Annotated in this window: 54 protein-coding genes (1 of these 54 cut by a window edge); 37 read left to right on the top strand and 17 right to left on the bottom strand. The window is 63.4% G+C overall.

From position 1 onward, the window contains the following. The 4 genes from nrdD to folB all read left to right on the top strand — a co-directional run. Positions 1-1,538 carry the 3' portion of an anaerobic ribonucleoside-triphosphate reductase gene (nrdD, locus tag GJE22_RS04665; RefSeq protein WP_144688016.1) on the top strand. The gene continues 685 nt to the left of window position 1, outside the view, so the window shows 1,538 of its 2,223 coding nt (coding positions 686-2,223); the start codon falls outside the window, past its left edge; its stop codon occupies positions 1,536-1,538. Between the two features lie 485 nt (positions 1,539-2,023). Then, a complete protein-coding gene (nrdG, locus tag GJE22_RS04660) occupies positions 2,024-2,623 on the top strand; it encodes an anaerobic ribonucleoside-triphosphate reductase activating protein (RefSeq protein ID WP_144688017.1) in 600 nt (199 codons plus the stop codon). A gap of 159 nt (positions 2,624-2,782) precedes the next feature. After that, the gene (locus tag GJE22_RS04655) at positions 2,783-3,319 is read left to right on the top strand and encodes an HD domain-containing protein (protein WP_235895789.1); all 537 of its coding nucleotides are present in this window, start codon (positions 2,783-2,785) and stop codon (positions 3,317-3,319) included. A 155-nt stretch (positions 3,320-3,474) separates the two neighbouring features. Beyond that, complete coding sequence (gene folB, locus GJE22_RS04650) at positions 3,475-3,963, top strand: dihydroneopterin aldolase (RefSeq protein WP_144688018.1); 489 nt, start codon at positions 3,475-3,477, stop codon at positions 3,961-3,963. Between the two features lie 436 nt (positions 3,964-4,399). On the opposite strand, the gene GJE22_RS04645 is transcribed toward folB, so the two are convergent. Further along, complete coding sequence (locus GJE22_RS04645) at positions 4,400-5,146, bottom strand: M48 family metallopeptidase (protein WP_235895790.1); 747 nt, start codon at positions 5,144-5,146, stop codon at positions 4,400-4,402. A gap of 531 nt (positions 5,147-5,677) precedes the next feature. Here GJE22_RS04645 and GJE22_RS04640 point away from each other — a divergent pair. Further along, entirely contained in the window at positions 5,678-6,748 is a 1,071-nt protein-coding gene (locus GJE22_RS04640) for a D-alanine--D-alanine ligase family protein (protein WP_144688019.1), read from the top strand. Between the two features lie 168 nt (positions 6,749-6,916). Then, on the top strand, positions 6,917-7,348 hold the full coding sequence (locus GJE22_RS04635) for an FKBP-type peptidyl-prolyl cis-trans isomerase (RefSeq protein ID WP_144688020.1): 432 nt from the start codon (positions 6,917-6,919) through the stop codon (positions 7,346-7,348). Positions 7,349-7,532: 184 nt separating this feature from the next. Here GJE22_RS04635 and GJE22_RS04630 read toward each other — a convergent pair whose 3' ends face one another. The 4 genes from GJE22_RS04630 to rnhA form a co-directional block, all read right to left on the bottom strand. Then, entirely contained in the window at positions 7,533-7,928 is a 396-nt protein-coding gene (locus GJE22_RS04630; RefSeq protein ID WP_144688021.1) for a Fur family transcriptional regulator, read from the bottom strand. A 256-nt stretch (positions 7,929-8,184) separates the two neighbouring features. Next, positions 8,185-8,628, bottom strand: a complete 444-nt coding sequence (locus GJE22_RS04625) for an acylphosphatase (protein WP_144688022.1) — start codon at positions 8,626-8,628, stop codon at positions 8,185-8,187. A 19-nt stretch (positions 8,629-8,647) separates the two neighbouring features. Further along, complete coding sequence (locus GJE22_RS04620; RefSeq protein ID WP_144688023.1) at positions 8,648-9,766, bottom strand: Gfo/Idh/MocA family protein; 1,119 nt, start codon at positions 9,764-9,766, stop codon at positions 8,648-8,650. Between the two features lie 506 nt (positions 9,767-10,272). Next, entirely contained in the window at positions 10,273-10,755 is a 483-nt protein-coding gene (gene rnhA / locus GJE22_RS04615; protein WP_019128037.1) for a ribonuclease HI, read from the bottom strand. Between the two features lie 238 nt (positions 10,756-10,993). On the opposite strand from rnhA, the gene GJE22_RS10180 reads away from it, so the two are divergent. The 3 genes from GJE22_RS10180 to GJE22_RS04605 all read left to right on the top strand — a co-directional run bounded on the left by GJE22_RS10180 (position 10,994) and on the right by GJE22_RS04605 (position 13,410). Continuing rightward, positions 10,994-11,119 (top strand): hypothetical protein, encoded by a 126-nt coding sequence (locus GJE22_RS10180; protein ID WP_268878520.1) that lies wholly within the window; start codon positions 10,994-10,996, stop codon positions 11,117-11,119. Positions 11,120-11,204: 85 nt separating this feature from the next. Then, positions 11,205-12,422, top strand: coding sequence for an aldo/keto reductase (locus tag GJE22_RS04610; RefSeq protein ID WP_144688024.1), 1,218 nt, complete (start codon positions 11,205-11,207; stop codon positions 12,420-12,422). A 121-nt stretch (positions 12,423-12,543) separates the two neighbouring features. Then, positions 12,544-13,410, top strand: coding sequence for a deoxyribonuclease IV (locus GJE22_RS04605; protein WP_144688025.1), 867 nt, complete (start codon positions 12,544-12,546; stop codon positions 13,408-13,410). Positions 13,411-13,534: 124 nt separating this feature from the next. On the opposite strand, the gene GJE22_RS04600 is transcribed toward GJE22_RS04605, so the two are convergent. Continuing rightward, the gene (locus tag GJE22_RS04600; RefSeq protein WP_144688026.1) at positions 13,535-14,791 is read right to left on the bottom strand and encodes a glycoside hydrolase family 3 protein; all 1,257 of its coding nucleotides are present in this window, start codon (positions 14,789-14,791) and stop codon (positions 13,535-13,537) included. Positions 14,792-15,095: 304 nt separating this feature from the next. Next, the gene (locus GJE22_RS04595) at positions 15,096-16,298 is read right to left on the bottom strand and encodes an iron-containing alcohol dehydrogenase (protein WP_144688027.1); all 1,203 of its coding nucleotides are present in this window, start codon (positions 16,296-16,298) and stop codon (positions 15,096-15,098) included. A 366-nt stretch (positions 16,299-16,664) separates the two neighbouring features. Here GJE22_RS04595 and GJE22_RS04590 point away from each other — a divergent pair, with 366 nt between their 5' ends. Next, the gene (locus GJE22_RS04590; RefSeq protein ID WP_144688028.1) at positions 16,665-17,483 is read left to right on the top strand and encodes an HAD family hydrolase; all 819 of its coding nucleotides are present in this window, start codon (positions 16,665-16,667) and stop codon (positions 17,481-17,483) included. A 19-nt stretch (positions 17,484-17,502) separates the two neighbouring features. On the opposite strand, the gene GJE22_RS04585 is transcribed toward GJE22_RS04590, so the two are convergent. After that, entirely contained in the window at positions 17,503-17,859 is a 357-nt protein-coding gene (locus GJE22_RS04585; protein ID WP_144688029.1) for a YolD-like family protein, read from the bottom strand. Beyond that, positions 17,852-19,231: a Y-family DNA polymerase gene (locus tag GJE22_RS04580; protein ID WP_144688030.1), complete on the bottom strand. Its 1,380-nt coding sequence runs from the start codon at positions 19,229-19,231 to the stop codon at positions 17,852-17,854. Before GJE22_RS04580 ends, GJE22_RS04585 begins: the two co-directional genes overlap by 8 nt. Before the next feature lie 207 nt (positions 19,232-19,438). Here GJE22_RS04580 and pgi point away from each other — a divergent pair, with 207 nt between their 5' ends. From pgi to GJE22_RS04480, 20 genes are all read left to right on the top strand, one after another. Then, positions 19,439-21,133, top strand: a complete 1,695-nt coding sequence (gene pgi / locus GJE22_RS04575; RefSeq protein WP_144688031.1) for a glucose-6-phosphate isomerase — start codon at positions 19,439-19,441, stop codon at positions 21,131-21,133. Between the two features lie 237 nt (positions 21,134-21,370). Further along, entirely contained in the window at positions 21,371-22,357 is a 987-nt protein-coding gene (locus GJE22_RS04570; protein ID WP_204665901.1) for a DMT family transporter, read from the top strand. 43 nt (positions 22,358-22,400) lie between these two features. Further along, positions 22,401-23,069 carry an HAD family hydrolase gene (locus GJE22_RS04565; RefSeq protein WP_144688032.1) on the top strand — a complete coding sequence of 223 codons (669 nt, stop codon included), beginning with the start codon at positions 22,401-22,403 and terminating at the stop codon, positions 23,067-23,069. 172 nt (positions 23,070-23,241) lie between these two features. Continuing rightward, positions 23,242-23,979 (top strand): GntR family transcriptional regulator, encoded by a 738-nt coding sequence (locus tag GJE22_RS04560; protein ID WP_019128056.1) that lies wholly within the window; start codon positions 23,242-23,244, stop codon positions 23,977-23,979. A gap of 292 nt (positions 23,980-24,271) precedes the next feature. Next, a complete protein-coding gene (locus GJE22_RS04555; protein ID WP_144688033.1) occupies positions 24,272-25,339 on the top strand; it encodes an SIS domain-containing protein in 1,068 nt (355 codons plus the stop codon). A 98-nt stretch (positions 25,340-25,437) separates the two neighbouring features. Continuing rightward, positions 25,438-26,307, top strand: coding sequence for a DMT family transporter (locus GJE22_RS04550; protein WP_235895791.1), 870 nt, complete (start codon positions 25,438-25,440; stop codon positions 26,305-26,307). Positions 26,308-26,458: 151 nt separating this feature from the next. Next, positions 26,459-26,929, top strand: a complete 471-nt coding sequence (locus tag GJE22_RS04545) for a hypothetical protein (protein WP_144688035.1) — start codon at positions 26,459-26,461, stop codon at positions 26,927-26,929. Then, on the top strand, positions 26,922-27,686 hold the full coding sequence (locus GJE22_RS04540; protein ID WP_144688036.1) for a GntR family transcriptional regulator: 765 nt from the start codon (positions 26,922-26,924) through the stop codon (positions 27,684-27,686). The genes GJE22_RS04545 and GJE22_RS04540 overlap by 8 nt, the downstream gene beginning before the upstream one ends. After that, complete coding sequence (locus GJE22_RS04535) at positions 27,683-28,438, top strand: GntR family transcriptional regulator (RefSeq protein WP_144688037.1); 756 nt, start codon at positions 27,683-27,685, stop codon at positions 28,436-28,438. The genes GJE22_RS04540 and GJE22_RS04535 overlap by 4 nt, the downstream gene beginning before the upstream one ends. A 199-nt stretch (positions 28,439-28,637) precedes the next feature. After that, a complete protein-coding gene (locus GJE22_RS04530; protein WP_144688038.1) occupies positions 28,638-29,489 on the top strand; it encodes a sugar phosphate isomerase/epimerase family protein in 852 nt (283 codons plus the stop codon). Next, positions 29,486-29,911, top strand: a complete 426-nt coding sequence (locus GJE22_RS04525) for a PTS sugar transporter subunit IIA (RefSeq protein WP_235895792.1) — start codon at positions 29,486-29,488, stop codon at positions 29,909-29,911. Before GJE22_RS04530 ends, GJE22_RS04525 begins: the two co-directional genes overlap by 4 nt. 21 nt (positions 29,912-29,932) lie before the next feature. Next, the gene (locus tag GJE22_RS04520; RefSeq protein ID WP_144688039.1) at positions 29,933-30,403 is read left to right on the top strand and encodes a PTS sugar transporter subunit IIB; all 471 of its coding nucleotides are present in this window, start codon (positions 29,933-29,935) and stop codon (positions 30,401-30,403) included. Between the two features lie 38 nt (positions 30,404-30,441). Continuing rightward, on the top strand, positions 30,442-31,212 hold the full coding sequence (locus GJE22_RS04515; RefSeq protein WP_144688040.1) for a PTS mannose/fructose/sorbose/N-acetylgalactosamine transporter subunit IIC: 771 nt from the start codon (positions 30,442-30,444) through the stop codon (positions 31,210-31,212). After that, positions 31,202-32,056: a PTS system mannose/fructose/sorbose family transporter subunit IID gene (locus GJE22_RS04510; protein ID WP_144688041.1), complete on the top strand. Its 855-nt coding sequence runs from the start codon at positions 31,202-31,204 to the stop codon at positions 32,054-32,056. Before GJE22_RS04515 ends, GJE22_RS04510 begins: the two co-directional genes overlap by 11 nt. 166 nt (positions 32,057-32,222) lie before the next feature. After that, positions 32,223-33,479: an MFS transporter gene (locus GJE22_RS04505; RefSeq protein ID WP_235895793.1), complete on the top strand. Its 1,257-nt coding sequence runs from the start codon at positions 32,223-32,225 to the stop codon at positions 33,477-33,479. Positions 33,480-33,485: 6 nt separating this feature from the next. Then, positions 33,486-34,157: an HAD family hydrolase gene (locus GJE22_RS04500; RefSeq protein ID WP_235895794.1), complete on the top strand. Its 672-nt coding sequence runs from the start codon at positions 33,486-33,488 to the stop codon at positions 34,155-34,157. A 168-nt stretch (positions 34,158-34,325) separates the two neighbouring features. Continuing rightward, complete coding sequence (gene deoC, locus GJE22_RS04495) at positions 34,326-34,979, top strand: deoxyribose-phosphate aldolase (protein WP_144688043.1); 654 nt, start codon at positions 34,326-34,328, stop codon at positions 34,977-34,979. Between the two features lie 31 nt (positions 34,980-35,010). Continuing rightward, positions 35,011-35,979 (top strand): SIS domain-containing protein, encoded by a 969-nt coding sequence (locus GJE22_RS04490; RefSeq protein ID WP_144688044.1) that lies wholly within the window; start codon positions 35,011-35,013, stop codon positions 35,977-35,979. Positions 35,980-35,990: 11 nt separating this feature from the next. After that, a complete protein-coding gene (locus GJE22_RS04485; protein WP_144688045.1) occupies positions 35,991-36,851 on the top strand; it encodes a PfkB family carbohydrate kinase in 861 nt (286 codons plus the stop codon). A 173-nt stretch (positions 36,852-37,024) separates the two neighbouring features. After that, positions 37,025-37,861 carry a Cof-type HAD-IIB family hydrolase gene (locus GJE22_RS04480; RefSeq protein ID WP_144688046.1) on the top strand — a complete coding sequence of 279 codons (837 nt, stop codon included), beginning with the start codon at positions 37,025-37,027 and terminating at the stop codon, positions 37,859-37,861. A gap of 34 nt (positions 37,862-37,895) precedes the next feature. Here GJE22_RS04480 and GJE22_RS04475 read toward each other — a convergent pair whose 3' ends face one another. Further along, on the bottom strand, positions 37,896-38,678 hold the full coding sequence (locus GJE22_RS04475; RefSeq protein ID WP_144688047.1) for a TatD family hydrolase: 783 nt from the start codon (positions 38,676-38,678) through the stop codon (positions 37,896-37,898). After that, on the bottom strand, positions 38,675-39,478 hold the full coding sequence (locus tag GJE22_RS04470) for a tRNA threonylcarbamoyladenosine dehydratase (protein WP_144688048.1): 804 nt from the start codon (positions 39,476-39,478) through the stop codon (positions 38,675-38,677). The genes GJE22_RS04475 and GJE22_RS04470 overlap by 4 nt, the downstream gene beginning before the upstream one ends. A gap of 211 nt (positions 39,479-39,689) precedes the next feature. Here GJE22_RS04470 and ettA point away from each other — a divergent pair, with 211 nt between their 5' ends. Next, on the top strand, positions 39,690-41,369 hold the full coding sequence (ettA, locus tag GJE22_RS04465; RefSeq protein WP_144688049.1) for an energy-dependent translational throttle protein EttA: 1,680 nt from the start codon (positions 39,690-39,692) through the stop codon (positions 41,367-41,369). A 254-nt stretch (positions 41,370-41,623) separates the two neighbouring features. Here the strand turns inward: ettA and GJE22_RS04460 are convergent, their stop codons facing one another. The 3 genes from GJE22_RS04460 to GJE22_RS04450 all read right to left on the bottom strand — a co-directional run bounded on the left by GJE22_RS04460 (position 41,624) and on the right by GJE22_RS04450 (position 45,644). Then, positions 41,624-43,003 (bottom strand): hypothetical protein, encoded by a 1,380-nt coding sequence (locus GJE22_RS04460; protein ID WP_144688050.1) that lies wholly within the window; start codon positions 43,001-43,003, stop codon positions 41,624-41,626. Positions 43,004-43,121: 118 nt separating this feature from the next. Continuing rightward, a complete protein-coding gene (locus tag GJE22_RS09915; RefSeq protein ID WP_186297400.1) occupies positions 43,122-44,264 on the bottom strand; it encodes a hypothetical protein in 1,143 nt (380 codons plus the stop codon). Positions 44,265-44,603: 339 nt separating this feature from the next. Next, positions 44,604-45,644, bottom strand: a complete 1,041-nt coding sequence (locus GJE22_RS04450; protein WP_235895795.1) for a glycosyltransferase — start codon at positions 45,642-45,644, stop codon at positions 44,604-44,606. A 208-nt stretch (positions 45,645-45,852) separates the two neighbouring features. Between GJE22_RS04450 and GJE22_RS04445 the strand changes: the two genes are divergently transcribed. From GJE22_RS04445 to GJE22_RS04420, 6 genes are all read left to right on the top strand, one after another. Next, positions 45,853-46,998 (top strand): glycosyltransferase family 2 protein, encoded by a 1,146-nt coding sequence (locus GJE22_RS04445; RefSeq protein WP_186297401.1) that lies wholly within the window; start codon positions 45,853-45,855, stop codon positions 46,996-46,998. Continuing rightward, positions 46,991-48,058, top strand: coding sequence for a glycosyltransferase family 2 protein (locus tag GJE22_RS04440; protein ID WP_186297402.1), 1,068 nt, complete (start codon positions 46,991-46,993; stop codon positions 48,056-48,058). Before GJE22_RS04445 ends, GJE22_RS04440 begins: the two co-directional genes overlap by 8 nt. Positions 48,059-48,332: 274 nt before the next feature. Continuing rightward, complete coding sequence (locus GJE22_RS04435; RefSeq protein WP_186297403.1) at positions 48,333-50,381, top strand: NAD(+) synthase; 2,049 nt, start codon at positions 48,333-48,335, stop codon at positions 50,379-50,381. A gap of 46 nt (positions 50,382-50,427) precedes the next feature. Next, positions 50,428-51,591: a pyridoxal phosphate-dependent aminotransferase gene (locus GJE22_RS04430; RefSeq protein WP_144688054.1), complete on the top strand. Its 1,164-nt coding sequence runs from the start codon at positions 50,428-50,430 to the stop codon at positions 51,589-51,591. A gap of 149 nt (positions 51,592-51,740) precedes the next feature. Next, on the top strand, positions 51,741-52,691 hold the full coding sequence (locus GJE22_RS04425) for an L-lactate dehydrogenase (RefSeq protein WP_144688055.1): 951 nt from the start codon (positions 51,741-51,743) through the stop codon (positions 52,689-52,691). A gap of 115 nt (positions 52,692-52,806) precedes the next feature. Continuing rightward, on the top strand, positions 52,807-54,075 hold the full coding sequence (locus GJE22_RS04420; RefSeq protein ID WP_144688056.1) for a DUF2974 domain-containing protein: 1,269 nt from the start codon (positions 52,807-52,809) through the stop codon (positions 54,073-54,075). 85 nt (positions 54,076-54,160) lie between these two features. On the opposite strand, the gene GJE22_RS04415 is transcribed toward GJE22_RS04420, so the two are convergent. The 3 genes from GJE22_RS04415 to GJE22_RS04405 all read right to left on the bottom strand — a co-directional run bounded on the left by GJE22_RS04415 (position 54,161) and on the right by GJE22_RS04405 (position 57,000). After that, complete coding sequence (locus tag GJE22_RS04415) at positions 54,161-54,880, bottom strand: Crp/Fnr family transcriptional regulator (protein WP_218957890.1); 720 nt, start codon at positions 54,878-54,880, stop codon at positions 54,161-54,163. An 81-nt stretch (positions 54,881-54,961) separates the two neighbouring features. Continuing rightward, positions 54,962-56,674, bottom strand: a complete 1,713-nt coding sequence (locus tag GJE22_RS04410) for an FAD-dependent oxidoreductase (RefSeq protein ID WP_144688057.1) — start codon at positions 56,672-56,674, stop codon at positions 54,962-54,964. After that, entirely contained in the window at positions 56,671-57,000 is a 330-nt protein-coding gene (locus tag GJE22_RS04405; RefSeq protein WP_087186271.1) for a rhodanese-like domain-containing protein, read from the bottom strand. Before GJE22_RS04405 ends, GJE22_RS04410 begins: the two co-directional genes overlap by 4 nt. Positions 57,001-57,187 lie beyond the last annotated feature (187 nt).

The following is a 57,187-nucleotide window of genomic DNA, read 5'->3' as shown; positions in this document are numbered from 1 at the left end:
ACCTCGCGCCGTTCGTCGAGGTGAGCCGTCAGAAGATTCGCCGTCAGGTGGAGGTGGAGCTCGCGGAGCTCGGCGTCGATGCCGGCGAGGACAAGGTCTCGCAGGTGGTCGAAGAGCGCCTGCGCGACGAGATCCGCCGTGGCGTGCAGACCATCCAGTATCAGGTCGTGACCCTCATGACCACGAACGGCCAGGCGCCCTTCGTGACCGTGTTCATGTATCTCGGCGAAGCCCGCAGCGAGGCCGAGAAGCACGACCTCGCCATGATCATCGAGGAGACGCTCCGCCAGCGCTATGAGGGCGTGAAGAACGAGCAGGGCGTGTGGATCACCCCGGCGTTCCCCAAGCTCATCTACGTGCTCGACGAGGACAACGTCTACGAGGGGAGCCCCTACTTCTACCTCACGCAGCTTGCTGCCAAGTGCACGGCCAAGCGCATGGTGCCCGATTACATCTCCGCCAAGAAGATGCGCGAGCTCAAATTGTCGAAGGGCGAGAAGCCGGGCGAGGGCGACGTCTACACCTGCATGGGTTGCCGCAGCTTCCTCACGCCGGATCGCTCGGGCAACGGCTACGACAACGTTGCCCGTGCCAAGAACTACGAGCCGGGAAAACCCAAGTACTACGGTCGCTTCAACCAGGGCGTCGTGACCATCAACCTCCCCGACGTGGCGCTTTCCTCCGGCGGCGATGCCGAGAAGTTCTGGGAGATCTTCGATGGGCGCCTGGAGCTCTGCCATAAGGCCCTGCGCTGCCGTCACGAGCGCCTGAAGGGCACGCTCTCCGATGCCGCGCCGATCCTGTGGCAGTACGGCGCCCTCGCGCGCCTCGATAAGGGCGAGACCATCGACAAGCTGCTCTATGGCGGCTACTCTACGATCTCGCTTGGCTATGCGGGCCTTTACGAATGCGTGAAGTACATGACCGGCGCGAGCCATACCGATGAGCGCGGCAAGGGCTTTGCGCTTTCGGTCATGCAGCATATGAACGACAAGTGCGCTGAATGGAAGGCCGCGGAGGACATCGACTATTCCATCTACGGCACGCCGCTCGAGAGCACCACGTACAAGTTCGCAAAGTGCCTGCAGCGCCGTTTTGGCATCATCCCCGGCGTGACGGATAAGGGCTATATCACCAACAGCTATCACGTGCACGTGAGCGAGGAGATCGACGCCTTCGATAAGCTCCAGTTCGAGAGCGAGTTCCAGGCGCTCAGCCCTGGTGGCGCCATCTCCTACGTCGAGGTTCCCAACATGCAGGACAACCTCAAGGCCGTCATCCGCGTGATGCAGTACATCTACGAGAACATCATGTACGCGGAGCTCAACACCAAGAGCGATTACTGCCAGGTGTGCGGCTACGACGGCGAGATTCGTATCGTCGAGGACGATGGCAAGCTCGTTTGGGAGTGCCCGAACTGCCATAACCGCGATCAGGAGAAGATGAACGTGGCGCGGCGCACCTGCGGCTACATCGGAACGCAGTTCTGGAACCAGGGGCGCACCGAAGAGATTCGCGACCGCGTGCTGCATCTGTAAGGGGTACGGGGCGGGCCTGCCGGATATCATCCCGTGCTCAGACATTCTCGGAGCATCGGCAGAGCCGATGCTCCTGCGAAACTGCGCGCGGGACGATATACCGGCAGGCCCGTCACAACGTTGGCGGTGCAGCAGCGTGGCGGATCTCCTCGGCCCGCCGCATGGTTCAGTGTCTGCTCAGCAGGGGGAGATGTTGGACTGGCGACGTGGGCTACGGCGGGGCATCGGTTGTGGGCGCGCGACCCGTGCTTGTAGCGGTACGATACCGTGGCAAAAGAAGGCTGCGACGAGAAACCGATGCAACGGAGCGGTTAGTTGCGAGCAGGATTCCATCGCGCTCGCTCCCGCCGCGAGGCCAGGTCAGCGCGCTGGGGGCGCGGGCATATCATCCCGCGCGCAGTTACGCAGAAAGCCTGGCGGAAGCCAGGCGTTCGAGTATGTTTGAGCACGGGATGATATGCCCGCGCCCCGACGGAGGGGGAGCGATGAACTACGCCGAGATTAAATACTTCGATATCGCCAACGGCGAGGGTGTGCGAACGTCGCTCTTCGTGAGCGGGTGCCGTCGCGGGTGCCCCGGGTGCTTCAATTCCGGCGCTTGGAGCTTCCTTGCTGGTAAGCCTTTCACGCAGGAGGTCGAAGACAAGATCATCGAGAGCTTGGATCATCCGTTCTGCGAGGGCTTGACCATTCTCGGAGGAGAGCCCATGGAGCCGGAGAACCAGGAAGGGCTCGTCGGCTTCGTTGAGCGCGTGCGCGAGCGCTTTCCACGCGAGGTGCGACCGGATGGCTCGCCAGAAAAGACCATCTGGTGCTTCACGGGCGATACGCTCGACGAGCTCATGCCGGACGGCAAGCATCATACGGCGGTGACGGAGCGCCTGCTCGGCTGCATTGATATTCTTGTTGATGGGCCGTTTGTGCAAGATCTCTATGACATCTCGCTTCGTTTCCGCGGGTCTTCCAACCAGCGCCTCATCGACCTCAATGCCACGCGCGCCGCGGCGGCAGAGCGCGGCTGCTCCCTCGCCGAAGCTGTCAAGCTCTGGCAGGACGAGCAGGTATACGCGACGCACAGCATGTAGGGAGCCTGCCAACGCGCTCGCGGTGCCGTCTGGATGTAGCGCGCCAACTATCGATTGCCCGAACATCGTTGCAGCTTTCCGTCCTTGCATCCTAAAGCGGGCCTCTTCACGCTTGCGTGTTCTCCCGCTAGCATGGAGCTGGCGACGAACGGAGGACGTATGGATGAGGCAATCCCCCATAAGATAGGACTTCACGAGATGACCCGCGTGCGGGCGGTGTGGGAGCACCCGGTGTTTCAGCGGGAGCTTGCCCGGTTGGAAGAGCTCGAGCACGACCGGCCTTTCTGTCGCCACGGAGCGCAGCATCTACTGGATACGGCGCGCATCATGTGGATCCTGAATCTGGAACAGGGACTGGGATTCTCTCGCGAGGTCGTGTATGCGACGGCCCTGCTGCACGACGTGGGTAAGGCCGAGCAGTATGCGGGCGGCGAGCCCCATGAGGTGGCAGGCGAGCGTCTGGCACGCGAGATCTTGGAGAGCGCGCCGCCTGACACGCGTTTTGCCCCCGATGACGTCGACCAGATGTGTCTCGCCATCCGCGGGCACCGGCGCCTTCGCCCGGATGCAAGCCAGCTGGAGCGCCTGCTGTTCCAAGCGGACAAGGCCTCACGCGCCTGTTTCGCCTGTCCCGCCGAGGTTCGCGCCGACTGTACCTGGCCTGAAGCCAAGAAGAACCTCGTGCCGCTCATCTGAATACCTGCGTGAATCACAGGCACCGGGTGTTGGCGCTTCGATGGATCACAGACACCGGGTGATTCTGTTTCAACTGTGTTCCCACAAGCCAGTTCGTTTCGCTCGGTATTGGGTATAGAGAAGCGTGGAAGAACACGACGAAGGAAGCGATTACTATGACGCAGAAACATCTTCCGGAAGACACCTCGCGCGGCGAGGAGACCACGCTTGCCCAGCGTAGCGGAGCGGGGTTGCCTGCCACGCGGCGTGCGCTCGCAAAGCTCGAGCCAGGCCAGCTTGAGCATGCGGACAAGATCATCATCTCCGGGTTGGAGGTGTTTGCAAATCACGGCGTCTATCCCGAGGAGACGGCGCTCGGCCAGAAATTCATCGTGTCGGCGACGCTTTTTGCCAGCCTGCGCAGGGCGGGGGAGACCGACGACCTAGGTGAATCGATTCACTATGGCGAGGTGTGCCATGAGATCGACGCCTATCTGCGCAGCCATACGTTCAAGCTTATCGAGGCGGCGGCGGAGCATCTTGCGGACGAGCTGTTGCATAAGTATCCGGATCTTCTTGCAGTGCGACTTACCATCGAGAAGCCGTGGGCGCCCATTGGTCTGCCGTTGAAGAGCGTCGGTGTCGAAATCGAGCGCACGCGCTAAGCGCATCACAGCCCGCGTGCCCTTGGCGCTTTGGCGGTGCTGTTGCCCCGCTCGCGCACTCTGAGGGCGGCTACGGCGTTGGGATTGATGACGAGAAGGCTCCATTCGATACAGGATGGGGTCATTTTTATGCATGGAATATCATGCAAATCCGGCCCTACTCGGATCGTTCAGAAAACCTTCCGACTCGAGCCTCGAACACTGCAACACATCTAGCTGGGGATACTCAATGTTCTCGCAGGTAGATGCGTTGCATTGATAATGAAATTCGCGCCTCGAGTCGGTAGGTTTTTGGAGATGCGGCGAGTAGCCAGAAATCCCTATGCAAAAGCCACGGCGCGCCAGGTTTCAACTGCTGGGAACGACCGCCCCTTTGCCGCGCGGTCGCCTCGTTGCGGGGCAGGCGTCTCGCCGCAGGTGCGTGCTTCCTCGCAGCCTATGCCTGCGGACGCGCTGCGGCTCGCGCGGGCTTTTTGAGCAGGGAGGCGATTGCGCGATTCTCGGGGCAGTAGATGTCGAGCAGCGTATGAAAGCGCTGGTTGTGGCTCGGTTCCATGAGATGGCAGAGCTCGTGGGCAACAACGAATTCCAAGCATGAGGGCGGATACGCCGCAAGGCGCGCGTTGATGCGGATGGCCCTGGTGCGCGGTGTGCAGGAGCCCCAGCGCGTCTTCATGGCGCGCACCTGCCATCGGCTGGCATGAACACCCATCTGGTGCTCCAGATGCTCTGCGACGGCGGGTAGCGCCCGTTTCACCTCCTGTCGGTAGAGCTCTGCAACGAGGTCCTCTGCTTCGGCGGCGGTGCTTTCCGGTAACAGGGCGGATCCGAACGCCTTCTCGGACGAGACGAGCTCTCCCCACAAGGGGATGGTGCTCGGTGCATGCGCGGCGTCGTGCTCCAATTCTGCTTGTTCGCGACGGCACAGCACATGCTGGGCGATCCACGAGGCGCGCCGGTCGAGGAACGCCTGCGCCCGCGCCGCGCTCGTGTGGAGTGGAATGCTTGCGACAACGCTTCCATCACCTCGGACGCGTAGGTTGAGATTTCTCACGCGCTTCCGAGTCACCGTGACCGCGATGGCGCCGGCGGGCGTGTCAACGTCCAGGATGAAGCTTGCGGCTCCAGCCGTCTTCGGGCTTGCAACGTTGCTGCCGGGTGTCCTGCGTGCGTGCGCGGTCAAGGTGCCTCCTTCGCGGATGGGTCTTCAGTATGGTAGTGCATGGGCACCGAAAATGAGTTGCGGATACTCCGAACGCACTTGCCGCTTTCGGGCGGGATTCCCCATGCGGGACTTTGCCGGGCGATATTCGGACACATTCGCCGTTCTTGGGCAATAGTTCGCCATCTGAGGTACGGAATATGGCGGATTATCGCCCGAGAGCGTCCCACATGGCGGATTATCGCCCGGCAAAGTCCCGTAAGGAGAATTGCTGCCCGAGAGCGCCCCTCATGGCGAAATCCCGCCCGAGAACTCCCCTCGGCTAGCGCCTGCATGCATGCTCGCCCAGTGCGCGTGTGCGAACGGCATCGCCCATATTCCCGCGGCAGCGCGGCGTTGTCCGTACGCCCTTGAGAGCGTAGCATTGCCCGCGCGCTCGCGGGGACGGCGTGGAGTCGCTTCCGCCACGGCGGAACGGTGTCTTGCCTCGCCTATACTGGTGCCTGCTCATTCGGTACGACGCCGCGCCGCGTGCGCGGAGGAGGGAGCCTCATGGTCGACGTTGCGATCATCTTCGGCGGCATTTCCACCGAACACGATATATCGCTCAAATCTGCAGACAACGTCATCGCGCAGCTTCCGCGCGACCGATTTCGCCCGGTTCTCATCGGCATCACGCGGGATGGCATGTGGTTGCACTACACGGGCGATGTCGAGGATATCGTCTCCGGTACCTGGGAGGGCCACGATGTGGCGCCGGTGGCGCTTCTGCCGGGTCGCGGTGAGAGTGCGCGGGGCGGTTTTATCGAGCTCGCCGAGGAGGGCGCACGCCAGCTCAAGGTCGATGTAGCGCTCCCCGTGCTCCACGGCCAGGGCGGCGAGGACGGCACCGTTCAGGGTGCGCTCGAGGCGTGCGGCGTTCCGTACGTGGGCTGCGGCGTGCTCGCCTCGGCGGTGTGCATGGATAAAGACGCCGCCCATCGGCTCGCTGCGGCGGCGGGCGTGCGCTCTCCGTTGTGCGAGGTGCTGTATCGTGGCGCTTCCGATGAGGAATGCCAGGCGGCGGTGGAGCGCTGCGGCGGGTTCCCCGTCTTCGTGAAGCCCGCTCGCGGCGGTTCGTCCATCGGCGTTTCCAAGGCATCGGACGAGGCGTCGTACTGCACGGCGCTGGAGGCCGCTTTCGCGCTCGATGAGAAGGTTGCCATCGAGGAGGCCATCCAGGGTATCGAGGTGGGTTGCGCGGTCGTGGGCGACGCGGTGCGCGGAACGAAGATGGGCGCCGTCGACGAAATCGTCATCCAGGGCGATGGCTTCTTCCGCATCCATCTCGAGAAGGATCCCGGTGCGAATACCGAGTTGCGCTGCCCTGCGGATCTTCCCGACGACGTGCTGGCGCGCGTGCGCGCCGCAGGCCGCACGGTGTATGAGGCGCTCGGCTGCTCCGGTTTCGCGCGCGTCGACCTTTTCGTGACGCCCGAGGGCGAAGTGGTGTTCAACGAGGTCAACTCGACGCCCGGCATGACGTACTACTCGCGTTTCCCACAGATGATGCGCGTGGCGGGCCACGAGCTTGACGAGGTGCTCGCTGAGCTCATCGACGCGGAGCTTGAGGGAGCCGCATAAGGTACGGCTGCGGCGTCTGCCTTGCGGCGCATCAGCGGCTGCGACGTATCGGCCGCTTGCTCGTCTGCGCGATGATGGCGCCGCGGTTCGCCTCGGCCATCCCGCGCCAGTTTAGTGTCAACGCGCCATGCGGCACGATTGCCGGGCGCACGAAAGAAATGAGGAACGATGTCCAATACCGGTAAGAAGCTTCGCGTTCATTATCGCGGTACGCTCGATGACGGCACGCAGTTCGACAGCTCCTACGACCGCGGGGAAACCCTTGAGTTCGTCTGCGGCGCCGGCCAGATGATCGCTGGCTTCGATGCAGCTGTGGTCGATATGCAGGAAGGGGAGAAGAGGACCGTGCGCATCCCCGCCGCCGAGGCATACGGCGAGCGCCGCGACGACCTCATTCTTACGTTCCCTGCTAACCAGGTGCCCAATATCGAGCAGATCAATGCGGGGGACAAGCTCTTCCTGCAGACACCCTCGGGCCAGCCCGTGCCCGCGACAGTGATCAAGGTAGACGAGACGGGCGTGGTGCTCGATGCGAATCACGAGCTCGCAGGCAAGGACCTCACCTTCGACATCGAGCTCGTCGAGGTTGCCGAGGCGTAGACTCCGCCTTGCATCAGGCATGGGTAAGGCAAGCCGGCCGGGCCGGGTTCCGTTTCGTGAAATGGGACCCGGCCCGGCCGGATGAGATTGGGGGCGTCGAGGCGGGCATCGAACTGGGTGACGAGGCTGGGGGCGTTCAGCCGTCTACTCCTGCCGAGGCTAGAGGCGCCCAGCCGGGTTGGAATTACGCTTCCCGGGTTTGACAGGCGGGGCAGAGCCCCTCGAAAAACGTATAGTGCGAGACGTCTGCATAGCCTGTCGAACGGGCGCAGCCGGCGTCTGCACCGGCATCGTAGGGGAGGTCGAGGTCGCTCACGGCACCACACGACGTGCAGATAAGATGCGCATGGTGGTCGCAGCGGTCGTCAAAGCGGCTTCCACCCGGTGTTTTAAGCTGCTGGATCATGCCCTCATCGGAGAGCAGCGAGAGGTTGCGATATACCGTTCCCCGGCTGATGCGGCCGTCGTGGCGCCGGACCTCGACGAACACATCGTCGGCGGTGGGGTGGCCGTTGTGCAGGGCTCGAACGGCATCGAGGACGAGCCGGCGCTGCCGGGTATTGCGTCGCTGTACGGCCATCGGAGCCTCCTTGCCGTCGTGGTTGCTCGCGCTTCTGCGCGACCTGCGCTGCGTGGGTTTGCCCTGTTGCGCGCACGGCGGCGCGAAACGCAGCTCGGCGGGTGCGCGCGGCCGCGGCTACCAGGCTGGCGTGCGGTCGCGGCTCGGCGGGTGCGCGCGGCCGCAACTGCAAGGCTGACGTGCCGGCGCAGCATCCGCGCACGTCATTGTATATGAGTATATTACTAACATTTACGCGTGCACCGCAAGGTGCCCACTAATAACGCACGGAGAAGCCGGTTTCGTTGCTTTGGACGTCAAGCGCCTGCGCCTCGGTGAGCCAGACGCGGCAGCGCATGCGGGAGTAATAGGCGTGGACGGTGTCGAGGTGCTTGATGATGGCGCCGCTTGGGCCCTGGATCTCCATTTCGACCGATCCGTCGTCCAGATTGAGGACCCAGCCCGTCAGTCCGAGCTCCCTGGCCGTTCCCTGGTTAGTCCAGCGGAACCCCACGCCCTGCACGTTGCCCGTGAAGAGGAAGCGATAGCGGACCAGCGCGCCGCCGTCTTGAGCAAGCGCCCTCTGAAGCTCCTTGATGGTGCAGAGCTCTAGAGGGCTGCGCTGGCTGCTTGGGGTGGCGCTGCCTGAAGGACCGCCTGCGCGCTCCGCGTCGCTCCCACCTTGCCCTGCATAGGCGCGGATACGGTCGATGATACCCATCGTGCGCTCCCTTCGCCCGCTATCGTTCGCCTGCTTCGGGCGCATCGCTTGCCAGCGCGTCGGCGGGGAAGGACACGCCCATTTGACGGCGCGCCTCGTCCATGAGGGCGAGAGACGCCAGCGTGACGTCGCGATAGTGCCGGACGTTCCCGAAGGGGCCTGCGGGCGCGTCGAGCGGGTCGGAGCCTGCTTGAACCGCGTCGACCGCATCGCAAAAATCACTGAGCTCGTAAACCATGGTGTTAGGCACCTGCGGAAGCTCGAGCTCCTCCGTGCGGGCGCCCTCTTCGACATGCACCTGCTTCGCCGCCGCGCGCACCGCGGTACCCCGATGCTCGACGCGGGCCCATGTGGGTACCGAGATGCCGTCGAAGGTGAGTGTTGCGGTCTCGCTCTCGATTTGCGACGGCAGGCGGTCGTTGGTGATCTTGGAGAAGTGGAGCGTTGCTACGAAGTCGGCATAGCGGGCGATGATGACTCCCGATCCATCGAGGGGGCCATGGGTGAGGCCGCGAGTTTCCTCATCGAGGAGAACGGGAGCCGCGAGAACGGATTCGGGCGCGCCGAAGAGCTCGATAAGCGGCTCGACGGTGTAGACACCGATATCCATGAGGGAGCCGGTGGCCATCGCGCAATCGAAGATGTTGGTGCGCTTCCCGGCGAGAATTTCGTCGTAGCGAGATGAATACTTGCCAAAATGAAGATCGGCGCGGCGAATGCGGCCCAGGTTGCGCATAAGGTCGCGCACGGCAACGAAAGCGGGGTCGTGCAGGGGGCGCATGGCTTCGAGCACCACGACGCCGGCCTTCTCGGCGGCATCGAACACAGCGCGTGCCTCGCGCTCGTTCGCGCCCAGCGGCTTCTCGACGATCACGTGCTTGCCGCCCGCGATGCAGGCGAGGGCCTGCGACGCGTGGAGTGCGTTGGGGCTTCCGAGATACACGGCGTCTACCTCGTTGCTGGCGGCGAGATCCTCGAGCTCGGTGAAGGGGCATGAGCCGCCGCGCGCCTCGGTGAATGCCTTTGCTCGCTCGAGGTCGCGCGAAAGCGTGCCGACGAACACGGCGCGGCCGCTCGCGTTGATCTCTTCGATGAAATCGCTGGTGATGGCGCTGGTGCCGATAGTTGCGATGCGCATGGGGCTCCTATCTGTCGTGGCTTCGCGGACGGGCGGTCGGGATGTTCGGACCCGGCTCGGGCGGTCCTCGCGTCGGGCAACCAAGCTGTCCCACGCTGCGGAGCTCGTCGGGGCGGTGCATCCGGCGACCCTTACCGCAACCGTACTCGCTTGAGGGTATTGTACTCGCGAATCAGCGGGTGGGGCACATGTACTCGCGAATCAGCGGGTGGGGCACATCGCTTCGCGCGCACCTAGGGAAGCGCTGATATTCCCTCCGGGGCGATCGCGATTTCAGCTATTGGGCACTTCGGAGCGGAGGGCCCGGGTAGCCGTGCCGCATCCGGGAGGGTGCCAGCCGCCTGAGCTGCGCCTTTTCCCACCCCTCGCCCGCCCGTGCCCGTCCGCCGCGCGGGGAAGTGCCCAAAAGTTGAAACCTCGACGGGGCGGATGCCTCCGGCGCCCCATAATCAGCATTTCCCTAAGAGCAAAGGGGGACTGTCCCCATTCGGTATGGTCTCGAAGAGCTAGTCGGCGTCGGTGAAGCCGGTGTCGACGAGGAGGTTGCCGGAATCGGCAGCCGTCGTGGCGAGCTCATCACAGCGTTCGTTGAGTTCATGTCCTGCATGGCCCTTGACCCAGACGAATGAGACCCGATGGGGTTCCATGGCGGCAAGGAGGCGCTGCCAAAGATCGATGTTCTTAACGGGTTTCTTGGCTGCCGTCTTCCAGCCACGGCGCTGCCAGCCTTCAATCCAGTGCTTGTTGAAGGCGTTGACGAGGTATTGGGAATCCGAGTGCAGCTCGACCTCGCAGGGGCGGTTCAACGTCTCGAGCGCCACGATTGCGGCGAGAAGCTCCATGCGGTTGTTGGTGGTGCGCTCGAAGCCCTCGGACAGCTCGCGCGTGAAGGTTTGCCCCTGGCTGTTGGTAAACGAGAGCACGGCGCCGTAGCCACCGTTGCCGGGATTTCCGCGGGCGGATCCGTCGGTATAAATGGTCACCTTCACGCCGTCCTCTTTTCTGCCTCTATTCGGATCGATGCGTGTATCGGGCGGCTGCGCGCTTTTCCGCGAGTTGCCCGCTTTCATTCGAGCCGATATCTCTTCTTTTCCGTTCGCTTACACGCGCTTTGCGCGCCATTGCCCCATCGATTCTATGGTTGTTGACGAGGTTTTCAAAGCGCGTAACGCATTTTCCGCATGGGGCTCCAGGGTCTGGGTGCCCTGCGGTGGCGGGGAGGTTGGAATGGGCGAGATGGCGGCGGTGCTTCTCATGGTACTGGGTGCAGTGGCGGCCTTTGCCGCATCCGAGGTCGTTCGCGAGCTCGAGCGAAAGAGCGAGTGCCTCGTGGACGAGGCACGCGAGGCATGATTCCGCTGGCCGCCATCACCGGGCGTTTGATGGGCGGTTGTGTTGCTATACTGGCTGCGACAGATTCGTAGCCAGGAGGAGCGCCATGCAGTATCGAGTTGACCCCAGGACCGGACGCAGGCTCTCGGTTTTAGGGCTCGGCTGCATGCGGTTTCCAGGCAGCGTGCCCGGCAGGCCCGACCAGCGCCGGGCGGAGGCCATCATCGCGCGCGCCGTCGAGCGCGGCGTCAACTATCTCGACACGGCATATCTGTATCCGGGAAACGAGGCCGTGGTGGGCGCGGCGCTCGAGCACCTGGGCCTGCGCGACCAGGTGTTTCTCGCGACCAAGCTCCCCCATGCGTCGTGCAAGGACGAGGCGGACCTCGATCGCATCTTCAACGAGCAGCTGCGCCGCCTGCGAACGGACCGCATCGATTATTACCTCATCCACAACATCACGAGCCCGGCTCAGTGGACGCGGCTTGTCGGCCTCGGCATCGAGGCATGGATTGCTCGCCAGAAGGCGGCGGGGCGGATCGGGGCCATCGGGTTCTCCTATCACGGTAGCGCGGGCGATTTTTCCCTCGTGCTCGACGCTTACGACTGGGATTTTTGCCAGATCCAGTACAACTATGCGAACGAGCGCTATCAAGCGGGGACGGCGGGGCTCGTCGCTGCTGCCGGACGCGGGCTCGCGGTCTTCGTGATGGAGCCGCTTCTCGGTGGGCGGCTTGCCGGGAAGCTCCCCGCTTCCGCGCGCCGCATCTTTGATCAGGCTGTCGACCGCATGGTGGGCGAGGGGCCGAGTGCGGTCGAGCTCACGACGCCTGCCGCCTGGGGCCTCTCGTGGGTGTGGGACCATCCCGAGGTCACGATGGTGCTCTCGGGAATGACTTCCCCCGAGATGGTGGACGAGAACGCGCGCATCGCGACCGTCGCGCTTCCGGGTGCGCTTTCAGCGGCGCAGCACGAGGCCGTGGCGCGCGTTCTGCAGGTGTTTGAGCGCTCGAACCGTGTGCCCTGCACCGGCTGTAACTACTGTATGCCCTGCCCCCGGGGCATCAACATTCCCGGGTGCTTCGCCGCGTACAACGCGTCGTTCGCCCATAGCTGGTTCACCGGCGTTTCCCAATACTTCACGGCATCGGCGGTGCGCACGGGTTCCCCAAAGCTCGCGAGCAATTGCGTGCGCTGCGGGGCGTGTCTTTCGAATTGCCCGCAGCATATCGAGATTCCCGATCGCCTACTCGATGTGCAGCGCCGGCTCACTCCGGGCCCGATCGGCACCGCGCTCAAGCTCATCGCCCGCCGGAAGGGGTGAGCGCGCTCGGAGAGGGTTGCGACGAGCGTCTTGAGGCTACGTGCCCGGCACGGCGACGCGCTCGAATGCCCTCCCATTCGGGTATCATGCCCCATCATGAGAGGCGATGAGGAGGAATTCCATGCTCACGATCGGATGCCATCTGTCGATTTCGCGGGGGTACGCGGCCATGGGAAGGACGGCGCTCCAGATCGGGGCAAATACCTTCGCGTTCTTCACGCGCAACCCGCGCGGCGGCATGGCAAAGGCGCCGGATCCCGATGATGTCGCGGAGCTTCGGCGCATCGCGCGCGAGCATGCGTTCGGCCCGCTCGTGGCGCACGCTCCCTATACCTACAACCTATGCTCGGCGAAGGAGCGCGCACGGGAGTTCGCGCTCGAGGGCATGCGCGAGGACCTCGAGCGGCTCGAGCTTCTTCCGGGCACGTTCTACAACTTTCACCCCGGCGCGCATGTGGGGCAGGGGATGGAGCGGGGCATCGAGCGCATAGCCGAGGCACTCGGCCACATCATGTTCGAGGGGCAGAGCACGCGCGTGCTGCTCGAGACCATGGCGGGCAAGGGAACCGAGGTGGGCGGGCGCTTCGAGGACCTCGCCCGCATTATCGAGCTCGTTGAGGAGCGCCGTCCGGAGCTTGCCGGGAACCTAGGTGTTTGCCTCGATACGTGCCACGTGAGCGATGCGGGCTACGATATCATCCATGACCTCGATGGAGTGCTGAGGGAATTCGACCAGGTCGTTGGGCTCGAGCGATTATGCGCTGTGCACGTGAATGATTCCAAAAACCCTTGCGGCGCGCACAAGGACCGTCATGAGCGCATCGGGGATGGGTACCTCGGGTGCGAGGAGTTTGGTGGGGGCTTTGGTGTTTTCGCCGCCGTGACGCGCCATCCGGCTCTTCGTGATTTGCCGTTCATTCTCGAGACGCCGAACGAACTTGCCGGCTACGCAGCGGAGATCAGGCTTCTGCGCGAGCTTGCGGCGTGAGGTGCGAGCCCGCCGTCTCGGCTCTCATGCGAACTCTGCACAGAGTCGGGCCGAGCTCGCACTTCTGGTCGCAGGGGCAGCGAGGCGCTCGGCTCAGCTCCGGGTCGCCCAGATCAGTTCTTATCTAGGCGATGATTCCCGCCTGCTGCTTCACCGTGAGCACGCGCCGGACGCTATCGTCGATGCGCTCCTCTGTGAGCGAGCCTGTGGCGATGGCGTCGAGCACGCCTTGATGGGCGGCATGAAGGTCGGGGGTCATGAGCAGGACATCGCCGCCTGCAGCGAAGAAGCGGACTGCGGCATCGGCTGGTTCGTAGTTCTCGGTGATGGCTCCCATGGCGAATGAATCCGAGATGATGACGCCGTCGAAGCCGAGCTCTTCGCGGAGGACGTCGTGCATCATGACGCGCGAAAGCGATGCGGGCAGGCCGTCTGCCGCGAAGTTGGGCGTCTCGATATGTCCAACCATGACCATGGGGCAGTCGGCATCGATAGCCGCACGGAACGGCTCGAACTCACATGATTCAATCTCGTCGCGCGTGCGCTCGGCATAAACGGCACCGGTATGCGAGTCGCCCGCCGTATCGCCATGTCCGGGAAAGTGCTTAACGCAGGGCAGCGTGCCCGTTTCGAGCATCGCGGCAACCTCTGCCCCAACCATCTGGGCCACCAAGTCCGGGTCGGATCCGAACGACCGCTTGCCGATGACGGTGTTCTCCGGGTTGGTGAGCACGTCCGCTACCGGGGCAAAATCGAGGTTGAAGCCGATCTCGTGCAGGTAGGACCCAATCGATGTTCCTACGCGCGCGGCGTGTACCGGATTGCCGCTGGCTCCCACGTCGGCCATGTTGGGGAAGTGCTCAACATCGAAGGCGCCGGAGTTGGCGACGCGCGCGACAAGCGGCCCGCCTTCCTCGTCGACGCCGAGGAACGGGGCGATTCCGGCGCCCGCAGCACGGCAAAGCTCGCGCGTGCCGGAGATGAGGTCGAGCGTCTGGGTCGTCTCGACGATGTTTTGCTTGAAGTACACGAGGCCGCCTACAGGAATCTCTTGCAGGGCGCGCTCGGTCTTGCTGCCTGCGACGGTGGCTTTGGATACGCCGGTGAGCTGCTCGGGCGTAACGAGGAAGAGTTGGGCCACCTTTTGCTCGAGCGTCATGGTGGCGAGCAGGCGCTCGACCGTGTCCTGGGGCTCCGAAGACGATGCGCCTTCCGGCTCCTCGACGGGCTCATCTGCCGCGTGGTCCGTTCCAGCGGAATCGCTGATTGTCGGTGCGTCGCCCGCTGGCTCGTTTTGGTTGGCGGTGTTCTGGCAGCCTGCCAGGCTGAGCGCGCCAAGGCTGAGCGCGGCGCAGACGCCTCGTCTCGAGATGTTCCTCATAAGGCCCCCTATCGTGATGCAGGAGCACAAGCGTGACAGAGCGCCCATGCGCCGGCAACACTTCAACGCGTGGTTGTACCCCGCTTCGCGTCCCGACGCAGGGCGTCCCAGGTCGTATCCCGAAACGGGGACCCGGATCTTGTCGTTTTGGTCCGCGAAAACGGCAAGATCCGGGACCCCGTTTGCACGCTTCGCGTATCGCGTGTCGGGTGCGGCGTGTAGAGCGGGGCGGGCCGGGCATGGGTGCGGCGCATGGGCTGGTATGCGCTACCGCGCGGCTGCGATGGATGGCGCGGCTAGTGCGCTACAGCGCGCTGCGATAGATGGCGCGCGCGTCGTCGAGCGTGAGCTGCTTGAAGCTTCCGAAGACTTCGCCGCGGTTCAGCGTAAGGCCGGGAATCATGCGCTCGATATCGTCTTCATGTACGTCGAACGCGCCCAGGGTGCGAGGCATGCCAAGCGAGACGAAGAACTCCTGGAGCTCATCGATCGTTGCGGTGACGGCGTCTTCGATCGCCTCGTCGGAGCCGTCCACGGCCTTGATATCGAAGACCTCGCGCGCGAAGGTGAGGAAGCGTTCGGGATGCTCGCGCCACACGTAGCGCATCCATGCCGGGAAGATCACCGCAAGGCCCGCGCCGTGCGTGATGCTCGTGTCGAGGGCCGAGAGCTCGTGCTCGAGCCCATGGCAGGTCCAGTCTCCGTCACGGCTGCTGGGAACGTTGACGCCGCATCCGGCAAGGCCGTTGTGGGCGAGGGTGCCCGCCCACATGAGATTCGCGCGGGCATCGTAGTCGTCCGGCTGCGCCAGGGCGCGCGGGGCGCATTCGATGACGGAGCGAATGATGCCGCAGGCGATGTGGTCGGTCACGGGCACGGCGGGCTCGCCCGAGAAGAAGCGCTCCATGACATGCGAGATGATGTCGACTGCGCCGGCGGCCGTCTGGTAGGGCGGCAGCGTATAGGTGAGCTCAGGGTCCATGAAAGCGGCGACGGGACGGTTGAGGTCGGTGTTGATGCCGCATTTGAGGTGCTCGGCGTCGTTGCTGATCACCGAGGAATTCGAGGCCTCGGAGCCCGAGGCGGGGAGGGTGGGAACGGCTGCCACGGGAATGCGCTCGGTGGGCGCCGCGCGATGCACGAAGAAGTCCCACACGTCGCCGTCGTAGACCGCTCCGAGCGCGATGGCTTTGGCGGTGTCCATGACCGAGCCGCCTCCCACGGGCACGACCACGTCGACCTTCTCGGAGCGCGCGAGCTCAATGCCCTCGCGAACGAGCGTGATTTCGGGGTTGGGCCGCACGCCACCAAGCTCGACGTGGGCGATGCCGGCTGCATCGAGCGATGCCTCTACGCGGTCGAGCGTGCCGGCAGCGCGGGCGGAGCCTCCGCCGTAAACGATGAGCGCCTTGGTGCAGCCGATACGGCCGAGCTCGGAGCCTATGGATTCGAGTGCGTTCTTGCCGAAGACGATGCGCGTGGGGGAGAAAAAGGAGAAGTCGTTCATGGGGGCTCCCATCTCGTGGTATTCGTACTTGGCGCCGGCCGAGGCGTGCTTGCCCCACCGACCTCCTTGAGGGTAGCACGACGGCCGGCCCTGCCGCACCCAGAAGAACGGGGCAGTTTGCGAAAGCCCGTCCCTTCCGCACCCAGAAGAACGGGGCAGCTTGCGAAAGCCGTCCCCGTCGTTCATTCTTGGGCACGAATGTACCGTTGTCGGCCCATATTCATCGCGTTAACGACACATTCTTGCCCCAAGTTGAAAGCGCGAGAGACGGGTGTGCCAAGGTGCTACCCTTCGCATCTGAGACGCCACAGACTGCGTCATAATGGAAGCAGATATCATGGCGCGGCGCGCAGACGGAGGGAACCTATGGAGCGCATTCGGCTCATCATGAGTGACATCGACGGAACGATTATGCCCCCGGGAAGCAAGAGCGTCTCGGCGCGGACCGTTGCGGCCTTCCATGCGGCGCGGGAGGCGGGGATCGTCATTGGCCCTGCAAGCGGACGCGGGCTCCGTCAAATTCCCGCATTTTTTGCGGGCGACGATTCGTGCTGCCTCACCTGCGTTGCGACGAACGGCCTTGAGGTCTATCACGAGGGCGAGAAGATCTGCGAGCGGCGCCCGCCACGCGCCGCGTTGGAGCAGCTCATGGACGTTCTTGCCGAAGAGCCCGGAGCGGGGATCGTCGCTTTCGATGGCACGCTCCCATACCTTTGCTGCGGCGATGTTGGCGACCTTGCCGCCGTTATGCCGGGCTACGCAAAGGCCTGCCGCCCGCTTGGGTGCCTTCCGGATTTCGATGCACTGAAGGTCAACGTGTTCGCTCCTCGTGACATGCCCGCTACCGTTGAGCTCTGCGAGCGTCTGAACCGCTCGATTGAGGGCATCGATTTCGACGTCCCGATGGCGGGGTATCTAAATATCATGCCTGCGGGATGGAATAAGGGTACGGCCCTGCAGTTCCTTTGTGATCATGTGGGCATCTCTGTTGAGGAGGCGGTCGTGTTCGGCGATGCGGGCAACGATCTGACCATGTTCCGCGTCGCGGGGCATCCCGTTGCCGTGGGAAACGCGACGCCCGAGGCAAGCACGGCTGCTCGCTGGCATATCGGGCGCTGTGAGGACGATGCCGTGGCGGCTGCGATCGAGGCGCTCGCAGCAGGGGAGTGGCCCTTCATCGCGTAGGCCCGTGTCCCGCGCGTGCCTACACTTCGTCGAGTATTTCGAGACGGACGATGTCGTCGAGCGGAATGCGCGTTTTTACCACCCAGAGCTCGCGGGCGGCGAGGTCGATATGGGACACGCAGCCGGTGAGTTCCGTATAGGCATCGCGGTCGTAGTAGCGCACGCGCACCACCTGCCGCTTGCGCACACGCTGGACGATGGCCGAGAGCTCGAGCGACTCTTCTTCGGTGAGCTCGTGCCGGGGCTCGGGCACCCGAGCGGCCTCGTGCAGGAGCTCATAGTAGCCGCGGAGCGCGGCAAACGGCATGAACTGCGCTGCGCGGTCAGCCCGTGCGCGTCCGCTTGCGGTCGTGCGCGGCGGTTGCCCATCATGCATGGTGCCCTCCCACCTGTTCGTTGCGTTCGCGCGCCGTGGCCTTCTCGGTGAGGCTCATGCCGCGCAGGAGCGCGTTCTTGCCGAACTTGCCCTTCACCGCGAGCACGGCTCGCTGCAGGTCGTGCTCCCGCTCATCGGCCGCCACGTCGGTGAAGAGGTCTATCGTTGCGAACTCCTCGGGAACGAGGTTGCCGAGCCCCACGCTCATGCGCCTGATGGGAACGTCTCTGCTCACGCGCTCACTCCACAGCTCATCGAAGGCGGCCATGAGCTTGCGGTATGAATTCGTGAAGCCCGCGAGCTTGCGCGATCCGCCGGCGCGTCCGTAGCCCTTCGGCCCCAGCCGGCGCTTGCCGTGCTCGCCGACGAACACGTCGCCCGGGTTGGCGCGCGAGGGGCTTGCCGGTCCGTCGCCCGTGGTCGTGCCGCCCGCACCTGCGGCATAGCCCACCGAAAGCGAGATATGGTTCGTGACCTGCCCGCGTTCCACGAGCTCGAGCACCGAGGCATCGATCATCTCCTTGAGCACGGTGTGGGCCTCTTCGAACGTATAGTTGCAGGGCAGCACCTGCCCGTTCACGTACGACGAGGCTGCCGGGCGGTAGGCTTGAATCTCTGCGATGGTGGTGGGCTCGCGGCCGAAGGCATGGTCGATGAGGTACTCCGCATTGACGCCGAACTCGCGGTAGAGTATCTGCTCGTCGAGCGCGGCGACCCCCATAAGGTCGTAGACGTGGTACTTGGCGAGCCGCGCTGCGATGCCGGGGCCGATGCCCCAGATGTCGGTGATGGGCCGATGCGGCCAGATCTGCGCTCGGAACGACTCTTCGTCGAGCACGCCTATGTTGTCGGCCACGTGCTTGGCGGTGATGTCGAGCGCCACCTTGGCGAGGAAGAGGTTCGGCCCGATGCCCGCTGTAGCGCAGACGCCCGTGTCGCGCCGTACTTCGGACATGAGCTTCTCGGCAAAGCTGCGCGCGTCGATGTCGTAGAGCTTGAGGTAGGGCGTCGCATCGATGAAGCATTCGTCGATGGAGTAGGGGTGGATGTCGTCGGGGCTTACGTAACGCAGGTAGACGCCATAGATGCGCGCCGACACCTCCATGTAGCGCCGCATGCGCGGCATGGCCTTGATGTATTCGATCCCACGTGGGATCTCGAAGATGCGGCAGCGGTTGCGCACGCCGAGCGCTTTCATGGCAGGTGATATGGCCAGGCAGATGGTCGTATCGCCGCGCGTGGGGTCGGCTACCACGAGCTTGGTGAGGAACGGGTCGAGCCCTCGGTCGATGCATTCGACCGAGGCGTAGAACGTCTTGAGGTCGATGCACAGGTAGGTGCGCTCACCATCGCGCTCCCTTGCTTCGTCCATGGCGCCTCCCTCGCATCCCCGTTCGACTCATAGCAAACATACGTTCTATTTCTTGATGTCATGACTATAGCAAATCGAGCGGACAGCTGTTTCGCAGATGGGAAAACTCCTTCTGGTTGAGAGCACGGTTCGCTGCCCCTGCGCGCTGCGCTAGAATAGGGAATGTCCGCGCATGCGGGCGCTACGGCCACAAACAAGGAGGAAGCTATGGCATCTGTCCCCTCGCCGATCGACGCAGTCCAGACACCGGAATGGAAGGCGCTCAAGGAGCATCACGACCGCTTGGAAGAGGAGGGGATCAGCCTTAAGGATTGGTTCGCCGCGGACCCCGACCGCGTGAACAAGCTCTCCTTCGAGGCGGGCGACCTCCACTTCGACCTCTCGAAGAACCTCATCACCGACGAGACCGTGAAGCTTCTCGCCGACCTTGGCCGCGCCGTGCGCGTCGAGGAGCGCCGTGACGAGATGTTCTCGGGCGTCCACATCAACACAACCGAGGACCGCGCCGTGCTGCACACCGCGCTTCGCCGTCCCGCGAGCGAGAAGGGCGCGCTCATCGTCGACGGCCAGGATGTCGTGGCCGACGTGCACGAGGTGCTCGACCGCATGTACGCCTTTGCCGAGAAGGTTCGTTCCGGCGCATGGAAGGGCGTCTCGGGTAAGCGCATCGAGCACGTCGTGTCCGTGGGCATCGGCGGTTCCGACCTCGGTCCCGTCATGGTCTACGAGGCGCTCAAGCCCTATGCCGACGCCGGCATCGATTGCCGCTACATCTCGAACATCGATCCCAACGACGCGGCGGAGAAGCTCAGCGGTCTCGACCCCGAGACCACGCTCGTGATCATCGTCTCCAAGACCTTCACGACGCTCGAGACGCTTACCAACGCGCGCGAGATCAAGGCATGGATGCTCGCCGCGCTCAAGCACGCCGGCGCCATCGACGGCTCCGCCGAGCAGGATGCAGAGGCCATCGAGAAGCACTTCGTGGCCGTGTCCACCGCACTCGACCTCGTGGCCGAGTTCGGCATCGACCCTGAGAACGCCTTCGGCTTCTGGAGCTGGGTGGGCGGCCGTTATTCGGTCGACTCCGCCGTGGGCCTTTCGCTCATCATCGCGTTCGGTCCCGAGCGCTTCCAGCAGTTCCTCGAGGGCTTCCATGCCATCGATGAGTACTTCTGCTCCACGCCGCTCGAGGAGAACGTCGTCGCGCTCATGGGCCTCATGAACGTGTGGTACGTCAACTTCTTTGGCGCGGCGAGCCACGCCGTGCTGCCCTACACGCAGTACCTGCACCGCTTCCCGGCGTATCTGCAGCAGCTCACCATGGAGTCCAACGGCAAGGGCGTTCGCTGGGACGGCACCGCGGTGACCTCCACGACGGGCGAGATCTTCTGGGGCGAGCCGGGCACGAATGGCCAGCATGCGTTCTACCAGCTCATCCATCAGGGCACGCAGATGATCCCCGCCGATTTCATCGCCTTCGCCAACACGGCGCACCCCGCCAAGGACGGCGACCAGGACGTGCACGAGCTCTTCTTGGGCAACTTCCTCGCGCAGACCAAGGCCCTCGCTTTCGGCAAGACGGCCGACGAGGTGCGCGCCGAGGGCACGCCGGAAGAGATCGTGCCGGCGCGGTGCTTCACGGGCAACCGTCCCACGACCTCGATCTTCGGAGACGAGCTCTCCCCGTTCGCGCTCGGCGAGCTCATCGCGCTCTATGAGCACATCACGTTCGTTGAGGGCACGGTCTGGGGCATTGACTCCTACGATCAGTGGGGCGTCGAGCTTGGCAAGCAGCTCGCCAAGCAGATCACGCCTGCATTCCATGACGACGAGGCACTGGCTGCCCAGGACGCCTCCACGCAGGCGCTCATCCAGTTCTATCGCGCACATCGCAAGTAGCGCTGCTCGCAAGGTCAGGCGCGGGGCGGTCGCTTGCGGCCGCCCCGTCGCGTTTGGGGCAGTTGCTGAATCGCAGGCACCGGGTGTCTACGATTCATCGTTCGCATCGGGTCGTTCGGCCGGGTTGGAGACTATCGAACATGATAGAATCCAGCCCGGCTGCTTTTATGACGGTGGCGTTTCGACGCGGAATGACGTTATACGAGGATGGCGTTTTGTAGAGGAGGGGCGGGGGAGATGTCTGATCGGTTGAAGATGCTCGGCGGCGATGCGCCGGTAGCGCCCGAGGATCGTGCGCCCGGCTTCCTGCGCGGCGCTGGCGCCCGTTCGCCGCTGTTCTGGAAGCTCATGCTCGTGGTGATGGCCCTCATGTGGGGGTATTCATTCTTCATCATGAAGGACACCCTCGACAGCATCCCGACGTTTATGTTGCTCGCATGCCGGTTCCTCATCTCGGCCGCGGTTCTCTTCGTGCTCTTCATGAAGCGCATTCGCGTCCACTTCAACCGCCGGAACATCGTCGTGGGCTGCGCCATGGGCGTCTTCTTGGGGCTCGCCTACGCCTTCCAGACGTTCGGCCTGGCCGAGACCACGGCGGGGAAGAACGCCTTTCTCACGGGTACCTACTGCATCCTCGTACCCTTCGTAAGCTATCTTATGGCGCGCGAGCCGCTCACGCGCTTCAACGTGGGCGCGGCGGCGCTCTGCGTGGCGGGCATCGCGCTCGTGGCGCTCGACAGCTTCTCCATGCAGCGAGGCGATGCATTAACGCTTATCGGCGCAGTGTTTTTCGCTCTCCAGATCGCGACGGCGGCGAAGTACGGGCGCGAGCTCGATGTGAACGTCATCACGTTCTGGATGTTTCTCACCGTAGGCGTCATGGATGCTGTCGCGTCGCTCGCCACTGAGCCCCCGGTCACGGCTGTCTCGTGGACGCCTGAGCTCGTGGGCACCATCCTGTTCCTGGCGCTTTGCTGCACGTGCCTCGGCATGCTCATGCAGAATCTGGGCCTTGCGCACGTTCCCTCATCCACGGGGTCGCTGCTGCTTTCGCTCGAATCGCCGTCGGGAGTCCTCTTCTCGGTGCTCTTCGCCGGAGAGCAGCTGACGATGCGCCTCGTGGCCGGTTTCGCGCTCATCTTCACGTCGATCGTGCTTTCCGAGACGCATTTTTCGTTCCTGCTCAAACCCTACGCACACGTGCGGAAGCGGCGGGAGCGATGAAGAGCGCCATAGCGAAGGGGAGAGAAAGAAGGCGAGGGGCAACGTGACCGAGGCATTTCCATTTTCTGCAGTCATTTTCGATATGGATGGCGTGCTGATCGATTCCGAGGCAGCATATGCCGAGGAGCTTATCGAGGTGTTCGGCGCCCGAGGGCTCGATATCACGAAGGCCGAGATTTTCGGCTTGGTGGGCTCGTCGCAAAAGACGTTCACGACGTCGCTCGCGCGATGGTTCGAGCGCAACGGCTTGGGGTCCTTCACGCCCGAAGATGCGGTGGCGCTCTTCAACCGCTGGACGGAGGGGACTGTATACGATTACGCCGGGATGCTGAACCCCGGCGTGGCCGAGACGCTCGGGGCCCTTCGCGACCGCGGGGTGCGACTGGCACTCGCATCTTCATCTCCTATGGATAACATCGTAGACGTGCTCGGCCAATGCGGCATCGCGGACGCATTCGAAGCTATCGTGAGCGGTGAGCAGTTCCACGAGAGCAAGCCTAATCCCGCGATTTACCTGCACACCTTAGATGTGCTCGGCCTGCCCGCCTCGGCGTGCTGCTGCGTTGAGGACTCCCGGTACGGCATCGAGGCGGGGAAGCGCGCGGGCCTAACCGTGGTCGCCAAGCGCGAGGAGCGCTTCGGGTTCTCGCAGGACGAGGCCGATGTCATCATCGATGCCATTCCCGACCTGCTGGGCGCGTTCGCCCGCTAGGCGGCCTGGTCGCCTGCCGGAGCGAGCCACGTCGTGCATCCTCGTCTCTTGTGCGCATCTATAAGCTGTTATACTAATACAACCTATAACGAATGATACGTGTGTGGCGAACGCTTCCATGTCTTAGCTTCGGTGCGCCGTCTCTTCCGTTCGTCACAGAAAGCGTCGTCTTATGCCATCTGAGCTCAACCCCCGGTCATCGAGTCCGCTTTATCAGCAAGTTATGGACGATATCGTGCACGATATCGCTTCCGGGCTCTATCGCCCCGGTGAGAAGATTCCCTCGGAAGCGGACTTGGGGGATATCTACGACGTGAGCCGCATTACCGTGCGCCGTGCCGTAGAGGAGCTGGTGAAGCAGGGGAAGCTTACCAAGCGGCAGGGCAAGGGCACGTTCGTCAACGAGGCGGAGGAGGGACCGTCGTCGTTCCAAAACGATGACATCGTGCAAAGCTTCTCGGTTACCTGCGAGGCCAACGGCGTGGTCCCCGGCGCCGTTTTGGTGACGCGCGAGCTCGCGCCGCTTCCCGACGGCGGCGCGGCCTTTTTCGGCGGAGCGTGCGATGGCCGGGCGGTGCGCGTGAAGCGCGTGCGCACGGCAGACGGCAGGCCTCTCATGGTGGAGGACAATTTCTTTGATCCAGAACGGTATCAGTTCCTGCTTGAGAGCGACCTCGACGGCTGCTCCATCTTTCGCCTGATCGAGGAGCGCTGCGGGCTTGTCCCGCGCAACAGCGACTCCTGCGTGCTCAGCATGGAGCGCGCGGACATCGAGCTTGCGGGGTTGTTGCAGGTGCCGGAAAACGAACCGCTCTTTTCGGTGCGCGGCGAGTATCTCGACCAATACGGCAACCCGATGTTTTTAGGCATCCAGCATGTGGTGGGGAAGCATTACAGCTTCCGTCTGTAAAATGAGCCAAAATGGGAGTCAAAACGGGACGGGGTTGTTTTGCACCATTTCGGGCCCACACATTCGGGTTTTGTCCGTGATGGTGCAAAACAACCCCGTCCCGTTTTGACTCATTTTGACCGTAAAGAATAAAACGTTATATAACGTAATAACGCTCACCGACTGATTCCTACCGTTCGCCCGGAATATATATAACGTCTTATAACGATACTGCTATCTTCTAGATAGCGCGAGGGGCGGTTGATCGCCACCGCGCAGGCCAGACGCATCGAACAACGAGAAAGGAATGCTCATGGCTGAGACCGAGAAAGTTGAGATCATGAACTTCGACCAGGAGGGCTACCTCGAGGACGGCAAGGCGCTCGTCGAGACCGGCAAGCAGATGGCCGCCATGGCCGACAAGATCGCCGACGAGGGCTATGACGCCATCTTCCTCATGGGCGTCGGCGGCACCTGGGATGAGCTCATGCAGCTCGAGTACCTCATGAACAAGTTCGGCGACAAGGACCTCGAGGTCTACCTCATCCACGCCGCCGAGTGGAACGTCTCCGGCCACAAGCGCATGACCGAGAAGTCCGTCGTCCTCACCGCCTCCGAGTCCGGCACCACGCCCGAGGTCCTCGAGGCCGTGAAGAAGATGAAGGAGATGGGCATCCGCGTCATCGCCATGACGAGCCCCGAGGGCCCCATCGGCCAGGCCGTGGGCGCCGAGGGCTGCGTCAAGATGGCGAGCGATCACGGCTCGGGCGGCTGCGAGAAGGGCTACTACCTCGCCGACTGCTTCGGCCTGCGCCTCCTCTACCGTCGCGGCTGCTTCCCGAAGTACGACCTGTTCATCGAGCAGACCAAGGACATCTGGAAGGACCTGCTCGACATCCGCAAGAAGTTCGAGCCCAAGGCCGAGGAGCTCGCCAAGAAGTACGCCCTCGCTCCCTACACCATGTTCGTGGGCTCCGGCGCGCTCTGGGGCGAGACGATCCTCTTCGCCATGTGCATCCTCGAGGAGATGCAGTGGAAGCGCACCCGCTACATCACCTCAGCTGACTTCTTCCACGGCACCCTCGAGCTCGTCGAGAAGGACGTACCCGTGTTCCTGTTCAAGGGCGAGGACGAGTGCCGCAAGCTCGACGAGCGCGTCGAGGCCTTCCTCACCAACTTCGCGGACCGCACCAAGGACGAGGACATCGTGGTGATCGACACCGCCGAGTACGCCATCCCCGGCCTCGACGACGACTTCCGCGTCATCGTCTCCCCGTGGATTCTCACGATCCTCGTGACCGATCGTCTGGCTCGTTACTACGAGACGGTCACCAAGCACAACCTCAAGTATCGTCGTTACTATCACCAGTTCGACTACTAAGGGCTGCGCCTGGTTCCAGGCACGCATAGACCGAGGTCGATGAAGGGCGGCCGGGAGCTCGGCTCCCGGCCGCTTTTTGCCGAATGAGCGAGGTGCGCATGAACACGGGATATCTATGGTTGCTGGGCACAGCTGTCGCATGGAGCTTTTCAGGCGTCTTCACGAAGCTCAACAGCCAGCCCGGCTTCCTTATCAGCGCGGTGTCCTCCGTGGTCGCCCTGCTGTTCTACTTCATCATCATCCGTCCCACGATTCGCGTCTCGAAACTCGTGGTGGCAGCCGGCATCGCAGCCTACCTTATGGGCATCACCTTCACCTATGCCAATAAGCTTACGAGCGTGGGCAGCGCGATCGTGCTGCAGTACAGCTCCATGGCATTCGTGGCGCTCTATGAAGCCATCGAGCAGCGCCGTGTGCCGCCCGCCCGCAAGGTGTTCGTGATCGTGATGGCGCTGAGCGGCATGGTCGTGTTCTTTCTAGACAGCCTTTCATTCGAACATGCGCTGGGGAACCTGCTCGCCATCATCTCGGGCGCGTTCTTTGGGCTCATGTTCTTCCTGAATGCCAAACGGGGCTCGTCGCCCGTTACCTCGGCAATGATGAGCTGTGCCATCTCCGTCCTTCCCGGCCTGCTCTTCTTACCGCAGCTTCCTCACGTTGCGCCGCGCGAATGGGCGCTCATGGCGGCAGGCGGAATTGTGTGTTCGGGGCTTGCAAACGTGTGTTTCGCTCGCGGTATCAAGCGCGCTCAGCCGCTCACCGCGAATCTCATCACTATGCTCGAAGTCGTTTTTGCGCCTACCTGGGCGTTCATCTTCTTCCATGAAAGCTTTGGCCGCTTCGCGCTCGTGGGCACCGTGCTCATTATCGGCAGCATCGTGGTGAATCTTGTGCTCGAGCAGCGCGAAAAGAGCTCACGTGCGTTGCAGACCGGCTCCGAGAATGCCTGTTCGAAACGCGCCCTGTAGCGCTACGGTTTCGTGGACATTCGCCAACGAAGCCCCTCCCATCTTGCCGCTCGTGGAAGACCCTCTGCCATCTACGGATTGGAATTGGTATCAAATTGCTTGAATAGGTATAGTTGAAGCAAACAGATGCCAAGAGGGAACGGAGACGAGCATGATGGGGCCCCAGACGGAATGCAGTACGTTCGAGGCGACACGTACCATACTCGCGCCCATGCCCATGCTCGGTATCCCCGAAGTCCTCGTCGATGAAGCGCACGGCCTGTGGAGCGTGCGCGCCTCGGGCGCGGATCATCCCTCCATCTATCGATGCTCCGATATCCGCTCCTGCGAGGTCTACGAAGTCGAGGGCGACCAACAGCCTGAGCCGGAGGGGTTTCGTGCGCTCGGTGACATCCTCGCTAATCCCATGGCCGTCTCGCGAGCCAACGCGGCGCGCCGCCGGGACCGCGTTTTCGGCGTCGGTGTGCTCGTCGAGATGGCGGAGCCCGTTGCACCCGTTCGGATTGGCCTGTGGGCACGGCAGCTTAAGCGGGGGTCGCGCGCCTATCGTAACGTTGTAGACAGCGCGCAGGAACTCAAGCGCACCTTCGATACCATGATAACGGGTGAGCTCCATGGCTAAACGCGTCGAGGTCTCTCCGTTCGATCGGGCGTATGAGGGCATCATGGAATATATCTCCGCCCACGGCCTCGTGGAGGGCGATCGCCTTCCTTCGGAGCGCGAGCTCTGTGTCCTGCTTGATGTGTCGCGCACGACACTGAGGAGTGCGCTCGCTCAGCTCGTCGCCGAGCATGTGGTGGAGAGCCGACCCGGTGCGGGTAGCTTCGTGTGTCCTTCCCGGCCCACCAACCACTTGGATGATCTTTCCGGGTTCAGCGAGATCGTGCGCAAGACCGGCGCTGAACCGCGTTCCCGTGTTATTGGCAGCAGTATCTTCGCTTGCCCGGACGAGATCGCCGGACGCCTCAACCTTGCAGCTGGCGACCACGTGTTCGAATTGCGCCGCGTGCGTGGCGTGGAGGACGTGGCGGTGTGCGTGGAGACGGCCTATGTGCCCGCTTCTGCATTCCCCGGTATCGAGCGCATCGATTTCGCACGCGAGTCGCTCACCGATGTGCTGGGGATTCGCTATGGACGGGATACCGTTCACACGCGTCTCACCGTCTCGGTGAGACGTGCTAGCGCAGAGGAGGCGGCGCTTCTTTCCATTTCCGAGGGAGCTCTCGTGTTCTTCGAGTGCGGCGTGCGTGCTGACGCCTCGTACGCTCCCTTGGAATACGGTGAGACCGTCTACGTTCCCGAGCTTTTCGGCATGTCATGCAACACGGTGTTTACGATGGACTGCAAGCGTCGGGTACGGAAGGAGGTGCCCGCATGACGAAGGGCTACAGCAGCGCACCATGGCTCAACGAAGACGCTGAACCCGCGCATCTTCCGCTGTACCTGCGTATTCGCCGAACTATCCGCAGTCAAATCGACAGCGGTGCCTTTACGCCGGGGGCGGCGATTCCCTCGGAATCGGATCTCGCCCAGCAATACGGCACTACGAAGCTCACCATACGCAACGCCATCGACGGCCTCATCGATGAGGGGCTTCTGTTCCGCGTCCAGGGAAAGGGCACGTTCGTCACGCATGGTCTTCAGGCGAACAGCTCCTCCCGTGGTCCGCGCGGATTTCGTGCCAGTCAGAGCGATTTACAGCATCATCCGAGCGTGCGCGTGCTCGAGACGTCGCTTCGCCCTGCGGGAGCTCACTACGCCCGGTTGTTCGAGGTATCGCCTGAAAGCGACCTATTTCAGGTGAGACGTTTGAACCGTGTGGATGGCGAGCCGTTTGCTATCGAGAGCGCTCTCGTGCCGTGCGAGCTCTTTCCGGGCATCGAGACCATAGACGTCTCGCTTTTCAGTTTGTATGAGTTCTATGCATTGCGCGGTCACGAGGTCGTCCGTGCACAGGAATGGCTCGAAGCCTGCAGGCTCAAGCCGCGCGAGGCGCAGCTGCTGCGGGGGAGCGTCGATGACCCCGCGCTCGGAATCCGCTGCGTGAGCTACGACGCCAACGACCGCGCTCTCGAGTACGTCACTTCGGTGGCAATCGGGAAATACGCCTGCTATTCCGTGCTGCAGTGAAGAAGATCGCCTTGTCTCGTACACGGGTAGAGGATATATATACCGCTTATCGACTTTTTCATACCACTTAGCCAGTTTTCTAGTTACCAGGGGATATGGGTGGTCGCAAGTGTCTATCCTGATTACTGTATTGGTCTGAAAAACAGTCCACATATATAGATTCGCAGTTGACGGGCGAGGCAACGGGAAGGGGGACGCGATGGGAGAAACTTGGCAGATCGCGGCGATGAACTGCCATTACCGCTTCTACTCCCTCGAGAGTTTTTTCCGCGATGCGCGCGATGCCGGATATGCCGCTGCCGAGGTGTGGTGCGGCCCCATGCATGTTGCCGTCGACTGGGCGCGCCGTGATGACTCGCAGGCACTTGTCGACCTCGCCGAGCGCTATGGCATACACATCATCGGCATCTGCCCTGAGCAGACGAACCCGAAGCCTGCGAACATGGCCGCTCGAGGCGAGGGGGCGCAGGCTCGTACGCTGGCGACCTTTAAGAATGTTATCGACCTGGCGCGCGACGCGCATGCGGGAAAGATTGTCGTTACGAGCGGCTGGGGATTTCTCGATGAGCCACGAGAAGATGCTTGGAAGCGGAGTGTCGCGATGCTGCGCAGCGTTGTGTCCTATGCAGACGAGCAGGGAGTCGTGCCCACGATAGAGGCGCTTCAGTGCGATGAGACGAACCTTGCGCGCTCTGCTGAGGAGCTCGAACGGTTGCTCGATGATGTTGCTGACGACCGCTTGGCCGTCTGCCTTGACCTTGGCGCCGCTTGGCGCGCCGGCGATACGATCCCCGGCTATTTCAAGCGTTTCGGCACGCGCATCAAGCATATGCATTTCTCCGATATCGGGCAGGTGAGCCACCTTGCCTGGGGAGACGGTGCCCGTGATTTGCCATCTGACCTTGCAGCGCTCGCGCGTTGCGGCTACGCGGGCCCGCTCTCATTCGAAATCGTCAATGCTCGCTATCACACCGATCCAGCTGCTGCACTCTCGCAGTCGGCTCGGCAGTACCGTGCGGCCCTCGATACGTTGAAGGAGGTGTACCAATGAGGCATATGGTAATTGCGTCGCATGCGCACTTCGCTGCCGGCATTTCCGAAGCACTCGCCTTTTTGGGCGGCGGCTCGGGCGTCGACATCAAGGTCATCTGCGCTTTCGTCGATGGGAAGAACGACATCGCCCAGGCAGTCGCCGACACGCTTGCCGAGATTCCTGCGGAAGACGAGGTGCTCGTCTGCACCGACATCTTCGGTGGGAGCGTGAACAACGAGTTCACGAATGTCGTGCAGCAACGGGAGAACATTCATCTCGTGACGAATATGAACCTGCCGCTCCTGATCTCGCTCCTGTTCTCCATCAACGAGCCCGATCTGGCTGCGGCGATTCGCGCCGCCGTGTCGACCGATGAGGTTCGGCCGAAGTACTGCAACGACGAGCTGGCTGCGCTCAATGCGGACGACGAGGAATTTTAGAAAGGGAAAAGGAGGGGAAAGATGATTCTTCTAACGCGTGTCGACCATCGCCTTCTACATGGACAGGTAGCGACTTCGTGGGTGGGTACGCTCGGTGCCGACTGCATCTTTTGCGTCGGCGACCACGTGGCGAACGATCCCGTGTGGAAGACCACGCTCAAGCTTGGCAAGCCTGCCGGCTGCAAGCTTGTGATTAAGGACATGGCGCATGCCATCGAGGCGATCAACAGCGGTGTGACCGACAAGTACAAGATGATCATCTGCGTGCAGACCATCGCCGAGGCAAAGCAGCTCATCGACGGCTGCCCGCAGATCAAGAGTCTTAACCTCGGCAACACCAAGGAGTCCCCGACGACGAAGACCATCGCTCGTCAGGTGTTCCTCGAGCCCGAGGAGGAGGAGATCCTTCGCGAGCTCGGCTCTAGGGGTATCGAGGTCGAGATCCGCGGGCTCGCAGAAGAGCCCAAGGTGGACGCCCTCAAGCTCATCTAGGGTAATAGCCATGCTCCCATGTGATTGGAGGTAGACGCATGCTTTTCGAGAGCATACTCTGCGCAGTACTGTACGTGTTCTTCAAATGCTTCGATTATCAGCTCGGTACGCTGTATGCGTTCCGTCCCATCGTGGTGTGTCCCGTCGTGGGCGCGTTCCTCGGTGACCTCAACACTGGCCTCGTCATGGGCGCCAGCATCGAGGCGCTCTTCATGGGCTCCGTCTCCATCGGCGCCTACATTCCGCCGGATGCCACCTCGGCCGGTTTGCTCTGCACTGCCTACGCGATCCTGCTCGGCCTCGACACCGAGGCGGCCGTCGGCCTCGCCATGCCCATCGGTACGCTCGTTCTCGGCGTGGCCAACCTTGGCCAGCTGGTGAGCAACTGGCTTACGAGCTTCATCCCCGGCATCGCGCTCAAGGGCCAGGGCTCGAAGCTCATGGCGCTCCACTGGCTGATCGGCCTCTGGCTTGCTCCCGTGTGGTTCATCCTCATCTTCTGCGCCGTGTACTTCGGTTCCGGTGCTATCGACTGGCTCGTGAACGCCGTTCCCGCGTTCGTGCTCAACGGCTTCGCTGCCGCTGCGAACATCCTGCCGGTCATGGGCTTCGCCATGCTCCTTCGCCTCATCTACCGCAAGGAGCTCCTGCCCTACCTGTTCCTGGGCTTCCTGCTCACCTCGTACATGGGCGTCTCGACGCTCGGCGTGGCGCTTATCGCCGTCATCATCGCCGTCCTGACGCTCGGCTTCTTGGATAAGAACCAGACCGTGGCACAGATTGAGGGGGCTGACGACGATGACTTCTAATGAGACCACGCAGGCTAGCGCCTACAAGACGGGTGAGAACGCCATCACCAAGCAAGACCTCACGAAGGCCGCCCTTTCCATCGGCGCACTCGGCATGGAATTCTCCTGGACCTATGCGAACCAGATGGGCCTCGCCTTCGGCATGATGGTCAAGAAGATGCTCAAGAAGATCTATCATGACGATCCGAGCGGCTACGCGGCCGCACTCGAGCGCCACACCGCGTTCTTCAACATCACGGTCTGCCTCGCCCCGTTCGTTGGCGGCATCGCGATGTCCATGGAAGAGCGCATCGCCAAGGGCGAGATGCCTCCCGAGTCTGTAAACGATATCAAGGCCGCCCTCATGGGCCCGCTTTCGGGCATCGGCGACGCCGTCTTCCTGACTACCATCCGCGTGGTCGCCGCCGGCATCGCCATCTCGCTCGCGTCTCAGGGCAACGTGCTCGGTCCCATCATTTTCCTGCTCCTCTTTAACGTTCCGCAGTACTTCCTGCGCGTGTGGGGCATCCATAAGGGCTATGAGATCGGCGTGAGCCTGCTCGAGACTGCCGAGCAGTCCGGCATCATGGACAAGGTCATTAAGGCCGCGGGTATCATCGGTATGATGGTCGTCGGCTCCATGACCTGCGGTATGTTCTGGGCGACGCTTGCAGTTGAGTTCGGCTCCGGGGATGAGGTCACCACGCTCCAGAGCGTGCTCGATGGCATCATGCCCGGTATGCTCGGCCTCGCCTTCATGGGCCTGTACTACTTCCTCCTCAAGAAGAAGGTCTCTCCCATGATCCTCATCCTGGGCACCATGGTGCTCGGTGTCGTGGGCGTGTACTTCGGCATTCTGGCCTAAACCAACGGCCCGGTTTCGGGGCGGCGGCTTTGCTGTCGCCCCTTTTTCTCATCCTTGAAAAACATAACGTCATAATACGATTTATTTTGGTAACGGCGAAGCGTTCGGAAGGGGCGGCGGCGCGTGGCTGCGATGCAGGATGCGCACGGCAAAAGGAGTCGATAGCGTGGGCAAGCAAGCGAGCGACAACGGTCTGGGCGCGCTGACGGCAGGTGAGAAGCGCCTCATCGCGCTTGAATCACTCCAGTGGTGTGCGGTCAACGCCGTGTATTTTCTTGGGCTCATCGGTGCGGCGACCTACGAGCTCGGTGGAAACGCCTTTCTCGTGGCGGCCATCACGCTCGTTCGCAACCTCTGCAATTCGCTGGCGAACGCGGCTTCCGGTCCTGTGATCGACCGCATAGGGCCGCGCAAGACTGCTCTCGCGACGCTCTACGCCATGCTCGCCATGAGCATTTTCATGGGAATCGTTCCACCTTCTGTTCCAACCCTTATGTTCGCCGCTGTCATGATGGGCTTGGGCGGCGGTTCCATCAATACGTGTACGCGCACCTACCCGGTGTACCTCACGCGGGGAAAGGCGGGGCTCGCACGCCTGAACGGTCTCATGGTGTTCTACAGCAACATCGCCTATGCGGCTGGACCCATCGCCGGCGGCGTTCTTGCTGGGTTCTTCCCCACGCGCGTGGTGTTCCTGTTCATGGCGGTGTGCCTGGTAGGCGCGATCCGCGTCACATGGGATTGTCGCGAGACCGTTACGCCGGAGCGCGAGGGTAGCGGTAAGCAGAAGGACGATAAGCTCGGCATGGTTTCCGGCGTGATCGAGGGCGCGCGCGTCACCATGCGCACCCACGACCTACGCCTCATTTTTGTGAGCGGCTTTTTGGGCTTCTTTGCGTTCGGTGCCTTCGATTCCCTCGAGTCGCTCTTCTATCGCGACGTGCTTGCCGTCGATGTGGTGTGGATGGGAATCCTCTCAGCGATCTCGGGGTTCGGCATGGCGATCGGTTCATACATCTTTACCAAGATTCCCGCGCGCAAGATCGATATCCCGTTGCTGCTTGCCACGCTCATGTTCGTGGGCATCGGATCGATGATCTACGTGGGCACCAACATTCTTGTCGTCGCTATCGCAGGCCAGTTCATCAACGGGCTTGCTTGGGGATTTATGGAGCCTACCCAGGCGATTCTCGTGCAAGAGCGCACGCCCATGACGCATCTTGGGCGCGTGATGGGCTTCGTGCGGCTGGGGCTCAACAGCGCGGGCGTGATTCCGCTCGCGGTGGCGCCGTTTCTGGCCGAGGCCTTCGGTGTGCAACGGGTGCTCTTCGGTGCCTCGTGTATCATCGCACTGGTGGGCGGTTTTTCAAGCATTATGCGGAGCGGGCGTCTGCGCGTTCGGCGTACCCAGGTAAAGGAGTGATTGTTCGTGCAACAGCTTGAGGCGGTCATCTTTGACATGGATGGCGTGCTGGTAGATTCCGAGGCGGCCTACCGCCGCGTTCACGAGGCATTCTTCGAAGCGCAGGGCGTCGAGGTCTCCTCCGAGGAGTTCGACATGCTTGCCGGCTCGTCACGCAAGGTGGAGCGCCAGTTCTATGCTGCGTGGTGGGAACGTTCCCGCGGCGAGAAGATGGACGGCGAGGCGATCGAGCGGCTTGAGGATGCGTTTTGGGACAGCCATCCCATCAGCTACCGCGAGATCATGAACCCTGGCGTGCCCGAAACGCTCGCCGAGCTCAAGCGCATGGGATACCGCTTGGCGGTCGCTTCGTCCTCGCCGCTCGATCATATCGAAAAGGTGCTCGAGGAATGCGGCATCGCAGGCTTCTTCGAGGTGGTGGAAAGCGGCGACGAGCTCACGCAGAGTAAGCCGAACCCCGAGATCTACCTGCTCACGTTGGGCAAACTCGGTCTTCCTGCCGAAGCGTGCTGCGCCGTCGAGGATTCCGATCCTGGCATCGAGGCCGCGCGCCGCGCCGGGCTCTACACGATCGCCAAGCGTGAGGAGCGCTTCGGGTTCACGCAGCGGGGAGCAGACGTTATGGTGAACGAGATACCGGGCGTTATTGGCGCCATTCTGGAGTACGTTCCCGCATAAGCTGATCCATTGTCCTTTCCGTTCGCGAGACCCCGGTGCGCGGGAATGCTGGCAGAACTTGGCGTGTACTTTTGAACATGCTGCGACTACGCGCCAGCTCCTGTCTGGATTTTGAGGCGCCGAGCAAGGGTTGCCCAGGCCTGATATGGTTCGAAAGGAGACTGCAACATGGGTATCAACTCATACATCGACTACATCGACGATCCGAACGACACGCTCGACGAATACCTTGAAAAAGCGCGCCGTTATGGTTTCCGTTGCGTCTTTGCCGATCCCGAGACCTATGAACATGCCTGCGAGGTGCTCGCGGGAACGGATGTCATCGTCGCGGGTGCCATCGACTTTCCTGAGGGTGCGCTCACGCTCGAGGAGGAACTGCCGGAATTCGAGCGCTATGCGCAGGCCGGGTTTACGGAGATCGACTACGTGCTGAATCAGCGCGCCGTGGATGAGCGCGACTTCGATGCTATCGAGCACGAGATGCGCGGTGTGGCGGAGTTCTGCCGTGCGCACGGCATGCGCGACAAGGTCATCGTCGAGATGCCGAAGCTCGAATCCGAGGCAGACAAGCGGCGCGTGTGTGAGATCGCGCTCAAGGCGCGCCCTGCGTTTCTCAAGACCTCGTCCGGTCGCCCGTACCAGGCGACGCTCGATGATGTGCGTCTTATGGTCGAGGTGCTCGGCGACAAGGTGCAGGTGAAGGCGGCAGGCGGAATCCGCACGTATGAGCAGGCGAAGGCGTTCATCGAGGCGGGTGCGAGCGCGCTCGGCGCGACGGCTGGCATCGCGATCGTCGAGGGAGAGCGCGCTGCCGAGGCATAAGGGATCGACGCGGCAAATGAAAGGGGACATCATGAAGCCGTTCAATCTCATCAAGGACATCATTGAGAAGCGCGGAGCGATCGAGGAGGTGTATTGGGTCGCCTGCGGCGGCTCGCTCATCGATCTGCTGCCGGCTCATATGCTGCTCGAGCGCGAGGCGAGGCGCATCGTTTCGGGGGCTTACACGGCGCGCGAGTTCTGCATCGCCGCGCCAAAGCGCTTGGGCGAGCACAGCCTCGTGGTCGCGTGCAGCCACAGCGGCAACACGCCAGAGGTGCTCGATGCGTGCCACCTCGCTTGCGAGCGCGGTGCCAAGGTCGTTGCGCTTACCGACGGCGCGGAGTCCAAGATCGCGCAGGGTGCGTGGACGTGCTGGGTGTATCCGTGGGGAGCCGACGTCCCCGCGAGCGAGGTGCCCTCGGGTATCGCGCCGCTTCTTGCCGCCGAGCTGCTCGATCAGCAGGAGGGCTTCGCCGATCTTCCCGACCTCTACCGGGGTGTCGATACGATGGATGAGGTGCTGCCCGCGGCGCGCGAGAAGGTGAACGCGGAGCTGGGGGAGCGCTTCGCGGCGCTTTGCCAGGATCATCCGTTCCTCTACATCTTGGGTTCCGGCCCCAACTTCTGCCAGACCTATGGCTTCGCCATCTGTTCGCTCATGGAGATGCAGTGGCAGAGCTGCAGCTATATTCATTCGGGCGAGTACTTCCACGGGCCTTTCGAGGTTACGGAACCCGGCGTGTTCTATTTTTTGCAGATGGGATCGAGCGAGTACCGCGCCATGGACGAGCGCGCGCTCGCGTTCCTGAGCGACCATACCGACACGCTCATGGTGCTCGACGCCCTCGAGTACGGAATGGACAAGGTGCCGGCGAGCGTACGCGCCTATCTCGACCCCGTGCTCTTCTATGCTATGAACGTCGAGCTGCGCGCCGCTCGCGGCAAGGCATTCGACCATGATCCGGACTTCCGCCGCTACATGGGAGTCGTTTCGTACTAGGGAGGGCAGCCATGGGATTCGACGTCTCGATCCTGGGCTTTGGAGATAACGTCGTCGACCGCTATGAGCACCTGGGCATCATGTACCCCGGCGGCAACGCCGTGAACGTCGCGGTGTACGCTCGGCGTCTCGGGGCGGCACGTTCGGCGTACATGGGCATCTTCGGCACGGACGATGCGGCCGAGCACGTGATCGGGAGCCTTGTCGATGAGGGCGTGGAGCTCGTGCGCTGCCGGCAGGAGCTTGGCGAGAACGGCGCGTCGAGCGTGTCGGTGGAGGCGGGCGAGCGCGTGTTCCTCGGTTCGAACCAAGGCGGGATCCGCGGGAGGTCGCGTTATGTGCTCGATCGCTTTGCCCTCGAATACGTTCGAGGTTTCGATGTGCTGCATACCGGCAGCTATTGCTTCACAGAGCGCGAGCTGCCGGTGGTGCGCGCAGCAGGCGTGCCGGTGAGCTTCGACTTCTCGGAGGACTCCGTCGATGCGTATGTGGAGGACGTGGCGCCGTTCGCGGACTTCGCCTTCTACTCCGCAGAAGACGAGGCGGGCGACGAGGTGGTGGGTGAGCGCCTTCGCTGGCTCTGCAGCCTGGGACCTGGCATCGCTGTGGTGACACGGGGCGAACGTGGGTCGGTCGCGTTCGATGGCGACCGCTTCTTCGAGCAGCCCATCAAGCCTGCCACGACGGTGCGCGACACGATGGGTGCCGGCGATTCGTTCATTGCGGCGTTCTTGCTCGGCTATCTCGATGCTTGCAAGCGGGGAGAGGCTCGCGACGAGGCCGTTGTCCGCGCGCTCGACGGGGCTGCCGCCTTTGCCGCCGAGGTATGCGGCATCGAGGGGGCGTGGGGTCATCCCAAGCGCTTCCCGTAGCGCGCGACATCGTCTCGTTTCTTGCTCGCTTGGAAAACCTGGCAGGAAATGAGGCGCTCATCGAGAAAGCGGTCGAGTCGCGTGCCAGCTCCTGCCCGGATTTCAGGGGGCGGCACCTGAGGCGATCGCTCTTCTTCGCGACAACAGATACGGAACGGAAAGGAAAGGCTCCTATGTCCATCAAAGCCATCGCGCTCGATATCGACGGTACGCTTACCAACGACGAGAAGCACATCACGCCGCGCACAAAGGAGGCGCTGCTTGCCGCAGAGCGCGCGGGTGTCACGCTCATCCTCGCATCCGGCAGGCCTGCACACGGCTTGCGCGCACTTGCTCATGAGCTCGAGCTCGATCGCTACCACGGGATGCTCGTGGCCTACAACGGATCGCAGGTACGCGATGCGACCTCGGGCGAGCTCCTGTTCAATCAGGCGATTCCTGCGGAGGAGGCGCGCGCAGTGCTCGAGCATCTGCGGGGCTTCGACGTCATCCCCATGCTCGTCGATGCTGATCGCCTCTATATCGAGGATGCCTATCGCTGCACCATCTACCACAAGGGTGCGCCGAAGAACATCGTCAAATACGAGCGCGATGCCTGCGGCCTGCGCATCCACGAGGTGCATTCGCTTCTCGACTGGTGCATCACGCCGCAGAACAAGATTCTCACGGCGGGCACGGATACGTACTTGTCCGAGCATCACGAGGCGATGGCCGCCCCGTTCGTCGATAAGCTGAGCTGCATGTTCACCGCTGATTTCTACTTCGAGTTCACGGCTCAGGGCATCGATAAGGCGCGCGCCCTCTCCGTGGCGCTGCCCGAGCGCGGCATCGACCCCTCCGAGCTCGTGGCGTTCGGTGACGGCCAGAACGATATTCCCATGCTGCGGCTTGCGGGCGTGGGCGTTGCGATGGCGAATGCAACCGATGAGGTGAAGAGCGCGGCGGATATGGTCACGCTTTCGAACAACGAGGACGGCATCGCTGCCGCCCTCGAGGAGCTGGTGCGCTAAGGGCCTGGTTTAGAGGGCGCAAGGTCTCTCATAACTATGCGCAGTCTGCGTTCGCGAAGTCGAGCAGACGCATGCTGCGGGCGACGATCTGGGCTCCGAGCGTTGTGACATGGGCCCTGCGAATCTGCGCGAGTTGCTCGAGGGTCGAGGCGAGCGAGTGCTCGATGGCGTCCAGCCGGTAGGGACTTCCCAGTTGGGGAGGTGCGTCCGTTTCGAGCAGCAGGCGATCGTCGGGCAGGATACGCGCGTACTCGCGGCCGCGCTTCGTGGCGAGCATATGCTCGTTTATGGAGAAGAAGCAGCCCATGCGTGCGGCACGCCAGAGTTCGTCGGTAGATCCGCTGAACCAATGGAGGATGCAGGTTGCGTTCCGGGCGGCGCCTGTGCGCTCGAGGATGTCGAGCACGCGGTTCGTGGATCTGCTGGCATGGATGGAGATGACGCGTCCAGGTAGCGCGCGTGCGCCAACGACCTCCATGATGCGCCCAAACGCTCGGGCCTGCTCATCGATGCTCGCGGCACCGCGTTTCCCTGCATCGAGGCCGACTTCCCCCAGATAGGGTGAGGCCGTCGCAAGCTCTGCCGCCGCGCTCGCGTCGTCTGCGCCGCACGTTCCGTTGGCGATCCACCAGGGATGGAGTCCCGTACCCACGCGGACGTTCGCGCAGGTGGAGAAGCGCTCGCGCGCATCGATGGCGTCGACGGGGGTGACGGTCGTGCAGAAAAACCCGATGCCCTCCGCATGGGCCGCGCGGGCGATTTCGACTCCGTTGGTCATGAGGTCGAGATGGCAGTGCATGTCGACGAAGCGCATCATGCTCCGCCGCCCATGTTTTCACGTCCGCAGCCCGCCGCGCTCGCCCCGAGGGTATCCTCCATGCCCGCGATTCGGCGCAGGACAAAGCCGGCGAGCATCTGCCCCATGATGGGTGGCAGGTAGGAGGTCGTACCGAGAGGCGGTCGGCCGCCGTTTCGCTCGGCGCGTGCCGGGAGCTCGGGCGAAGCGATAGGTGCTTCGGGGGAGTACAGCACGTCGAGGTGACGGATACCGCGCTTGCGGCAGCCCTTGCGGATGACGCGCGCGAGGGCATCGCCGCTCGTTTCGTAGATGTCTGCGAAGCGGAGCCGCTCGGGGTAGAGTTTCATTGCGCCTCCCATGCTGCTCACGATGGGGATTTCCGCACGTTCGGCATAAGTGGCAAGCTCGAGCTTCGTTGAGATGGTGTCGATGGCGTCGATGAGGTAATCGATGTGCCCGCCCGCCTCCGCGCGCGCGTCCTCGATGAGCGCCGCGACGTCGCCGGACAGCACGAAGGACCCGCGCGTGATGACGCGGATGTCCGGATTGATGCGCTGGATGAGCAGTCGCGCTGCGTCGACCTTGCGCATGCCGATCGTTTCCGACCAAGCGAGCGCCTGCCGGTTAATGTTGCTCGGCGCGACCTCGTCGCCGTCGACGACGATGATCGTTCCTACGGCGCCGCGCGCGAGCGCCTCGATGCAGTTCGAGCCCACGCCGCCCGCGCCCACGACCATGACGGTCGCGGCCCGCTGACGCGCGAGCCCCGCGGTGCCCCAGAGGGCTTCGAGCCGAGATGTAGCCGTTTCTTCGTTCATGCGTACATTGTAGCAGGGCGCGCCCGCCGCCTGTTACGCTGCGCGGCTACTGCCCACCGTCCCGCGCGGCGCGGTCCGCCGTCCTGCTCGGCCGCGGCTCGCTGATGGTTTCGGAATGGAGAGCGCCCTTAGCCATTCCCGCGGCGATGCAGGTTTGAGACGATACCGAAGATACACCGATAAGATGTTATGGATAGCAGGGAGTTTTTATATGGCAGAGTTCATCTACCAGATGTACCAGGCGCGCAAAGCGCATGGCGACAAGGTCATTCTCGACGACGTGACCTTGTCGTTTTACCCCGGCGCCAAGATCGGTGTCGTGGGTCCCAACGGCATGGGCAAGTCGACCCTGCTCAAGATCATGGCAAGCAAGGAGGAGGTTTCCAACGGAGATGCCCGCCTCACGCCCGGCTACACGGTGGGGCTCCTGGAGCAGGAGCCGCCGCTCGACGACGATAAGACCGTTATCGAGAATGTGCGCATGGCCTTCGGCGACCTGCTCGCCAAGGTGGACCGCTTCAACAAGATCGGCGAGGAGATGGCCGAGCCCGATGCGGACTTCGACGCCCTCATGGCCGAGATGGGCAAGCTCCAGGACGAGATCGATGCGGCCGATGGCTGGGATATCGATTCCAAGCTTGGCCAGGCGATGGACGCCCTCCAGTTGCCCGATTCCGACATGCCGGTGAAGGTGCTCTCCGGCGGTGAGCGCCGTCGCGTGGCTCTCTGCAAGCTCCTGCTCGAGGCGCCCGATCTGCTGCTCCTCGACGAGCCCACGAACCATCTGGACGCCGAGTCCGTGCTCTGGCTCGAGCATTTCCTCAAGAACTACCAGGGCGCCGTGCTCGCCGTCACGCACGATCGCTACTTCCTCGATAACGTGGCCGAGTGGATCTGCGAGGTCGACCGCGGGCACCTCTATCCCTATAAGGGCAACTACTCCACCTATCTCGAGACCAAAGCCGCGCGTATCGCCGCGCAGGGCCAGCGCGACGCCAAGCTTGCTAAGCGCATGGCGTCTGAGCTCGAGTGGGTGCGCTCCAGCCCCAAGGCGCGCCAGGCCAAGAACAAGGCGCGTCTTGCCCGCTATGAGGAGATGGAGGCCGAGGCCCGCGCAAGCCAGAAGCTCGACTGGACGGACATCCGCATCCCCGTGGGGCCGCGCTTGGGCGCGAAGGTGCTCGAGGTCGAGCACCTGCACAAGGAGTTCGACGGACGCGTGCTCATAGACGACCTCTCCTTCAGCCTGCCGCGCAACGGCATCGTGGGCGTGATCGGCCCCAACGGCGTGGGTAAGTCGACGCTCTTCAAGATGATCATCGGGGAAGAGAAGCCCACATCTGGTGCGATTGAGCTGGGCGAGACCGTCAAGATCTCGTATGTTGACCAGGGGCGTGCGGGCATCGATGCAGACAAGACGCTCTGGGAAGTCGTTTCGGGCGGCACCGACAAGATGATCGTCGGCGAGACCGAGGTGCCGAGCCGCGCGTACGTGGCGAGCTTTGGCTTCAAGGGCCAGGACCAGCAGAAGCGCGCCGGCGTGCTTTCCGGCGGCGAGCGCAACCGCCTGAACCTGGCGCTCACCCTCAAGCAGGGCGGTAACCTGCTGCTGCTCGACGAGCCCACGAACGACCTCGACGTGGAAACGCTCTCGTCGCTCGAGGCGGCGCTGCTCGAATTCCCCGGCTGCTCCGTGGTCATTAGCCACGACCGCATGTTCCTTGACCGTGTGGCCACGCATATCCTGGCATGGGAGGGTTCGGACGAGAATCCGGGCAACTGGTGTTGGTTCGAGGGGAACTTCGCCGCGTACCAGGAAAACCGCGTGGCACGCCTGGGCGAGGACGCCGCCAAGCCGCATCGCATCCATCGCAAGCTCACCCGCGATTAACGGGCGAGATCCGGACAGCAGGCCCGTTGTCGGGCGAGATCCGGACAGTGAGCTCGTTTTCGGGCGACATTTGGACAAAATGGGGGCCTCAATGTCCGAATGTCGCCCGACATTCATTTGAGCGTCCAAAAAGCGCCCGGCAACGAGCGGGTGGGCACTCGATGGTGCGCGCGGCAACTGTCGTGCTCGCGGCAACGCATCGCGCACGTAGCAACGCGTTGCGCGATTGGCAACACGCCGCGCCGGCGGGCCGATTACCTATCGATCTCGACAGCGTCGATAGCCCACGCGAGGTTGCTCACCGCGCGCTTCTTCAGGCGTACCGTCGCCGCATGGCGCTCACCATCGTGTAGGTAGTAAAGGGGGAACGATGCCCCGCCGCGGCTCAGGTCGGCGGTGCCGCGCAGGCAGGCGATGTAGAAGTACTCGCCGGCAATGCCGAGCGCATCGGCTCCATAAGGCAGCAGGGCGGCGAGCTCGGCCATGATCGAAGCGGGGCAGTACACCTCTGCGGCGAAGTCTTGAGGATACATGCTGAGGTCGACGGGGCGTGGCTCGGCGGTCGCGGCATTGGAATCCGCCGCTCTAGCCTCGATCTCGTCGGCTGCGGCCTCACTTGCTCCCGGCTTGCCGCCTGACGGGGCCTCTGCCGCGGTCTCGGCGGTTGACGCTTCGTTTGTGACCGGAGTCGATTCCAGCGTGGTTACGCCGGCATCGGCGCGGTCCGGGTCGAAGGTGACCGTGAGCGAGAAGGCCGGTTCAGGGACGCGCACCGTCGCCTCGGGCGCCCCGCCGCCTGTGGCTCCCGCGGTCTCTTGCACAGCGTCGTTCGCTGTCTCGGCGCGCCCTTGCTGAACGTCGCTTGCGGGTTCAGGCGACCCTATCCCCGCATCGCCTGCCGAGGCAGATGGGTTCTCTTCGGAATCGGTTGCCGCCCCAGACGGTTCCAGCTCATCGCCTTTCGCGGACATTGACGGCCCTCGTTGCTCGGCACCATCGGTTTCGCTTGCCGCGTGCTTGGTAGGCTCCTCGGCGTCATGCGCGGTTGCTTCGCCTGAAGCATCTGCAGCGGCTTCGCGGGTTGCGGGCACATCGGCTTCGGCGCTCCCCTCTGGGGTCACGAGGGCTTCTGGAGCGCGCGCAGCGGCTTCCTGCGAGGTTGCGGGAGTTTCCGACAAAGCCATAGGGGTTTCCTGTCCGGCGCTCGCGGATTCGGCGGTTTCCATATTGGCGGGCTCATCGGCCGTCTCGCGCGGAACGATGCGCGGCCGAACCGGCTTGAGGCCGCGCGCGCCCTTCTTGCGCTTCCAGGGCTTTCTTGCAGATTTGCCGCCGGCGGGTTTGGGGGAGTCGTCGGCGGATTCGAGCGCTTCATCCCATTCCGGCTGGGCAACAAGCGTTGCGTAGATGCGGCCTCCCTTGAAGACGGTGAGCGTCACCATATCGCCCAGCGCCTCCATGAGGGCGCGCGCGTCGGAAAATCCCATGTCCTCGGCGGCGAGCCCGTCGGCGGCGAGCGCGTCTTCGATTTGCGTGATGAACGTTTGCCGTCCGGTTCCGATGGCGGCCTTCAGCATGCGATACAGGTACATGCGATTGCCTTGGCTAAGCTGCGGTTGTTGCTGCGATGACATGGGCGCCTCTTTCGTAGTATGTTCCTCTAGCATCTTAGCATCGGCGCTCGCTTTGGATGCTCGGGCGCGCCGGGCACCTATTGCCTCGGACGCTCAGGCGCCCGGAGGCTCGCGGCACCTATCGAGACGCGGCGGCGCCGGTCGTCGTTCCCGCCGTGGGCGTCTGCCCCGTGGCTCCGCCGCTCGTGCCGCCTCCGGTGCCGCCCGACGTGCCGGATTGCGAACCGCCGGTGCCGCCCGACGCGCCGTCGCCGCTTCCGGAACTATCCGCACCATCTCCCGGCGTCGTGTCCGATCCGCTTCCTTGCGTTCCGTCTCCGGAGCCGCCGGTGGCAGGGTCGCTCGTGCTCGGAGTCGATGGCGAATCGGTCGAGGTGCCGTCGCTCGCCGTGCCCGGATTGGATTCTGATCCCGTTGCAGCCTGTGACTCTTCATCAGAAGAAGTGCTGTTCTCCGAGGAATCTACAGTGGTATCAGCGGAGGCGTCAAGCTCTTCGGTCGCGGGAGCGAAGATGGGTGTGGTTCTCGTGCCCAGGCCCTCGCCGGCGGTGAGGACGAGTATCACCGCGGTGCAGGCGACGAGCGCCACTACGGCCGAGATGATCGAGAACGCGACAACCTTGCGCTGGGTAGCCGAGCGCTCAGCCACGGCGCGCGCTTGGAGCCGCTTCGGTGCAATTCTCGTTCCCGAGCCCGCACTCGCTGCGGCTCCGTTCTGCGCGCCCTGTGAGGCGTGGGCGCCTGGAGTGCCTCCGGCGTCCCGCGCGTAGCCGCTCGTGCTTCCATATGATGTCCAGGTGGTGGCCTGCCCGCTGGAGATGTCGATCGGGTCGGGCGCCATCGGTTGGGTGACGTCTTGGCCGCCCGCGTGGTATGGGGAGCCCGACCGCTTTCCCCGCGCCAAGTGCCGGTCGTCGCCGATTGCGGGCGCGACGACGTTCTTTTTGAACTTCTCGGCGCTTGCCGTGAGGAAGCGACGGTATAGCTGGGATGAAACCACCGTCACGACGGAGCTTACTGCGGCGCCGATTACCGAGCCAGCGATGCCGATCCTCGATGCGAGTACCACCGAGGTGGCGGCTGCAGCCGCACCCGCGATGATTTGGGCAATCGAGAGGTCGTCGAACAGACGCTCCTTATGCTTGGAAAACGATTGCGTGTTGCCTATAGATGCTTCGGTCGCGGCCTGGTCGTCGCTCTCGCGCCTGACCACGCGCGTCCGCTGCCGATCGGTGAACTCCTCATATGCATCGGGTGCCATGGTGCCTCCCGTTTGAATGTCTATAGAGCGCGATGCCGCCCCTCGGCCCGCGCGTGTTCGTTATACATCTCTCCTACCCGGCGTGCACGGCATCGTCCGCTCCATGTGGAAGTCAACAGAAAGACAGCGAACAGATGAAGGGGTTGTGAAGGGGTGGATAGGCGCACGCCGGGGGCATGCATGTTCAGGCGGTGCGAGTATAGTGGGGCGTCGGCGCACGGGGACGGTGCTCGGGGCGCACGGGCGAGCACACGGGGCGTTGATGCTCGCTGGGGGGGCGTTGCGCGGGAAGCGAGCGCACGCAGGGAGAATCCGCACGGTATCGGCGGTGGGGGGATGCTACGCTTCGTCAAGCGGCGGCATGGGTGTCCAGTCGCGATCGCGATAGATGCGTCGTGCCGCGCGCATACCGCGCACAAGCTGCGCAATGCCCGTCTTGAAGGTGCGGTCGACTACGGCCAGGCGAATGAGCTCCTTCGAAAAGGTCGCGAACGTTCCCACGCCATAGAGCACGCGATGATAGTCGCCATGCTCGCGCAGGTAGCGCGCTAGGAACCCGCGATTGCGCATGATGTAGAAGCGGTTGGTGTCGCTCGTGCTGTTGAGCTGCCGCTTTCCCGCGATATCCCAGTTTGAGACCACGCGGCTGCGCTTGAGGATAAGGTCGGCAACCACCACGCATTCGGTCACCTTCGATGCAAGGTAGCCGTAGCAGGCGTCGTCGCCGTAGATGAAGAAGCGGGCATCGGGAAACCCGATCTTGCGCACCACATCGCGCGAGAAGAGGCCTCCTTCGAAGCAAAGCGAGTTCATGCGCTTGTAGCCCTCCGGCCCAAGGTCTGCGGGCGCCAGCGGGTTGGGAATGCCAAGGCGCAGAAGCTGCTGGTACTGCCAATAGAAAGGACCGTCGTCGTAATCGAGGCGCGATCCCTGCACCACCTGGTAGCGCGCTCCCCAGCGGGCGAGGCGGTCGATGGCCTCGGGCATGACCTCCACGTCGTCGTCCATGACCCAGAACCACTGGGCGCCGAGCTTCCAAGCGTGCTGCACGCCAGCTGAGAAGCCACCCGCGCCACCCGTGTTCTCATATTGCGGCACGCAGATCATGCGGTCCGTTCCACCGAGCGCATCGGCATCTGCGGCACCCCAGAGCTCGGCGAAGCGCTTGTTCGCGCTGTGCACGAGCGCTTCGGTTGCAGGGGATGCCTCGTTGTCGATGACGATGATGCGCCACGGCGCTTGCGTGAGGGTGGCAAAAGAGTCGAAGAGGCGAGAGAGAAGCTCTTGCCGCTTATACGTGACCACGACGATGGCCAAGCGGTCGAGATGTTCCTGAACGCCACCGGCGGGCGCATTCGATGTGTTGGCTGCTGCGCTCACCCGCGTCGCCCCTTTCCTCGTGCCAGAGCATGGTTCCCGGTCCATCCCGGGTCTCCCCATTATACGCGAGAGCGCCTTTCCGGGCCTCCGGCCCCGCATTCCCCGTCAAATTCCGCGAAACGTGCGCTCGGCAGCATGGCGTCTCGCTGCGGGCGCACCGACGCGGTATCATGGGGCCGTGCTTAGCTATATGAAGAAGGAGGGGTTTGTGGGTATCTCGCCAGCCGATGCTGCCGCGGTAGGCGGCGGGGCGTCCGGGAACGTTGCCGCGCCCGTCGCCTCGTTGCTCATGCCTATCTACAACGTCGAGCGCTATCTCGAGGAGAGCATCGCCTCGGCGCGCGCGCAGACGCTTCGAGACATCGAGATCATCTGCATCGACGACGGCTCGACCGACGGCTCGCCCCAGATCATTGCTCGCGCGGCTGCCGAAGACGAGCGCATCCGGGTCATCACCAAGGCCAATTCAGGTTATGGGGATTCTATGAACCGAGGGCTCGATGCTGCGCGCGGTGCCTACATCGCCATTCTGGAGCCGGACGACATCATGTATCCCCGTGCGCTCGAGATGCTCGTTGCTGCCGCCGAGGATGCGGACGCCATGATTGCCAAGGGCAATTTCGACCTGTATTGGTCGACTCCGCAGGAGCGCCGTGAGTTCTTCGAGGTCGCGCGTGCGGAGCGCTGCGGTGTTCCGGTGTGCCCTCGTGAGGATCCGTTTATCTTCGGGCAAAAGCCCTCCATCTGGTCGGCCGTCTACCGACGTGCGTTCCTTGCCGAGAACGGCATTCGCTTCCTGCCCACGCCCGGTGCGGCGTTCCAGGACACGTCGTTCTCGTTCAAGGCGTATGCCTGCGCGGAACGCGTGGTGTACGTGCACGATCCCGTGCTCGCATACCGGCAAGATAACGAAGGCTCTTCGGTCAATGCGTCCAACAAGGTGTATTGCGTGTGCGAGGAGTATGCCGAGATCGAGCGCTGGCTGAGCGCGGAAGCGCCCGCTCGCTTTGGGGCAGACGCGGCCGCGCGCCTCCTGCGTAGCGCGCTTGTTGCAAAATACGATTCCTATATGTGGAGCTACGTGCGCTTGGCCCCGCAATTCCATGTTGAGTTTCTAGAGCGTATGGCGGCCGAGTACCGCCGGGCGCTCGACGCGGGGGAGATCGCCCTCGACGACTTGAAGCCGTGGAAGCGGGCAAACCTTAAGGGGATCTTGCGCGATCCCGAGGCGTGGGAGCGAACGAATGCCTCGTATGCCACAGCGGGGCCGGCTGGCCGTGCACTCCATTATCTTAAGCTCGGCGGGCCGGGGCTTCTGCTTGCGTATGCCAGGAACAGGTTGGGCCATGAGTAGGCCTGCGGAAGGGCGCAGTCCGGCGGTATCGCTCGTCATGCCCGTGTTCAACGCATCGGCCACGGTGGGGGAGAGCATCGAGTCGGTGCTTTCTCAAACCATGGGCGACCTTGAGCTTATCTGCGTGGACGACGGCTCGACGGACGGCTCGCGAGCGGTGCTTGAGGGCATTGCTGGCCGCGATGCCCGCGTTCGGGTGATCGCGCAGAAGAACGCCGGCCCTTCCGCCGCGCGCAACACGGGGCTCGATGCGGCGCGGGGGCGCATCATCTGCACGATCGATGCCGACGATGCGCTTGTGCCGGAGCATTGCGCCCGCTTGGTCGAGGTTTTTGAGCGCACCGGTGCCGAGGTCGTGGTGTTCGGCGCGGTGTGCGAGCCGGAGGACGCGGCGTCGGAACGTATCCGCGAGCTTTTGAGCCCCAAGGCAGCGAGCTATGCATCTTTCGCACCCGAGCTGCTGTTCTCCGCGCATGCCCAGCCCTACGCGTGGCGGGCGGCGTGGATGCGATCGCTGGAAGAGCGCGAGCGCGTGCGGTTCCCTGAGGGCGTTCGCCTTGGCGAGGACGCCGCGTTTCTCTTCACGCTTTATCCGGTGGCGCACGGTATCGAGCTGATTCCCGACAAGCTATACCGCTACCGCATGGTGGGCGGATCGCTCACGCACGCGCTGGATGACCCGTCGGTGCTTGCGCGGAAGGTTGCCCAGCACCTGGGCGCGTTCGAGGCGATTTTTGCGGAATGGTCGCGCCGCGGTCTCGAGTCGCTCTGCCCCGCGCAGATGGTGACGTGGTGTTTGGATATGACCGCCTTCGACCTCGTGCGCTTGCCTGCGAAGGAGGGGGCCGCCGCCGTCGCGCGTCTTGCGCAGGCTTTGGCGGATGTTTATGGGGAAGCTTGGGCGGAGCTCCCCCGGCAGCAGGCCGTACGGCGCACGGCGCGGCGCGTTGCCGACGCTGCCGCCGCGGGCACGGGCCTTACGCTGGGCAAAATCGACATCGTGCGCTTTTTTCTCGCCACCCGTGGCCTTCGCGCCTGCGTGCAGCGGTTCCTGCGGTAGGTCGGGGTGCCAAGCTGCCGCCCGCAGCATTGCGCATGTTCGTTCCACTTTTGGGAACTTCTTTTCCGGTGTCATGGGGTAACGCCTGCCAAAGCATGGAAACCGTGCAGGATATCGCTGGGCGTAAGGTGGCTATCGTATGCCGTGCGCAAAAGATATTCCCAAAAGTGGAACGAACGCGCGCGGACGGTGCCCTTCCTGTCCCCGACCCGCTGCAATAACCAATGCGGGTTAGAATACTGAGCAAAGAATGTCCGATGCAAAGGAGTTCGGCATGGATGAGCTGATGTTCACGGGGGCCTGCGGCACGGGATCGCCCGACCCTGCTGCGCGCGACGGGTTCTTTCGCGTTGCAGCTGCGACGCCCAAGATCCGCGTGGCAGATGTGCAGGGCAACGCCGAGGCCGTCCTCGCGTGCGTGCGCGCGGCGGCCGAGGGCGGCGTGGGTGCGCTCGCATTGCCGGAACTGTGCCTAACCGGCTATACCTGCGCGGATCTCTTTTTGGACCGCGCCTTGCTGCGCGAGGCGGAGACTGCCCTCGCTTGGCTTCTCGAAGAGACGCGCGCCCTCCCCATCATCTTTACCGTCGGTCTTCCCGTGGCGCATGCTGCGGCGCTCTATAACTGCGCTACCGTATGCTGCACGGGCAAATTGCTCGGGCTTACCGCCAAGCAGCACATTCCCAACTACGGCGAATTCTATGAGCGCCGCTGGTTTACTCCAGCGCCGGCGGAGCCAAAGATCGTCCCCTTGTTTGCGGGCCAGCGCGACGTGCCGCTCGGCGCGCGCATCGTTTATCGCTGCGAAGATGCGGGCGCCTCGTCTGTGGCCATCGGTGTGGAGGTTTGCGAGGACCTTTGGGTTCCCGAGCCTCCTTCGACCGCTATGGCGACCGAGCTCGGCGCGACCGTCATCCTAAACGCCTCCGCATCGGACGAGATCATCGGCAAGGCGTCCTACCGCCGCCAGCTCGTGAGCCAGCAGTCGGCGCGGCTGTACTGCTCCTACGCCTATGCCGATGCCGGGGAGGGCGAGTCTACGACGGACCTGGTCTTCGCGGGTGAGAACCTCGTCGCCGAGAACGGATCGGTGCTCGCCAAGACGCCGCTCTTCAGCTGCGAGATGGCTGTGGCGGATGTCGATCTCGACCGGCTCTGCGCCGAGCGCCGTCGCTCCACCACCTGGACTCCCACGCCGCTTTCGCACGGCTTGGCGCGCGAGGTGCCGTTCTCGTTTGCAGTCGCACAGGGTGAGGCGCGAGAGGGGGAGGGCGCTCCCGCCACGGCGCCCCTCATGCTCTCGGCGCTTGATATCAACCGCATCTTTCCGCAGGCTCCGTTCGTGCCCGTTGATGCGGGCGACCTTGCCGAGCGCTGCGAGGAGATCTTGAGCCTGCAGGCCGCCGGCCTCAAGACGCGCCTCGCCCATACGGGCACCAAGCGCGCGGTCATCGGCCTCTCGGGCGGGCTCGACTCCACGCTCGCGCTGCTCGTGACCGTGCGCGCCTTCGATGCGCTCGGGCTTTCGCGCGATGGCATCACGGCCGCGTCGATGCCGGGCTTCGGCACCACTGTGCGCACCAAGACGAATGCCCAGACGCTCGCCGAGGCGCTCGGGGTGAGCTTCCGCGAGATTCCCATTGGGGCGGCGGTCGAACAGCACTTCTCCGATATCGGCCACGATCCCGCGGTGCAAGACGTGACCTATGAGAACAGCCAGGCGCGCGAGCGCACGCAGGTGCTCATGGACCTCGCCAACCAGCAGGGCGGCTTCGTAATCGGCACGGGTGACCTTTCGGAGCTTGCGCTCGGCTGGGCTACCTACAATGGCGATCACATGAGCATGTATGCCGTGAACGCGAGCGTGCCCAAGACGCTCGTGCGCCATCTCGTGCGCTACGCGGCCGGGGTTTTCGGCGGGCAGATTGAAGAAACGCTCCTCGACATTCTCGACACGCCCGTCTCGCCCGAGCTTCTGCCTCCTACGGGCGACGGCCAGATCGCGCAGAGGACGGAGGATTTGGTTGGCCCCTACGAGCTGCATGATTTCTTCTTGTATTACCTGCTGCGCTTTGGATTCGCTCCGGGGAAGATCTTCCGCATGGCATGCCGCTCGTTCGAGGGCGTCTATGATCGCGAAACCATTCACAGCTGGCTGCGCGTGTTTTACCGCCGGTTCTTCGCTCAGCAGTTCAAACGCAGCTGCCTGCCCGACGGTCCCAAGGTGGGTTCGGTGACGCTCAGCCCCCGCGGTGACTGGCGCATGCCGAGCGACGCCAGCGCGCGCCTCTGGCTCGCCGAGATCGATGGTCTCGAAAAATGATAAAACGAACCCGGTTTGTTTTATCAATGTTTAGGAAGGATTGGACATGCAGTTTTCCCAGCGTCTTGATCGGTTTGGCGCGGAGGTTTTCAGCTCGCTCAACGCCAAGCGCTTGAAGCTTGAGGCCGAGGGCCGCACCATCTACAACCTGTCGGTCGGCACGCCGGATTTCGCTCCGTACGACCACGTGGTCCAAGCGCTGCGCGATGCCGCTGCCGATCCTGCACAGTGGAAGTACAGCCTGGGCGACCTGCTCGAGCTCAAGCAAGCGGTCTGCGATTATTACGAGCGTCGCTTCGGTGTGGAGGGCATCACGCCCGATATGGTTGCGAGCTGCAACGGGACGCAGGAGGGCGTGGGGCATCTGGGCTTGGCGCTGCTCGATCCCGGCGATACGGTGCTCGTGCCCGATCCATGCTATCCCGTATTCGAGGCCGGTGTGAAGATCGCCGACGGAGAGCTCGCATACTACCCGCTCAATGCCGAGCATGATTTCTTGCCGTACGTGGCGGGCATCGACCCCGAGGTCGCGGATCGCGCCAAGTACATGATTGTCTCTCTGCCGGCGAATCCGGTGGGTAGCGTTGGCACGCCCGAGCTCTACGAAGAGATCATCGCGTTCGCGCGCGAGCACGACCTCATCATCGTGCACGATAACGCCTATTCCGACATCGTGTTCGACGGGCCCCGCGGCGGCAGCTTCCTGAGCTACCCCGGCGCGCTCGAGGTGGGCGTGGAGTTCTTCTCGCTCTCCAAGTCGTTCAACGTCACGGGTGCCCGCATCGGCTTTCTCGTGGGTCGCGCGGATGTGGTGGCGGCGTTCGCGAAGCTCCGCAGCCAAATCGACTTCGGCATGTTCTTTCCCATCCAGAAAGCCGCAATCGCCGCGCTCACCGGTCCGCTCGATGAGGTTGAGAACCAGCGCCTCATGTACCAGGAGCGCCGCGACGCGCTCTGCGACGGGCTTGAGGCAATTGGGTGGGAGCGCCCCAACGCGCACGGCTCGATGTTCGTGTGGGTGAAGCTTCCCGGTGGCCGCACGGATTCCATGGCGTTCTGCGAGGAGCTCATGGAGCGCGCGGGCGTGGTGGTCACGCCGGGCGCGAGCTTTGGCCCGCACGGCGAAGGCTATGTGCGCATGGCGCTTGTGCTGCCGCCGGACGGCCTGCGCGCCGCCGTCGCCGCTATCGAGGCGGCGGGCATCCGCTGATGCGGGGCGCCTCGGCGCGCATTGCGGTGCTTTCGGCGTATGCGGCGCATGCTGGGCATCTCGGCGTATGAAATGTTGCTGATTTGGTGATAATCAGTAGCGATTGCATCGGGCGCCATTTGCGCCCGGCTGAGTGATAGGGGTTTCCTATGATTAACGATCGCAAAGTCGCCGTTGTCGGTTGCGGGTTCGTTGGGTCTTCCTCGGCGTTCGCCCTCATGCAGAGCGGGCTGTTCTCCGAGATGGTTCTCATCGATGTTGACGCCAAACGCGCTGAGGGCGAAGCGCTCGATATTGTGCACGGCGTGCCGTTCGCGAGCCCTATGAAGATTTACGCCGGAACGTACGACGATGTCGCGGACGCTGCCATTATCGTGGTCACGGCCGGCGCCGCCCAAAAACCCGGCGAGACCCGGCTCGACCTGGTGAACAAGAACGTCGGTATCTTCAAGAGCATCATCCCGCAGATTCGCGAAAGTGGCTTCAAGGGCATCTTGCTCGTCGTTGCCAATCCGGTCGACGTTCTTACCTATGCCGCCATACGCATGTCTGGCCTGCCCGAGGGTCGCGTGATCGGCTCTGGCACGGTGCTCGACACTGCGCGGCTCAAGTATATGCTCGGCGAGCATCTCGACGTCGATCCGCGCGACGTTCACGCCTATATCATGGGCGAGCACGGCGATTCCGAGTTCGCGGCATGGTCGAGCGCCATGGTCGCCGGCGTGCCGCTCAACACGTTCTGCGAGATGCGCGGGCATCGCGATCATAAGGCCGCCGAGGCGCGCATCGCTGAGAACGTCAAGAACAGCGCCTACGAGATTATCGAGAAGAAGCACGCCACCTACTACGGCATCGCCATGAGCGTGAAGCGCATCTGCACCGCCATCATGCGCGACGAGGACTGCGTGCTGCCTGTCTCGAGCTTGATGGTGGGAGAGTACGGGCTTAACGATATCGCCATCTCCATGCCGACTATCATCGGCAAGGGCGGCGTGGTGTGCCGTGTGCCGGTGGCGCTTTCCGACGACGAGATGGCGCAGCTGCACGGCTCTGCCGATGCGCTCAAGGCCATCATCGACCAGGTTGATTTCGAGGCATAGAAGCTGCTCCACCCCATTTTTGTCGTACACGGCATGGACGATTACGCTTATCAAAGAGAGACGGGCCCGAGTGGTGCGCTTGGGCCCGTTTGGTTCTTCTAGGGAGAATCGCCACATGGATAAAGAGAGCAAGGAACGACCTGCGTTTGCGAAGCGGCAGGCAGGTGGCACGTTCGTCACCTATGTGCAGACGAACTTCGACTCGCTCGACGAGCGGCCCTTCGGCGCCGTCGATAGCCTCGTCCTCTCATGGCTCTCCTACTATCGCCTGCCCGGGCGACTGTTACGCGAGATGCCTGGCATCGCATCCTGGAAGGGGTCTCCTGTTGGGGAGCTTTTGAGGGCGGAGTATTTCGAGGAGATGCTCGGCGATAGCTGGGATCCAGACGGCGGGCGCGATTTGCTCTTCGCCGTTTGCGCCAACCCGCGCTTCCGTGGGATGCGCATCGCCGGGTATCGCACGGCGTTTGACGACGCGACCGAAGAACAGTTCGCCGCAGCGACGTTTTTGCTCCCAGACGGCTCCTCCTACATCGCCTTTCGCGGAACGGACTCCACCCTCGTGGGCTGGAAGGAAGATTTCAACATGGCCTTCCAGAGCCCCGTGCCCTCGCAGGTGTCTGCCCAGGAGTACTTGGAGGAGGCCGCTGCGGCGCTCGACGGCCCGCTCTACGTGGGAGGCCATTCCAAAGGGGGCAACCTTGCGGTGTACGCCGCAATCATGTGCCCGCACGCCCAGCAGGACCGCATCGTGCGCGCTTTCTCGCATGACGGTCCCGGCTTCAATGAGAACTTCTTGCGTGGCAAGGGGTTTGCCCGCATGCGCGACCGCATCGACAAGACGCTGCCCCGGTCTTCGGTTTTCGGCATGATCTTCGAGGACCAGGAGGACTATTCCATCGTGGACAGCACGAGCTTCGCGCTCATGCAGCACAATCCGTTCTCGTGGGTGGTCGACGGCACGGAGTTTCGCTGCGTGGAGCGCATCTCGGCCGGCGCGCGCTATGTGGATTCCACGCTTGCGAGCTGGGTTGCCCAGGTATCTCCCGAGGAGCGCGAGCGCTTCATCGACGCGCTCTTCCAGGTGATCAACGCGACCGATGCAACGCGCTTTGCCGACATCCGCGATTCTTGGCAGGAGAGCGTGCCCAAGATGCTTGCCGCGGCAGGGGAGGTGGACCCCGAGACGCGGTCGCTTATAACCCGCACACTGGGCATTCTTGCTCGGAGCGCTACGGTGGGCAAGGTGTCCGGCGCGGCGCAGCGGGCGAAGACCGCGGCTACTAAGGCTGCGGGTGCGGCGTCGAGCGCCATGGCGAAGCTTCCCGCGCCGCCGCTTCCCCGTTTGCGCATGCCGCACGAGGATGAAACTGCGGAATCGTAGCAATTTGAATCGTGGACACCGGGTGTCCGCGTTTCATCGGCCGATATGAATCGTAGACACCCGGTGCCTACGTTTCATTCGCGGGTTACGCGCTTGCGGCGAGGTTGCGCAGCCGCGTGCGGTCTAGAACGGTCACCGAGCCGCGGCCAAGCTCGACGATGCCTTCCTGTTCGAAGTACTTGAGCATGCGCGAAACCACCTCGCGCGCCGTGCCAAGATGGCGGGCGATCTGGTCGTGCGTCATGGCGATGCGATCCTGCCCGTTGCGCGCGAGCTCGTCGGAAAGAAAGACGGCGAGGCGGCGGTCGAAGCTCATGAAGAGCACCTGCTGCATGACCCAGATGCAGTCGCTGAAGCGCTCAGTCGCCTGCCGGTACGTGAATGCCTCGGCGTGCACGTTCGACTGCGCAACGCGCCCGAAGCTCGCGGCGTCGATTACGATGAACTCAGCAGGTTCTGTGGCATCGAGCGCGATATCGAAGGTGATCATGGGCATGATGCACGAGGCGGCGAGGACGCAGCATTCTCGCGGTCCCACGCGGAAGAGTGTGACCTCCTTGCCGGATTCATCGAGAAGATAGGCACGGAGCGACCCCGAAAGCATGAAGATCACGCCGGCGCAGCCCGTGCCGGCGCCTTGCACGTGCTCGCCGGCAGCGAAGCGAGCCACTCGGGCGCTGCGCACAAGGTCCTGCTTCTCGGCGGCGATCAGGTTATGCCAAAAGGGGATGCGCTGCGCGAGCAGCTCTTCGATGGCGGGCATAGGACACGTGGCTCCCATCTGGTCGAGGGGTGTTCGTTCCATGGTAGACCAGATGGGAGCCGTGCGTATGGCTTGTTGCGGCGCATGTGCGAGGAAGGGGTGGCTGCCGCTTGCGTCGAATTGCTACACCTGCCGCCCGCACGGGCCGGTGCCGCTCGGAGGAAGCGCACCGTCGCGGAGGGTCTGCTCTAGGAATCCGTAACCTCCGGAAACGTTCGCGCAGGAGAAGCCGTGCTGCGTTAGGATGCGGCAGGCAACGTAGCTCCGAAGGCCGCTTTGGCAGAACACGAGGAGGCGGCGGCCGCTGCTGGGAAGCTCATCAAGACGTTCGCGCAGCTCGTCGAGGGGGACGTGGAGCGCCCCTTCGACACTGCCGCGTGCGACCTCGTCGGCAGTGCGTGTGTCGAGGAGAACGGGACCAGCCTCGCTGCCGTGCTCACACGCCGCGAGTTCGAGCGCCTCGCTCCAGCCAACCTGTTCGACGCGCCCCTCGAGGATATTCTCGATGAGGTATCCCGCCATGTTTACCGGGTCCTTTGCCGAGGCGTAGGGAGGGGCATAGGCAAGGTCGAGCTCGGTGAGGTCGGTTGCGTCCATGCCCGCACGGATGGCGGTTGCAATAACATCGATGCGCTTATCGGAGCCCGCGCCGCCCACGATCTGGGCGCCAAGGATGCGGCCGGTATTCTGCTCGAATACGACTTTCATGACCAGGCTCTCGGAACCGGGGTAGTAGGTGGCGTGGTTCGCCGGAGTGAGCACCACGGCATCGGCGGCAAGGCCCGCTGCCTGCGCCGCGCGCAGCGTGAGCCCGGTCGTGGCCACGGTGAGGTCGAACATCTTGAGGACCGAGGAGCCCTGCGAACCCTTGAAGGTGCGGTCGATGCCGCAGATGTTATCGGCCGCGATGCGCCCTTGCTTGTTGGCGGGGCCGGCGAGCGCGATGAGCGCGGGCTTTCCGGTGACGGCGTGCTTCACCTCGATGGCGTCGCCCACGGCGTAGATGTCCGGGTCGCTCGTTCGCAGGTGCTCATCCACTTTGATCGCACCGCGGAGCCCCAGTTCGAGCCCTGCTTCGCGCGCGAGCGTGCTTTCGGGCGCCACACCTACCGCCATGATCGCGAGGTCGGCGTCGAGCGGAGCGCCTTCGGTGAGTGCGGTGCGTATGCCTTCGTCCAAGGCGGAAAAGCCGGTCACGTTCGCATCGAGCAGCACGCGGATGCCATGCTTACGCAGGTGGTTGTGGAGAATCGCCGCCATATCCTGGTCGAGCGTGGGCATGAGGTGGCTTCCGCGCTGCACCACGGTGACGTCGAGCCCCCGTTCGCGCAGGTTTTCGGCCATCTCGAGCCCGATGAAGCCGCCGCCTACGATGGTCGCCGCTTGCGGGTGCTCGCGCTCCACAAAGTCATGGATGCGGAAGGTGTCCTCAACGGTGCGCAGGGTGAAGAGGCGCTCGGAATCCGTGCCGGGCACGCCGGGGTCAACGGGGCGCGCTCCGGGCGAGAGGATAAGCTTGTCGTAGCGTTCGGCATAGACGCTGCCGTCGTCCAGACGCCGTATGCTCACGGTGCGGGCGTCGCGATCGATCGATACCGCTTCCTGGCGCACCCGCACGTCGATGCGGAAGCGGTTCCAGAAGCTCTCGGGCGTTTGCAGGGTGAGCTTGGCGCGGTCGGTGATGACGCCGCCGATGTAGTAGGGGAGCCCGCAGTTCGCGTAGCTCACGTATCCCGTGCGCTCGATGATGACGATCTCGGCCGCCTCGTTCAGCCGCCTCAGGCGCGCCGCGGCGGTGGCCCCGCCAGCCACGCCGCCGATGATAACTACCTTCATGCGTTGCCTCCCATCTCGAGCGGCCCTCTCCAGCGGTTGATGCCGCCCATATCGGTAACGTTGGTGTACCCCTGCGCCGCGAGCGAGCGGCATGCCGAGGCGCTTCGAGCGCCCGAAAGGCAGTACACGAAGAGCGAGCGGTTGCGGTTGGGCACGTGGTACGGTGCCTCGCGGATGCGGTCAAGCGGCAGGTTCACCGCGCCCGGAAGATGGCCCTGGGCAAATTCCTCGGGCGATCGCACGTCGAGCACGGTCTTCTCCGCCACGGCATCCGCCTGCTGCATATGCTCGTTGATATTGGGTCCGAACAGTGCGTTAAGGAACATCGCGGCTCCCCTCGTAGGATGCGTTCATACAAGGGGAGCATAGGACGGGGCGGCCCCGCTTGTCAGTGACGATGTCACCAACGCATGAGACGAATGTGAGACAGTTGTGGGGGGGGGGGGTGGGGGGGGGGGGGGGGTGGGGTGGGTGTTTGCTGGCCCGACGCAGGGAGGGGGGTGTGGTGGGGTT

It is taken from the genome of Enorma shizhengliae (assembly GCF_009676995.1).
Classification (GTDB): Bacteria; Actinomycetota; Coriobacteriia; order Coriobacteriales; family Coriobacteriaceae; genus Enorma; species Enorma massiliensis.
This window is presented reverse-complemented; position numbering and strand designations above follow the sequence as displayed.

Coding starts and splice junctions, on each gene's coding strand:
- GJE22_RS04425 (WP_144688055.1), top strand. CDS start 51,741: ATGATTAACGATCGCAAAGTCGCCGTTGTCGGTTGCGGGTTCGTTGGG.
- GJE22_RS04485 (WP_144688045.1), top strand. CDS start 35,991: ATGGGATTCGACGTCTCGATCCTGGGCTTTGGAGATAACGTCGTCGAC.
- GJE22_RS04460 (WP_144688050.1), bottom strand. CDS start 43,003: ATGTCATCGCAGCAACAACCGCAGCTTAGCCAAGGCAATCGCATGTAC.
- ettA (WP_144688049.1), top strand. CDS start 39,690: ATGGCAGAGTTCATCTACCAGATGTACCAGGCGCGCAAAGCGCATGGC.
- GJE22_RS04570 (WP_204665901.1), top strand. CDS start 21,371: ATGTCTGATCGGTTGAAGATGCTCGGCGGCGATGCGCCGGTAGCGCCC.
- deoC (WP_144688043.1), top strand. CDS start 34,326: ATGGGTATCAACTCATACATCGACTACATCGACGATCCGAACGACACG.
- GJE22_RS04625 (WP_144688022.1), bottom strand. CDS start 8,628: ATGGGTATCATCGACCGTATCCGCGCCTATGCAGGGCAAGGTGGGAGC.
- GJE22_RS04410 (WP_144688057.1), bottom strand. CDS start 56,674: ATGAAGGTAGTTATCATCGGCGGCGTGGCTGGCGGGGCCACCGCCGCG.
- GJE22_RS04600 (WP_144688026.1), bottom strand. CDS start 14,791: ATGAGGAACATCTCGAGACGAGGCGTCTGCGCCGCGCTCAGCCTTGGC.
- GJE22_RS04525 (WP_235895792.1), top strand. CDS start 29,486: ATGAGGCATATGGTAATTGCGTCGCATGCGCACTTCGCTGCCGGCATT.
- GJE22_RS04640 (WP_144688019.1), top strand. CDS start 5,678: ATGGTCGACGTTGCGATCATCTTCGGCGGCATTTCCACCGAACACGAT.
- GJE22_RS04605 (WP_144688025.1), top strand. CDS start 12,544: ATGCTCACGATCGGATGCCATCTGTCGATTTCGCGGGGGTACGCGGCC.
- folB (WP_144688018.1), top strand. CDS start 3,475: ATGACGCAGAAACATCTTCCGGAAGACACCTCGCGCGGCGAGGAGACC.
- GJE22_RS04515 (WP_144688040.1), top strand. CDS start 30,442: ATGCTTTTCGAGAGCATACTCTGCGCAGTACTGTACGTGTTCTTCAAA.
- pgi (WP_144688031.1), top strand. CDS start 19,439: ATGGCATCTGTCCCCTCGCCGATCGACGCAGTCCAGACACCGGAATGG.
- GJE22_RS04555 (WP_144688033.1), top strand. CDS start 24,272: ATGGCTGAGACCGAGAAAGTTGAGATCATGAACTTCGACCAGGAGGGC.
- GJE22_RS04535 (WP_144688037.1), top strand. CDS start 27,683: ATGACGAAGGGCTACAGCAGCGCACCATGGCTCAACGAAGACGCTGAA.
- GJE22_RS04510 (WP_144688041.1), top strand. CDS start 31,202: ATGACTTCTAATGAGACCACGCAGGCTAGCGCCTACAAGACGGGTGAG.
- GJE22_RS04585 (WP_144688029.1), bottom strand. CDS start 17,859: ATGCATGATGGGCAACCGCCGCGCACGACCGCAAGCGGACGCGCACGG.
- GJE22_RS04610 (WP_144688024.1), top strand. CDS start 11,205: ATGCAGTATCGAGTTGACCCCAGGACCGGACGCAGGCTCTCGGTTTTA.
- GJE22_RS04635 (WP_144688020.1), top strand. CDS start 6,917: ATGTCCAATACCGGTAAGAAGCTTCGCGTTCATTATCGCGGTACGCTC.
- GJE22_RS04620 (WP_144688023.1), bottom strand. CDS start 9,766: ATGCGCATCGCAACTATCGGCACCAGCGCCATCACCAGCGATTTCATC.
- GJE22_RS04540 (WP_144688036.1), top strand. CDS start 26,922: ATGGCTAAACGCGTCGAGGTCTCTCCGTTCGATCGGGCGTATGAGGGC.
- GJE22_RS04475 (WP_144688047.1), bottom strand. CDS start 38,678: ATGATGCGCTTCGTCGACATGCACTGCCATCTCGACCTCATGACCAAC.
- GJE22_RS04595 (WP_144688027.1), bottom strand. CDS start 16,298: ATGAACGACTTCTCCTTTTTCTCCCCCACGCGCATCGTCTTCGGCAAG.
- GJE22_RS04580 (WP_144688030.1), bottom strand. CDS start 19,231: ATGGACGAAGCAAGGGAGCGCGATGGTGAGCGCACCTACCTGTGCATC.
- GJE22_RS04655 (WP_235895789.1), top strand. CDS start 2,783: ATGGATGAGGCAATCCCCCATAAGATAGGACTTCACGAGATGACCCGC.
- GJE22_RS04530 (WP_144688038.1), top strand. CDS start 28,638: ATGGGAGAAACTTGGCAGATCGCGGCGATGAACTGCCATTACCGCTTC.
- nrdG (WP_144688017.1), top strand. CDS start 2,024: ATGAACTACGCCGAGATTAAATACTTCGATATCGCCAACGGCGAGGGT.
- GJE22_RS04435 (WP_186297403.1), top strand. CDS start 48,333: ATGGATGAGCTGATGTTCACGGGGGCCTGCGGCACGGGATCGCCCGAC.
- GJE22_RS04430 (WP_144688054.1), top strand. CDS start 50,428: ATGCAGTTTTCCCAGCGTCTTGATCGGTTTGGCGCGGAGGTTTTCAGC.
- GJE22_RS04405 (WP_087186271.1), bottom strand. CDS start 57,000: ATGTTCCTTAACGCACTGTTCGGACCCAATATCAACGAGCATATGCAG.
- GJE22_RS04590 (WP_144688028.1), top strand. CDS start 16,665: ATGGAGCGCATTCGGCTCATCATGAGTGACATCGACGGAACGATTATG.
- GJE22_RS04480 (WP_144688046.1), top strand. CDS start 37,025: ATGTCCATCAAAGCCATCGCGCTCGATATCGACGGTACGCTTACCAAC.
- GJE22_RS09915 (WP_186297400.1), bottom strand. CDS start 44,264: ATGGCACCCGATGCATATGAGGAGTTCACCGATCGGCAGCGGACGCGC.
- GJE22_RS04490 (WP_144688044.1), top strand. CDS start 35,011: ATGAAGCCGTTCAATCTCATCAAGGACATCATTGAGAAGCGCGGAGCG.
- GJE22_RS04420 (WP_144688056.1), top strand. CDS start 52,807: ATGGATAAAGAGAGCAAGGAACGACCTGCGTTTGCGAAGCGGCAGGCA.
- GJE22_RS10180 (WP_268878520.1), top strand. CDS start 10,994: ATGGGCGAGATGGCGGCGGTGCTTCTCATGGTACTGGGTGCAGTGGCG.
- GJE22_RS04440 (WP_186297402.1), top strand. CDS start 46,991: ATGAGTAGGCCTGCGGAAGGGCGCAGTCCGGCGGTATCGCTCGTCATG.
- GJE22_RS04415 (WP_218957890.1), bottom strand. CDS start 54,880: ATGGAACGAACACCCCTCGACCAGATGGGAGCCACGTGTCCTATGCCC.
- GJE22_RS04545 (WP_144688035.1), top strand. CDS start 26,459: ATGATGGGGCCCCAGACGGAATGCAGTACGTTCGAGGCGACACGTACC.
- GJE22_RS04520 (WP_144688039.1), top strand. CDS start 29,933: ATGATTCTTCTAACGCGTGTCGACCATCGCCTTCTACATGGACAGGTA.
- GJE22_RS04560 (WP_019128056.1), top strand. CDS start 23,242: ATGCCATCTGAGCTCAACCCCCGGTCATCGAGTCCGCTTTATCAGCAA.
- GJE22_RS04550 (WP_235895791.1), top strand. CDS start 25,438: ATGAACACGGGATATCTATGGTTGCTGGGCACAGCTGTCGCATGGAGC.
- GJE22_RS04630 (WP_144688021.1), bottom strand. CDS start 7,928: ATGGCCGTACAGCGACGCAATACCCGGCAGCGCCGGCTCGTCCTCGAT.
- GJE22_RS04470 (WP_144688048.1), bottom strand. CDS start 39,478: ATGAACGAAGAAACGGCTACATCTCGGCTCGAAGCCCTCTGGGGCACC.